The following is a 57,074-nucleotide window of genomic DNA, read 5'->3' on the forward strand; positions in this document are numbered from 1 at the left end:
TGCTGCCTTTACCGGCATCAGAAGATGACGAGTTGAAGCAGAAAGCCTGGGATTACCTGTATGAACCCGATCCGAAACCGCTGCTGGATACCCTGCTGCGTCGTTACGTTGAATCTCAGGTTTATCAGGGCGTTGTAGAAAACCTGGCCAGCGAGCAGGCCGCACGAATGGTGGCGATGAAAGCCGCGACCGATAATGGCGGCAGCCTGATTAAAGAGCTGCAGTTGGTTTACAACAAAGCTCGTCAGGCCAGCATTACTCAGGAACTCACCGAGATTGTCTCGGGGGCCGCCGCGGTTTAACCAGGTTTACGAATTACGTAGAGGATTCAAGATGGCTACTGGAAAGATTGTCCAGGTAATCGGCGCCGTGGTGGACGTCGAGTTCCCTCAGGACGCCGTACCACGCGTGTACGACGCGCTTGAGGTACAGAATGGTAACGAGAGCCTGGTGCTGGAAGTTCAGCAGCAGCTCGGCGGCGGTATCGTGCGTACCATCGCGATGGGTTCTTCCGACGGTCTGCGTCGTGGTCTGGAAGTGAAAGACCTTGAGCACCCGATCGAAGTGCCTGTAGGTAAAGCAACACTGGGTCGTATCATGAACGTATTGGGTCAGCCAATCGACATGAAAGGCGACATCGGTGAAGAAGAGCGTTGGGCTATCCACCGCGCGGCACCTTCCTACGAAGAGCTGTCAAGCTCTCAGGAACTGCTGGAAACCGGCATCAAAGTTATCGACCTGATGTGTCCGTTTGCGAAGGGCGGTAAAGTTGGTCTGTTCGGTGGTGCGGGTGTAGGTAAAACCGTAAACATGATGGAGCTGATCCGTAACATCGCGATCGAGCACTCCGGTTACTCTGTGTTTGCGGGCGTAGGTGAACGTACTCGTGAGGGTAACGACTTCTACCACGAAATGACCGACTCTAACGTTCTGGACAAAGTATCCCTGGTTTACGGCCAGATGAACGAGCCACCAGGAAACCGTCTGCGCGTTGCGCTGACTGGTCTGACGATGGCTGAGAAGTTCCGTGACGAAGGCCGTGACGTTCTGCTGTTCGTTGATAACATCTATCGTTACACCCTGGCCGGTACTGAAGTATCTGCACTGCTGGGTCGTATGCCTTCAGCGGTAGGTTATCAGCCTACGCTGGCGGAAGAGATGGGTGTTCTTCAGGAACGTATCACCTCTACCAAAACCGGTTCTATCACCTCCGTTCAGGCGGTATACGTACCTGCGGATGACTTGACTGACCCATCACCAGCCACCACCTTTGCGCACTTAGATGCAACCGTGGTACTGAGCCGTCAGATCGCGTCTCTGGGTATCTACCCGGCCGTTGACCCGCTGGACTCCACCAGCCGTCAGCTGGATCCACTGGTTGTGGGTCAGGAACACTACGACACCGCGCGTGGCGTACAGTCCCTGCTGCAGCGTTACCAGGAACTGAAAGACATCATCGCCATCCTGGGTATGGATGAGCTGTCTGAAGAAGACAAACTGGTGGTAGCACGTGCGCGTAAGATCCAGCGCTTCCTGTCCCAGCCGTTCTTCGTTGCGGAAGTATTCACCGGTTCTCCGGGTAAATACGTTTCCCTGAAAGACACCATCCGTGGCTTTAAAGGCATCATGGAAGGCGAATACGATCACCTGCCAGAGCAGGCGTTCTACATGGTTGGTTCCATCGAAGAAGCAGTGGAAAAAGCCAAAAAACTTTAACGCCTTAATCGGAGGGTGATATGGCAATGACTTACCACCTGGATGTCGTCAGCGCAGAGCAACAAATGTTCTCTGGTCTGGTCGAGAAAATCCAGGTAACGGGTAGTGAAGGTGAACTGGGTATTTTCCCGGGTCACGCACCGCTGCTCACCGCCATTAAGCCTGGTATGATCCGCATCGTTAAACAGTTCGGTCATGAAGAGTTTATCTATCTGTCCGGCGGCATTCTTGAAGTGCAGCCAGGCAGTGTGACCGTTCTGGCCGATACCGCTATTCGTGGCCAGGATCTCGACGAAGCACGAGCCCTGGAATCGAAGCGTAAGGCTGAAGAGCACATTAGCAGCTCTCATGGTGACGTGGATTACGCTCAGGCGTCTGCGGAGCTGGCCAAAGCGATCGCGAAACTGCGCGTTATCGAGTTGACCAAAAAAGCGATGTAACACCGGCTTGAAAAGCTCAAAAGCCAGTCTGTATACCAGGCTGGCTTTTTTTTTGTGCCTTAATTCATGATGAAAAAGATGTAGAATTTTAAGCATCAAACGTTTTTACTTCTCACTTAAATTACCGTCAGGATGCGTATGTCAAACAGTGCGATGAGCGTGGTGATCCTTGCCGCTGGCAAAGGTACCCGCATGTATTCCGATCTGCCTAAAGTGCTTCACCGTCTGGCAGGAAAGCCAATGGTGCAGCATGTCATTGATGCAGCGAATGAACTGGGGGCCCGCCAGGTCCATCTGGTTTATGGACACGGTGGCGATCTGCTTAAAAAGGCGCTGAGCGATGACGCGCTCAACTGGGTGCTCCAGGCTGAACAACTGGGTACTGGCCATGCAATGCAGCAGGCCGCCCCTTTCTTTGCCGATGACGAAGACATCCTGATGCTCTACGGAGACGTCCCGCTGATCTCCGTCGAGACGCTGACTCGCCTGCGTGCAGCCAAACCGCAGGGCGGCATCGGTTTATTAACCGTCGTGCTGGACGACCCAACAGGCTATGGCCGTATCACGCGTGAGAACGGCCACGTAACGGGTATCGTTGAACACAAAGACGCCAGCGATGAACAGCGTCAGATTCAGGAGATCAACACCGGTATCCTGATTGCCAATGGCGCAGATATGAAGCGCTGGCTGTCGAAGCTCAATAACAACAACGCGCAGGGTGAGTACTACATCACCGATATCATTGCGATGGCGTACCACGAAGGGCGTGAAATTGCCGCCGTTCATCCGGCGCGCATCAGTGAAACGGACGGCGTGAATAACCGTCTGCAGCTTTCTCGTCTCGAGCGCATTTATCAGTCTGAGCAGGCCGAAAAGCTGCTGCTGGCCGGCGTAATGCTGCGCGATCCAGCGCGTTTCGATCTGCGCGGGACCTTGTCGCACGGGCGAGATGTTGAGATTGATACTAACGTTATCCTTGAAGGCAACGTTCAGCTTGGCAACCGCGTCAAAATTGGCGCCGGCTGTGTGATCAAAAACAGCGTCATCGGTGACGACTGCGAAATTAGCCCGTACAGCGTGGTTGAAGATGCTCATCTGGACGCGGCGTGTACTATCGGTCCGTTTGCGCGTCTGCGTCCAGGTGCTGAGCTGCTGGAAGGCGCTCACGTAGGCAACTTCGTGGAAATGAAAAAAGCGCGTCTGGGGAAAGGCTCGAAAGCCGGTCATCTGACCTATCTGGGTGACGCAGAAATTGGCGACAACGTGAATATTGGTGCAGGAACCATTACCTGTAACTATGACGGTGCCAACAAGTTCAAAACCATTATCGGCGACGACGTGTTTGTGGGTTCTGACACGCAGCTGGTGGCGCCTGTCACCGTAGGTAACGGCGTGACCATTGCCGCCGGGACGACCGTGACGCGTGACGTGGCGGATAACGAGTTAGTGTTAAGCCGCGTGCCGCAGGTGCACAAGCAGGGCTGGAAACGCCCGGTGAAGAAGAAGTAACAACAAGGCGGGTGGCGCTACGCTTACCCGCCCTACCATTGAGTTTGCCTGATAAGGCGTAGCCGTCATCAGGCAAATCCGGGTGAGGAGATAAATATATATCTCCCCCCACAAGCAGTACCCATAACTATAACCCCACTCTCTACAAGGCTCGGGGTGCCCGGAAAGGGCAAATACAGGTCAGCGACAACGCAGGCATCATGCCTAAATTCGGAATCTAAAATATGTGTGGAATTGTTGGCGCAGTTGCGCAGCGTGATATTGCTGAAATCCTTCTCGAAGGTTTACGTCGTCTGGAATACCGTGGTTATGACTCTGCCGGTCTGGCTGTCGTAGATGCAGAAGGTCATATGACCCGTCTGCGCCGCCTGGGTAAAGTGCAGATGCTGGCCCAGGCTGCGGAAGAACATCCGCTGCACGGCGGGACGGGTATTGCGCACACCCGCTGGGCGACGCACGGTGAACCATCCGAAGGTAACGCCCACCCGCATGTGTCTGAACACATCGTGGTCGTCCATAACGGCATTATCGAAAACCACGAACCCCTGCGAGAAGAACTGAAAGCGCGCGGTTATACCTTTGTCTCAGAAACCGACACCGAAGTGATTGCTCACCTGGTGCACTGGGAGCTGGCACAGGGCGGCACGCTCCGTGAAGCGGTACTGCGCGCTATTCCTCAGCTGCGCGGTGCGTACGGTACGGTAATCATGGATTCCCGCGACTCGTCCACGCTGCTGGCCGCGCGTTCCGGTAGCCCAATGGTTATCGGTCTGGGGATGGGGGAAAACTTCATCGCCTCCGATCAGCTGGCACTTCTACCAGTGACCCGCCGCTTTATCTTCCTGGAAGAGGGAGATATCGCGGAAGTGACTCGCCGCAGCGTGACCGTCTTCGATACCAAAGGCGAGCAGGTTAAGCGTCAGGAGATCGAATCGAATCTGCAGTACGATGCGGGCGATAAAGGTGCGTACCGTCATTACATGCAGAAAGAGATTTACGAGCAGCCAAACGCGATCAAAAACACCCTAACCGGGCGCATTAGCCACGGCGAGGTGGATCTGAGCGAACTGGGTGCCAATGCCAATGAACTGCTCGGCAAGGTTGAGCATATTCAGATCGTCGCCTGTGGCACCTCCTACAACTCCGGTATGGTCTCTCGCTACTGGTTTGAATCCCTGGCGGGTGTGCCGTGCGACGTGGAAATCGCGTCTGAATTCCGCTATCGCAAATCCGCTGTGCGTCGCAACAGCCTGATGATCACCTTGTCTCAGTCCGGTGAAACGGCAGATACCCTGGCAGCGCTGCGTCTTTCTAAAGAGCTGGGTTACCTGGGCTCTCTGGCCATCTGTAACGTTCCAGGTTCTTCACTGGTGCGCGAGTCCGATCTGGCGTTGATGACCAAAGCGGGCACCGAAATTGGCGTCGCCTCTACTAAAGCGTTTACCACTCAGTTGACGGTTCTGCTGATGCTGGTGGCGAAGCTGGCGCGCCTGAAAGGTGAAGATGCTTCCGTTGAGCACGACATCGTTCACGGGCTGCAGGCGCTGCCGAGCCGTATTGAGCAGATGCTGTCTCAGGACAAACGTATTGAAGCGCTGGCGGAAGATTTCTCTGACAAACATCACGCCCTGTTCCTGGGCCGTGGCGATCAGTATCCGATCGCGCTGGAAGGCGCGCTGAAGCTGAAAGAGATCTCCTACATTCACGCTGAAGCTTATGCGGCAGGCGAGCTGAAACACGGCCCTCTGGCGCTGATTGATGCGGATATGCCGGTCATCGTTGTTGCACCAAACAACGAACTGCTGGAAAAACTGAAATCCAACATCGAAGAAGTGCGCGCTCGCGGCGGTGTCCTGTACGTCTTCGCTGATAAAGATGCCGGTTTTGCCAGCAGCGACAATATGCACATCATCGAAATGCCGCATGTCGAAGAGGTGATTGCACCGATCTTCTACACTGTTCCGCTGCAGCTGTTGGCTTATCACGTGGCGCTGATCAAAGGCACTGACGTTGACCAGCCGCGTAACCTGGCGAAATCGGTCACGGTTGAATAATTTTATATATTGAAGTGAAATAGCCCCATAAATCTATGATTGTGGGGCTATTTTTTGATCGGTAAATATAAATTTACTCTGAAAATATAATTCTGGAATAATAGAGATATATAAATCCTGGTAGAATTAATCCTGTTTTTTTAAATATAATATTATATTAAGACCTCATTTCATCCTGAACTATTCCATATTCGGCAGGCGAGAATAATAGAATAATATTTCTTCTTGTTATTTTTTATTTTAAAGAGTTTAATGCTCTTCGCTTGTATGCCCTGAAGTATTTATCAGGGAAATAGTATTTTGCAATGTATAATTCAGGATGGTGTTGTAATGAAAGGAAATACGTTAAAGAGCATTGTTGTGCTTTCCTCTTTATTTTTCGGTGCGCAGACACATGCGGCCAATGGCAATGGTACTGTCCATTTCACGGGCGAAATTATCGATAGTACCTGTGAGGTGTCTACCGGTACTAAAGACCAGACCGTTGATTTAGGCAAAGTGAATAAATCAACGTTTACCGGCGTGGGGTCAATGGCGTCGGTTCAGGCATTCCAGATCGATCTGCTGAACTGCCCGGATACCTACAAAAAAGCCAGCGCCCGTTTTGACGGCACCGAAGACGGTGACGGGTACCTGAAGCTGTCTTCTGGCGGGGCGAGTGGCGTTGCGATTGCAATTTATAACCGCGCCGATAACAGTCTGCTTAAGCTTTACAATCAGTCTACGCCTGCCACTATTTCCTCCGGCAAGGCGTCGTTACCATTTATGGCTCGCTATATCGCCACGTCTGCAACCGTAACGGCGGGCACTGCCAATGCGGATTCGGAATTTACGATTACATACAGTAATTAATTCCTTCAATCTCTTTCTGTAAAAAAATAATCAGGCCTGGTGAGGTTGGGTTTGTTGCGCCCTTTTATCGGAAATTATCCAGGCCTGTTACAGGATATAATATGCGCAGGCGTTTTATAATTTTATTTGTTGCTCTTCTTTTCTCATTCGCTACCGGGACGTCAAGTGCCGGGATTGTTATTGGTGGCACCCGCGTTATCTTCCCTGGAAATAAAGCAGATACCACCCTCTCTGTCTTAAATAAAGATACGGCACTGCCTTACCTTCTTCAGGCGTGGGTTGAGCCTTTTAACAATGCGGATAAGCACCAGCCGCCCTTTACGGTTATTCCTCCCGTCTCCCGGCTGGAGCCCGGCCAGGAGCGTGTCCTGCGTATCATTAAAACTCAGGGCGAATTACCGTCTGACAGGGAGTCCGTGTTTTGGCTGAATATTAAAAATATTCCCCCGTCGACAACCGAAGAAAGCAGCAAGCTGGAAATTGCCATCAAAACGCGCATTAAACTCTTCTGGCGTCCGGCGGGTGTTAAGGAAACGCCTGAAACAGCCGCTCTGAAAGTGAAATGGCAACGGCAGGGCAGCATGCTGGTGGTCACCAACCCGACGGCCATTCACGTCAATGTGATCGACGTGGCTATTGATGGCAAGCCGCTCGACCTGGCGATGATAATGCCGTTTGAGACACGTCGGCTGGCGCTGCCTGCTGGCGTGAGCAAAATGCTCACTTGGCACAGTATTAATGATTACGGCGCGATTAGCGACGCTATTCAGCAACCTCTTTAACCGCGGCGGGGTTGCTTGTATTGAAACGTTTTCACTCTTTGATTTTATCCCTGCTGTGGCTGGGAGGAAGCTATCCGCTTCTCGTCAGTGCCACACGACCACTCTTTAAAGTGCGTCTGCTGGAGCTTGATCGGCCCATTGAGGTCGATATCAGCCAGTTCAATCGCCCGGATAACCTGCCTGAAGGAGAATATCAGGTTGATATCTATGTGAACGATCGATTCATTGCGCGCAGGGCGGTGCGTTTTTTCCGCCACGATCCGGAGAGTGCGTTGGCGCCTTGTTTTGTGGATGTAAAAAACACGCTGGCGATGTTTGGCCTGAAAGTGAACGCGATTAAAGCGCTGGATACGGTGAATGCTGAAGGTTGTGAACCGGTGCCGGTGCTGCCTGGCGCGAAATGGACGCTGGACAGCGAAAAGCTTGCGCTGAAGGCGTCGATCCCTCAGGTCTATCTGGACGCCACGGCGCGTGACGCCATTTCGCCCTCGCGCTGGGATCAGGGTATTGACGCTTTGATGCTGAACTACGATTTCTCCACGACCCAGACGCTGAAGTCAGACTATGACAGTGACGATCTTTACTACCTGAATTTACGCAGCGGGCTGAATATTGGCGGATGGCGCCTGCGTAACTATAGCGCCTTAAATGCGGTCAACAGCCGCGGTAACGTTCGTTCGCTGAGCACGTACTTACAGCATGATATTGCCAGCCTGCGCAGCCAGGCCATGGCGGGCGATACGTGGACCGCGAGCGATCTCTTCGACAGTTCACAGGTGCGCGGCGTGCGTCTGTACACCGACAGCGACATGCTCCCCGATAGCCAGAACGGTTTTGCGCCGGTGGTGCGCGGCGTGGCGAAAACCAACGCCGTGGTCACCATCCGCCAGAACGGCTACATGATTTATCAGTCGGCCGTGCCGCAGGGGCCGTTTGCGTTGACCGATCTCAACACCACCTCAAGCGGCGGAGATCTGGACGTCTCCATCAAAGAGGAAGACGGCAGCGAGCAGCATTTTGTTCAGCCTTACGCATCTCTGGCAATTTTGCGTCGGGAGGGGCAAACGGATGTGGACATCAGCATTGGTGAGCGTCGTGATAACGATCGGTTTATGCCAGAGGTGATGCAGGCACAGGTATTGCACGGAATGGCGTGGGGAATGACGCTGTATGGTGGCACGCAGCTGGCGGACGATTACCGCGCGTTTGCCGCCGGCATTGGTAAAGATCTCGGCAATATCGGCGCTATTTCGATGGATATCACCCATGCCCAATCGCACTTTACGGACGATGACGAGCAGGGGCAATCCTGGCGTTTTCTGTACTCAAAAACGTTCGACGTCAGCAATACCAGCCTGCGTATTGTAGGTTATCGCTATTCAACGGAAGGGTTTTACACCCTGGGCGAATGGGCATCGCGCACGGGCGATAGCGAGAACTTCTGGCATACGGGCAACCGCCGCAGCCGGGTAGAAGGCACCTGGACTCAACCGTTTTCCGAGGGGTACGGTAATGTCTATCTTACACTGAGCCGGGAGCAATTCTGGCGTACAGACGATGTGCAGCGCCTGATACAGATAGGCTACAGCAACAGCTGGAAGCAGGTGGTGTGGAACCTGTCGTGGAACTATACCGATACGGTGTCTGACAGCATGGGAGAGTGGCAACAAGAAGATGAAAGCGAGCATCTCGTTATGCTGTCGCTGTCTCTGCCGCTTTCGGCCTGGTTACCCAACAGCTACGTCAACTACAACTACGCCCACAGTAACCATGGCACACCTTCCCACCAGATTGGGTTGAACGGCAATCTGCTCGACGATAACAATCTGAGCTGGAACATACAGCAGTCAGTGTATGAAAACCGCGGCACCTCGGCGGGAAATGCGGGTCTGGTCTGGGATGCGTCCTACGGCTCGCTAAAGACAAATTATGCCTGGAGCGACGAAAGCCAAAGCCTGAACTACGGCGTCAGCGGCGGCGTGTTGATCCACGACGAAGGCATCACCTTCTCGCAGGAGATGGGCGAAACGGTGGCGCTGATCAAAGCGCCTGGTGCGGCAGGGTTATCGGTAGATAACGCCAGCGGCGTTGCCACCGACTGGCGCGGCTACACCGTGAAGACGCAGCTTTCACCCTACGATGAGAACCGTATTGCGCTTCAGAATAAGGATTTTGTTTCAGGCAACGTTGAGCTGGAACGCAGCGTGCAAAACCTGGTGCCTACGCGTGGCGCGGTGGTGAAAGCCGAGTTTGTTACGCACATCGGCTATCGGGTGCTGTTTAGCGTTTCACTGGCGAACGGCAAGCCAGCACCGTTTGGTGCGGTGGGTACCGCTGCGCTTGATGTGGGAAGCGCAACGGGAATTGTCGGTGACAAAGGTGAACTCTATCTCGCCGGCATGCCCGAATCGGGGCAATTTTCGCTGACGCTTAGCAGCGGCAAGGCCTGTCTGGCTGATTATCACATCCATCAGAAACCTGATTCCGGGCTGGTGCAACTGCCTGTCATTTGTCGATAAAGGATAAGAATGAAACCCCAATTCTGGCTTTTTACTCTCTTTTTTGCCGCTTTTTTTTACATGCGGCGCCTACCGGCTACTGCGTACCAGACAATGGCAAATACCATAACTATTTCACTGTCGCGGAACAATTAACGACGCTTGATAACCTGGTTGGCATGCAGCATATGATCGATATGAATAACTCTACGACCTCATTTAAGGGAACGTGCTACTGCCAGACGGGGAAAAATGAAAGTTACGATCATGCTTACATCACCAGCGTGGTTAATCCAGCCCTGCAGCCCACCACTAGCAGAAACAATATCTCCTATTATTATCTCAATAAGTATCTTGATATCGGTTTGCAAATCTACATTCTTGGCGTTGGCTACACCACCGTTCCCTTCGATCACCTGCCAAATGACATTGGGGGAACGTACCGGTGTCATAATGGCGTCAGTTCGCAAACCACGTTTTACAGCGGCGGGTCGGGCTTTATTTATCTGTATGTCAAAAAACAATTTACCGGCACGATCACCATACCGTCGATGGTCATGGCAAATATCTATGCCACTATCGATCCCCGTACCGTCTCGAACGAAATCATCTCGGATGTGATTGTGCAGGGATCGGTCACGGTCCCGCAAACCTGCGAGATAGATGAAGGCCAGGCGATAATGATTGATTTCAAGTCTATTCTGGCATCGGAATTCTCAGCTAACCGGGGCCAGGCGGTGTCTTCACGCAAGATTACCCGGCAGGTCAATATCAAATGTTCAAATATGATGTTTACCGACACGCTGGGTGCAACCTTCCACGCCTCTGCCGCGACAGCCGACAGTACGATGGTAGCCACCGATAATCCTGACGTGGGTATTAAGATTTACGATAAACATAACAGGGAAATTAATGTAAACGGCGGTGAACTTGAGGCGGAAACGACGAAAATGCCCGTGACTCTGGAAGGCGAGACGCTGGGGACGCTCACGTTTTCAAGCGCTCCGGCTAGCGCAACCGGGTCCAGACCCGCGCCCGGTCCGTTCAACGGCACGGCTACCCTGACGATTGAAATCGGACACTAATCCATTAACGGCTGTTTATGACAGCCGTTGTCATATTTCACGGACAAAACGGCGATCTTTAAAATAAAAATGACAAAAAAATGAATGCCTGATGAATTAAGTGCTATATTTTTCATGTGGTTACACCTTCCTTTGTGTTTGTCATAAAACTGTCATATTTCGTACATTTATCTGTCACCTGTTTGTCCTATTTTGCTCATCGTAGCCACTTAAACAATGATTTACGAAATCCTTGCAGGAGACATTATGAAAGTTATGCGTACCACTGTCGCAACTGTTGTCGCCGCGACCTTATCTCTGAGCGCGTTCTCTGTATTTGCAGAAGCAAGCCTGACTGGCGCTGGTGCAACCTTCCCTGCGCCGGTGTATGCCAAATGGGCGGATACCTACCAGAAAGAAACCGGTAATAAGGTTAACTATCAGGGTATCGGCTCCTCCGGTGGCGTAAAACAAATTACCGCTAACACCGTTGATTTCGGTGCATCAGACGCGCCGTTGTCTGACGATAAACTGAATCAGGAAGGCCTGTTCCAGTTCCCGACCGTGATCGGTGGTGTGGTTCTGGCTATCAACCTGCCGGGCGTGAAGTCTGGTGAGCTGGTGCTGGATGGCAAAACCCTGGGCGACATCTACCTGGGTAAAATCAAAAAATGGGATGACGAAGCGATCGCTAAGCTCAACCCAGGCCTGAAGCTGCCTGCTCAGAACATCGCCGTGGTTCGCCGCGCGGATGGTTCTGGTACCTCCTTCGTCTTCACCAGCTACCTGGCAAAAGTGAACGAAGAGTGGAAATCGAAAGTCGGTTCCGGCTCTACCGTTAACTGGCCAACCGGTCTGGGCGGTAAAGGTAACGACGGTATCGCTGCGTTCGTACAGCGTCTGCCTGGCTCAATTGGCTACGTAGAATACGCGTACGCGAAGCAGAACAACCTGTCCTACACCAAACTGGTGTCTGCTGATGGCAAACCAGTAAGCCCGACCGAAGAGAACTTTGCTAACGCTGCAAAAGGCGCTGACTGGAGCAAATCCTTCGCGCAGGATCTGACGAACCAGAAAGGCGAAGGTGCGTGGCCAATCACCTCCACCACCTTCATCCTGGTTCACAAAGAGCAGAAGAAACCTGAGCAGGGCGCTGAAGTGCTGAAGTTCTTCGACTGGGCATACAAAAACGGCGCTAAACAGGCTAACGACCTGGACTACGCCAGCCTGCCAGACAGCGTGGTTGAGCAGATTCGTGCTGCATGGAAAACCAACGTGAAAGACAGCAGCGGTAAAGCATTGTATTAATTTAGCATTCTGACGAAAATGGCGGGCGGCGCTTGCGCTTACCCGCCGATTTCGTAAACGCGTTTAACAGAAGAGTGATTTATGGCTGCAACCAAGCCTGCATTTAACCCTCCGGGTAAAAAAGGTGACATGATTTTCAGCGCGCTGGTCAAACTGGCTGCGCTGATTGTGCTATTGCTGCTGGGCGGCATTATCGTGTCTCTGATTTTCTCCTCCTGGCCGAGCATTCAGAAATTCGGTTTCTCCTTCCTGTGGACCAAAGAGTGGGATGCGCCGAACGACGTTTACGGTGCACTGGTGCCCATTTACGGCACGCTGGTGACCTCGTTCATCGCTCTGCTGATTGCGGTTCCGGTAAGCTTCGGTATTGCCCTGTTCCTGACGGAGCTGGCGCCAGGCTGGCTGCGTCGTCCGCTGGGCATCGCCATTGAACTGCTGGCGGCCATTCCAAGTATTGTGTACGGCATGTGGGGCCTGTTTATCTTTGCGCCGCTGTTTGCCACATACTTCCAGGAGCCGGTGGGAAATGTTCTTTCTGCCATTCCGTTTGTGGGCGCCCTCTTCTCAGGCCCGGCATTCGGTATTGGTATTCTTGCGGCAGGGGTGATCCTCGCCATCATGATTATTCCGTACATTGCGGCGGTTATGCGCGATGTCTTTGAACAAACGCCGGTGATGATGAAAGAGTCGGCCTACGGCATCGGCTGCACCACCTGGGAAGTCATCTGGCGCATTGTCCTTCCGTTCACCAAAAATGGGGTGATCGGCGGCGTCATGCTGGGATTAGGCCGTGCGTTGGGTGAAACCATGGCGGTCACCTTTATCATCGGTAACACCTACCAGCTCGACAGCGTCTCTCTGTATATGCCGGGTAACAGTATTACCTCTGCACTGGCGAACGAGTTTGCCGAAGCGGAATCCGGGCTGCACGTCGCGGCGCTGATGGAACTGGGTCTGATTCTGTTCGTTATCACCTTCATTGTTCTGGCGATTTCCAAGCTGATGATCCTGCGTCTCGCGAAAAATGAGGGGGCACGCTGATGGCGACTCTCGAAATGCAAAGCACCGCTCAGCTGGCGGAATCCCGCCGCAAAATGCAGGCAAAGCGTCGTTTTAAAAACCGCATTGCGCTGACGCTTTCCATGGCGACGATGGCGTTCGGCCTGTTCTGGCTGATCTGGATCCTGATGTCCACCATCACCCGTGGTATTGATGGCATGTCGCTGGCGCTGTTCACCGAAATGACGCCGCCGCCAAACACGGCGGGTGGTGGTCTGGCGAACGCCCTGGCGGGGAGTGGATTACTGATCCTGTGGGCGACCGTGTTCGGTACGCCGCTGGGCATTATGGCGGGTATCTACCTGGCAGAGTACGGGCGTAAATCCTGGCTGGCTGAGGTGATTCGCTTCATTAACGACATCTTGCTTTCTGCTCCGTCGATTGTCGTGGGTCTGTTTGTTTACACCATCGTGGTTGCGCAAATGGAACACTTCTCCGGCTGGGCGGGTGTGATTGCGCTGGCGCTGCTGCAGGTGCCTATTGTGATTCGTACCACCGAGAACATGCTGAAACTGGTGCCGGACAGCCTGCGTGAAGCGGCTTATGCGCTGGGTACGCCGAAGTGGAAAATGATCTCTGCGATTACGCTGAAAGCGTCGGTCTCCGGGATCATGACCGGGATTCTGCTGGCTATCGCCCGTATTGCCGGTGAAACGGCTCCGCTGCTGTTTACTGCCCTCTCCAACCAGTTCTGGAGCACGGATATGATGCAGCCGATCGCCAACCTGCCGGTGACGATCTTTAAATTTGCGATGAGCCCATTCGCGGAATGGCAGCAGCTGGCCTGGGCCGGGGTGCTGATCATCACCCTTTGCGTACTGTTGCTGAACATTCTGGCGCGCGTCATTTTCGCGAAGAAGAAACACGGTTAATTTTTTACGGCGCGGCAGCTCGCGGCGCCGAATGAGGAAAAGAGTCAATGAGTATGGTTGATACTGCCCCGGGTAAGATTCAGGTTCGTGATTTGAACTTCTACTACGGCAAATTCCATGCCCTGAAGAACATCAACCTGGATATCGCGAAGAACCAGGTCACGGCATTTATCGGTCCGTCTGGCTGTGGTAAATCCACGCTGCTGCGTACCTTTAACAAAATGTATTCGCTCTATCCGGAGCAGCGTGCTGAAGGTGAAATCATCCTGGACGGTGAAAACATTCTGACCCAGGCGCAGGATATCGCCCTGCTGCGCGCCAAAGTGGGGATGGTGTTCCAGAAACCGACGCCGTTCCCGATGTCCATTTATGACAACATCGCCTTTGGCGTTCGTCTGTTTGAAAAGCTTTCCCGTGCCGATATGGACGAGCGCGTGCAGTGGGCGTTGACCAAGGCCGCATTATGGAACGAAACCAAAGATAAACTTCACCAGAGCGGGTACTCTCTGTCCGGTGGTCAGCAGCAGCGTCTGTGCATTGCGCGCGGTATTGCTATTCGCCCGGAAGTGTTGCTGCTTGATGAGCCGTGTTCAGCGCTGGACCCGATCTCAACTGGCCGTATTGAAGAGCTGATCACCGAGCTGAAGCAGGATTACACCGTGGTTATCGTGACCCACAACATGCAGCAGGCTGCGCGTTGCTCCGATCACACCGCGTTTATGTACCTGGGCGAGCTGATCGAGTTCAGCGATACGGACGCGCTGTTCACCAGACCTGCGAAGAAACAAACCGAAGATTACATTACTGGCCGCTACGGTTGATTTGGAGTGAATCATGGACAACCTCAATCTTAACAAACACATTTCCGGCCAGTTCAACGCAGAGCTGGAGAGTATTCGCACGCAGGTGATGACCATGGGTGGCATGGTTGAACAGCAGCTTTCCGATGCGATTACGGCTATGCACAACCAGGACAGCGAGCTGGCGAAGCGCGTCATTGAAGGCGACAAGAACGTCAACATGATGGAAGTCGCCATCGACGAAGCGTGCGTGCGCATTATCGCGAAACGTCAGCCGACGGCGAGCGATCTGCGTCTGGTGATGGCCATCATCAAAACCATCGCCGAGCTGGAGCGTATTGGTGACGTGGCCGACAAAATCTGCCGCACCGCACTGGAGAAATTCTCGCAGCAGCACCAGCCGCTGCTGGTGAGCCTGGAGTCACTGGGTCGGCACACCGTGCAGATGCTGCACGACGTGCTGGATGCTTTTGCGCGTATGGATCTGGACGAAGCGGTGCGTATCTACCGGGAAGACAAGAAGGTCGACCAGGAGTATGAAGGCATCGTGCGTCAGCTGATGACCTACATGATGGAAGACTCCCGTACCATCCCAAGCGTGCTGACCGCTCTGTTCTGCGCGCGCTCCATCGAGCGTATCGGCGACCGCTGCCAGAACATTTGCGAATACATTTTCTACTTCGTGAAGGGTCAGGACTTCCGTCACGTCGGCGGCGACGAGCTGGACAAGCTGCTGGCGGGTAAAGACCCGAAAGAGTGATTTTTGTGGCGGGTGGCGCTAGCGCTTACCCGCCCTGCCTTAGCTTAACGCGTAATATCCCACCCGCGCGCTTTCCACAGCTCCGGCAACTGCGCCAGATCGGTAAAGGTCGTCACGTTTGGATGAACGATCGGCTTGTTGTGCGGATCGGCACAGAAGTAAAACACCTCCATCCCTGCATCAATGCCGGACTGCGCACCCGCAGACGAGTCATCCACCAGAATGCAGTTCTCGACGTTGACGTTCATCGCTTTCGCCGCATGGAACATCAGCGCCGGGTCGGGCTTCCAGCGCTGGATATCGTAGCCGCTGAACAGTTTTTCCGGGAAATGGTGCAACATTTCAAGCTTGCCGAGCGAGTGCTGCATTTTGCTGACCGGACCGTTAGAGACCACGCAGATCGGCACCGTCATCGCATCCAGCAGCGCGTTTGCGCCTGATATGACTTCCAGCTCTGAGTCGAACAGGCGTGCAACCTCGGCGCGATACACCGGCTCCAGATCCGCTTTTGCCAGAAAGACACCGTGTTCTTCGTTAATGATGTCGATAATCTCGTAGAGCTTCACGCCCTTAAAGCGCTTAAACACCTCTTCGAGCTCCAGCGTAATGCCAAATTCCTGGAACATGGTGACATACGCGCGGGAACAAATGACCTCACTGTCGACCAGCGTACCGTCGCAGTCAAAAAATACCGCTTCAATTCCGGACATGCCTTTCCCTTTTAACAAGTTTAACGTTTTCGTACGGCAGTTCGCCGGGACGCAATCGTTGCCGTATAAGCAAAATCAATGAAAAAAGTATCACGTAACTGCCACTATTGTCGCATTTTGGTATAGGATAGCGACGAATTTTCCCTCCTTGTTCGGAAATTGATGATGAGTCAACAACACACTACCCAGACATCTGGTCAGGGTCTGCTTGAGCGCGTGTTTAAACTGCGCGAGCACGGCACAACGGCACGCACCGAAGTGATCGCCGGTTTCACCACCTTCCTGACGATGGTCTACATCGTTTTTGTGAACCCTCAAATTCTGGGCGTTGCTGGCATGGATACCAGCGCCGTCTTTGTGACTACCTGTCTGATTGCGGCGCTTGGCAGCATCCTGATGGGCGTGTTCGCTAACCTGCCGGTTGCGCTGGCTCCCGCTATGGGTCTGAACGCCTTCTTCGCGTTCGTGGTGGTTCAGGCGATGGGGCTGCCGTGGCAGGTAGGCATGGGCGCGATTTTCTGGGGCGCTATTGGTCTGCTGCTGCTGACCATTTTCCGCGTACGTTACTGGATGATCGCGAACATTCCGGTGAGCCTGCGCGTGGGTATTACCAGCGGTATTGGTCTGTTCATCGGTATGATGGGGCTGAAAAACGCCGGTGTGATCGTTGCGAACCCGGAAACGCTGGTGAGCATTGGTCATCTGACCTCGCATAACGTGCTGCTGGGCGTGCTGGGCTTCTTCATCATTGCGATCCTGGCCTCCCGCAATATTCATGCGGCGGTGCTGGTGTCCATCGTGGTCACGACCTTACTGGGCTGGATGCTGGGCGACGTTCACTATAACGGTATCGTCTCTGCGCCACCGAGCGTTTCAACCGTGATTGGTCACGTTGACCTGGCGGGTTCCCTGAACCTGGGCCTGGCGGGTGTGATTTTCTCCTTCATGCTGGTCAACCTGTTTGACTCCTCCGGTACGCTGATTGGCGTGACGGACAAAGCAGGTCTGGCGGATGAGAAAGGGAAATTCCCACGCATGAAGCAGGCGCTGTTTGTGGATAGCATCTCTTCCGTCGCGGGCTCTTTCATCGGCACCTCGTCTGTTACCGCTTACATTGAATCCTCTTCCGGCGTGTCCGTGGGCGGTCGTACCGGCCTGACGGCAGTGGTGGTGGGTATTTTGTTCCTGCTGGTGATCTTCCTCTCTCCGCTGGCGGGTATGGTTCCTCCGTATGCGGCAGCTGGCGCGCTGATCTACGTGGGGGTGCTGATGACCTCCAGCCTGTCACGCGTGAAGTGGGATGATTTAACCGAAGCGGTGCCGGCGTTTATTACCGCCGTGATGATGCCATTCAGCTTCTCGATCACCGAAGGTATCGCGCTGGGCTTTATCTCGTACTGCGTGATGAAGATCGGTACCGGCCGCTTCCGCGATCTCAGCCCGTGCGTGATTGTTGTTGCGCTGCTGTTTGTGCTGAAGATTGTGTTTATCGATGCGCACTAAGGTGCGGTTTGTGGTGTCAGGTGGCGCTTCGCTTACCTGACCTACTGAAGAGTGTAGGCCCGGTAAGCGCTAGCGCCACCGGGCTTTTTTATCAGGCTTTAACCCGCTTAATATAATCCCCAAACGCCGTCAGCTGACCAGACAGATGGTCACGCGTGCTCTGGTCCACCACGTCACCCGTCTGTGGGTCGACCTTTTCTGAATCACGCCACCCATAAACTCCGGCTTGTTCATCACCATCGCATCCAGGAATACCAGGATCTGGCGCAGGTGGTACTGGCAGCGTGCGCCACCAATGGCACCCATAGAACTGGTCTGGATGAGTACCGGTTTACCCGCCAGCGGCTGCTCAGGTAAACGGGACAGCCAGTCGATGGCATTCTTCAGGCCACCCGGAACCGAGTAGTTATACTCCGGGGTGACAATGACCACGCCGTCGGCCTGGCGGATCTGATCTGCCAGCGCCTCAACGCTCTGCGGGAACCCTTCTTCCTGCTGGACATCTGCATCATACAGCGGGATGTCACCAATAGACGGCAGGGCGCTAATCTCCATACCTGCCGGTGCCAGCTGTGGCAGCGTGCGGGCAACTATCCCGTTAAATGAACCTTTGCGCAGGCTTCCCAGTAACGTAACAACTTTCAACGTATCAGACATGATTACTCCTGTTTCATCATGATGACCCTGAATGGATCAGCTAAGGATGTATGCTTTTTCTGCCGGTAAGCTGGTTAATCGCATCAGACGTGCGGCGGGTTCGTTGGCTCGCTCGGGCACATCCGGAAGAGTACGCCATCCCTCTTTACTGTCAAATGCCCAAACCTTTAGCCGTTCGATGGCGGGGCTGACGGCAACGGACCATATCAACACATCTTCTGCATCGCTGAGCGCTTCTACAAGCGTTGCCTGAGCGGCACGCAGGCGTCCGGAGCCTGGTAACAGCTGCAACTGACGGGCATCATCTGAGGCACAACCGCAGAGCTTGCGGATGCTCTGGCGCAGGGTGATGAGCTGAGCTCTGGCCTCGACGGGATCGGTTTGGTTGCGCACCCAGAGTTTTTCATTACTTGAGAGCGGGTAGTCATCGTGCGGGCTTGCACCGTGGAATCCTCGCGTTGCACGCTGAAGCTCCATATCCAGCCCGCAATCCCCCTCGGTGGTTAGCGCTACACCAATGATATTCCCCGTGTAGGCAATAGAAAAACGGGGGAGATCCGGGTCGGCAAAGACCGGGCGGCCTTCGGGTTGGGTGATGATCTCCGGCAGTTCGCTGGTGCCATACAGCATGAACATCAGTTCTGCGAGCAGCGCTCTGGACGCTAAAAAACGCGTTCTGCGGTGTTCGGGGAGTTTGAGCGCCTCACTGTGACAGGCGGAAGAGATTCTGGCCGATACGAGACGTCCTTCTGTGAGTATCCCTCTTGCAAAGTGCGTTGCCATTTTTCGCTCCTTGATAATGGTCGTATTCGGTTAAACGGTTACATGATTATCGCTCAACTTGCCTCCTGTTTTAATCAGTAAATGGGCGTAAGAGAAGCCTTAGGACCGAACTTTACATTTTCTTAGGCAAAAATCGGACTGTTGGCACCGTATAAGGCCTTGATGGTCTCCCGTAGCCAGAGGATTTTCGGATTATGGCTGTTACGTTTATGCCAGATCAGCGTGAAGGGAACGGTCAGCTTTTCAGCCTGCGCTTCGTCAATGGGAATGGGAAGCGCGATCAGCTTCCGCTGGTGGAGGTGATTATAGTGATGGCAGTAGTGCGGAGCGGTGGCGATATAGTTATGACCGGGCTGAGCCGCCATAAACATCGCCTGTTCGAAGCCCGGCAGGCTCATGGCGATGGTGCGCTCACGTCCCATCTCCTTGAGAACTTCATCAAGCGCCCATGTGTCGCTGCGTTCCCAGAAGATGCTGATATGGGGGTAGCGCAGGAAGGTCTCCAGATCCCACTCTTCCTGAAGTGCCGGATGGTCCTCGCGCAGATAGACGCACGGACGGTCGCTAAACAGGATTTCGTAGTCGATAAACCACGGCATCAGTTTCAGCAGTTCCCGCGAGCGCGGGTGCGTTTCGCGGCCGGTGAAGCCCACATCCACTTCCCCGCGCGTAATGGCGTCCAGCGAATCGTAATCCCAGTGACGCATCTTCACCGTTGCCTGCGGATAGCGCTGGTTCACCTGTTCCAGCAGGTCATTAAAGCGGATCAGCATCAACGGCGTTTCAGCAGCCAGCATGAACGTTAGCCCGCCCGGCGAATCATGATGGAATTTGTCGAGGATCTGGTTGCCGATTTGCATCCAGTCCGCCAGGTCCTGCTCAAGGCTGACCGTTAGCGGCGTGGGCAGTAGCCCTAACGGCGTTTTGACAAACAGCGGGTCGTCGAACCAGTCGCGCAGCTTGCCCAGTGATTTACTTACCGCTGACGGCGTGACGTTCATCCGCTTTGCGGCTTTGGTGACGCTGCGCTCCTGCAGCAAAAGCTGCAGACAAAGCAAAAGGTTAAGATCGAGATTGCTGATGGGCTTCTTCATAGTTTGCCGCAGGCTGGATAACCAAAAGTAAAGTAATGCAGACCATGCTACAGCCAATCAGAATCCCGATCAGCATATTGAGCGCGTTAAGTCCGATGACCGCCGCCAGCCAAATCCACAGCGATGAACCGCAGACCTGCGCGATCCCCAGCACCGAACTTGCCACGCCTGCCCGCAGCGAGAACGGGCCGAGCGCCTGACTCATCGCGACGCCAAAACCAACCGAGAATCCGGCGCAAATGAGGGTAATGCCCACCAGCATCACCGCGTGTGAGCTTGCCGTCGCCAGGATCAGACCTGCAGCGAGGAACAGCACCTGCGAGGTCAGCATCAGCATGCGTTGGCTGAAAATATTGAGTGCAAAAGGAGTGGAGAAGGAGACGGCCATACTGACCATGGCGGTTAAGGCCATCACCGTTGAATATTCTCCGCGATCGAAGCCCATGGTCTCCATCAGCAATACCGGTGAAACGTTTACATAGGTCAGGATCACCGCCACGCTGAGCGTAGTGACGGCCAGGCGACTGAGGAAAAAGCGGTTGATGAGCTTCTCGGCCGGGTGAATGCTTGCGGTATGACCGCTATTCTGCGAACCCGGGTGGGTCTCTTTCAGCACGGCAATCGACAGGACAAACACCAGCGCACCCATGGCTGCCATGGTCCAGAACAGGCTTTGCCACGGGAGTTTCAGCATGATCAGATAGCCTACGACGGGAGCCAGCACCGGGATGATGCAGGTTATGCCGTTCAGCATGGAGAGCACCTTCGCGCGACGCTGGGCGCTTAAGGTATCGCGCAGGATCGCAAAGGCCACCACATAGCAGCCACCCGCTCCAATCCCCTGAATAAAACGTCCTGTCAGGAACAGGGTGCTTTCCTGGGCGACGGAACACAGTATCGATGCCAGGGCGAACACAATCGCACCGGTAATCGCGACAGGCTGACGACCGGCCTTATCCGCAATTTTTCCGGCAAACACCATCGACGACGCCATCCCCGCGAGGTAGGCCGAAAACGCAATATGCAGCTGCGCTTCGCTGGCACCCAGATCGCGGGCGATGTGCGGTAATCCCACCAGATACATATCAATGCCAGACGGATAAAGCAGAACGAGCGCAAAACTACAAAACAGAAAACGAGCCATAAACCCCCCATGGATGCAGGCAAGCAGAATAGGGGGAGAAGAGGGATTAGGCGAGTTGCCATTTGGACAATGGTGATTTCCTGGGAGGAAATCACCATTGATTAGCGGGTGTCATTTGCCAATACAGAAGCTCGAGAAAATCCTTCCCAGCAGATCGTCCGAGGTAAACTCCCCGGTGATCTCACTCAGATTCTGCTGCGCCAGACGCAGCTCTTCCGCCAGGAGTTCACCCGCCCAGGCGCCGATCAGCTGTGCTTTGCCCTGGTCGAGATGACGGGCCGCCTCTTCCAGCGCCTGCAGGTGACGACGGCGCGCCAGGAAGCCGCCTTCCATGCTGGTGTCAAAGCCCATGCTCTGCTTGAGATGGTTACGCAGGTCGTCCACGCCCTCACCGGTGCGCGCCGACAGGCGAATGAGCGAGTGACCATTCACATCGCTGATACCCAGCGTTTCACCGGTCACGTCTGCTTTGTTGCGCACTACGGTGATCGGCAGCTTAGCCGGCAGGCGGGCGATAAAATCTGGCCAGATCTCAGCCGGGTCAACGGCGTCGGTGGTAGTGCCGTCCACCATAAACAGCACGCGATCAGCCTGCTCGATCTCCTGCCAGGCGCGTTCAATACCGATACGCTCAACTTCATCGCTGGCATCGCGCAGACCGGCGGTATCGATAATGTGCAGCGGCATCCCGTCGATGTGGATATGCTCGCGCAGCACGTCGCGGGTGGTACCGGCAATGTCGGTAACAATGGCCGCTTCACGGCCCGCCAGGGCATTCAGCAGGCTCGATTTCCCGGCGTTCGGGCGCCCGGCAATGACCACCTTCATCCCTTCGCGCAGCAGGCTGCCCTGACGCGCCTCGGCGCGCACCGCGTCGAGGTCGCTCATCACCTGGTTGAGCTGGGCTTCGATTTTTCCGTCAGAGAGGAAGTCGATCTCCTCGTCAGGGAAGTCGATAGCTGCTTCCACGTAGATCCGAAGGTGAGTAAGTGCTTCCACCAGGTGATTCACGCGGGCAGAGAATGCCCCCTGCAGCGAGTTCAGGGCGGAGCGGGCCGCCTGTTCAGAACTGGCGTCGATCAGGTCGGCAATCGCCTCGGCCTGGGCCAGGTCAAGCTTATCGTTCAGAAAAGCACGCTCGGAGAACTCGCCCGGCTTCGCAATTCGCAGGCCCGGCAGGGTCAGAATACGTTTTAACAGCAGGTCGAGGATCACCGGGCCGCCGTGGCCCTGCAGCTCCAGCACGTCTTCGCCGGTAAAGGAGTTCGGGCCGGGGAACCACAGCGCAATGCCCTGGTCCAGCGGCGTACCGTCGCTATCTTTAAATGGCAGGTAATCCGCGTAGCGCGGTTTTGGCAGTTTACCCAGCACCGCTTCGGCCACCTCGCGCGCCTTCAGGCCGGAGATGCGCAGAATACCTACACCACCGCGTCCCGGTGGGGTTGCCTGGGCGACGATAGTGTCGTTATGGCTCATGGTTGCTCTCGTTCAATACAAATAAAAAAGGCGGTCAATCGACCGCCCTTATTTTAGCGTTAACTTATCGGATCAGGACTTTTTCTTTTCGCGGCTATGCAGGCCACGTTTTTCCAGACCACGGTAAATCAGCTGCTGCTGGATGATGGTCACCAGGTTGCTGACGATATAGTACAGCACCAGACCTGACGGGAACCACAGGAAGAACACGGTGAAGATGACCGGCATAAAGGTCATGATCTTCTGCTGCATCGGGTCGGTCACGGTGGTCGGCGACATCTTCTGGATGAAGAACATCGTCACGCCCATCAGGATCGGCAGGATGTAGTACGGGTCCTGTGCGGACAGGTCATGGATCCACAGGGCGAACGGCGCATGGCGCAGCTCAACGGAACCCATCAGCATGTAGTACAGCGCAAGGAAGATTGGCATCTGAATCAGCAGCGGGAAGCAACCACCCAGCGGGTTCACTTTCTCTGCTTTATACAGGGCCATCATTTCCTGGCTCTGACGCTGTTTGTCATCGCCCAGACGCTCACGCATTGCCTGAATCTTCGGCTGCAGCATACGCATCTTCGCCATGGAGGTGTACTGCGCTTTGGTCAGCGGGTACATGATGCCACGAACGATAAAGGTGATAACGATGATGGAGAAGCCCCAGTTACCCAGGAAGCTGTGGATGAACTTCAGCAGCTTAAACAGCGGCTGAGAGATGAACCACAACCAACCATAATCGACGGTCAGATCCAGGTGCGGCGCAACAGCAGCCATTTTGTCCTGGATTTCCGGGCCGACCCACAGGGTGCTTGCCAGCTTACCGGTTTGACCCGGCTGAACCAGAACTGGCTGAGATTTGTAGCCGATGGCTGCAATACCGTTGCCCAGGTTCGCGGTGTAGAAGTTATTGGTACCGTCGTTGTTTGGCACCCATGCAGTCGCGAAATACTGCTGCAGCATTGCCACCCAACCGCCTTTAGCACTGACGTTCAGGTTTTCGTTATCGGCAATGGTGTCGAACTTGTATTTCTCATACTTCGCGTCAGGCGTGGAGTATGCCGCGCCACGGAAGGTGTGCAGCGCGAAGTTGCTGCTTCCGGTGTCACGGTGAGACGGCAGATTGATGGACTGCTTCAGCTGACCGAAGGTAGACAGTTCCAGCGGTTTCGCACCGGTGTTCTGTACGCTGTAGCCCACGTTTACCGCATATTCACCGCGTTTCAAGGTGAAGGTTTTGGTGAACGTGTTGCCTGCCGCGTCGGTATAGGTCATCGGGATAACGAGTTCGTTCTGGCCATCAGCCAGCGCAAAGGTGTCGCTCTCGACGTTATACAGTGGACGCGCACCGTTAGCCGGGTTATCCGGGCCATCACGACCGGTCAGGCCGCTCTGCGCCTGGTAGATAAACTCTGGCGTGGTTTCCAGTAACTGGAACGGTTCGGTAGACTTCAGCTCTTTCGGGTAGGTCAACAGCAGCGCCTGCTCAACATCACCACCACGGGTGTTGATAGTCAGCTCAAGCACATCGGTCTTAACCGTAATCTGTTTCCCCTGGCCACTGGCCGGTACGCCCTGGTCGGCGGCGCTACCCGCTGCGGTGGTCGTAGTCTGCGTGGTCTGCTGCTGGGGTTGAGGATTTTTATCCTGCTCCCATGCCTGCCAGATCATGAAAGACACGAACAACAAAGCGATGATAAGAAGATTGCGTTGCGAATCCATCGTTAGTGTTCTCTGGTATCAAAAGGTCCTGGGGGGACGGGGTCGTCTCCACCGGGGTGTAAAGGGTGGCATTTTAATACGCGTTTCACCGTCAACCAACTGCCTTTTATCACTCCAAACCTGCGCAATGCCTCAATTCCGTAGCTTGAGCATGTTGGTGTGAAACGGCAGTGCGGCCCGAGTAGCGGACTAATCAGGCGTTGATAGACCCGAATGAGGGCTATCAGGACCCGTGAGCCAGGCGACAGTGGCGGCGCCATAATTTTTCCAACGCTTCCGAGAGAGCACGGTTATCGAGGTCGGCAACCCCCTTTTTAGCCACCACCACGAAATCCATAGAAGGCAGTTCGTGCTGACGTAAACGGAAGCTTTCACGCGTCAGACGTTTAATCCGATTGCGTTCATGCGCGCGCTTAACGTTTTTCTTGGCGACTGTGAGACCGATGCGGGGATGCCCCAGCGAATTTTGGCGGCCGAGGATGGTGATTTGCGGCGTGCCAGCCCGTTGTGGCTGCTGGAAGACGAAAGTGAAATGAGTGGGAGTTAACAAACGTAACTCCCTGGGAAATGCGAGCTTAACCACTCAGGGGTTAGCTTTATTACTTGGAAACGGTCAGACGAGCGCGGCCTTTAGCACGACGACGTGCCAGAACCTGACGACCATTTTTAGTAGCCATACGAGCACGGAAGCCGTGAGAACGGTTGCGCTTCAGTACAGACGGTTGAAAAGTGCGTTTCATGGCGATTTCTACCTAAACTTGAATAAATTCACTGACTTTTGCGTATACCCGAACGAGTTTCGAACGACTAACGCCTCAGCGTGGGTGATTAAAGAGGCCGGATTGTAATAATTGTACACTCCGGAGTCAATTCTCTTTCCTTATTTCCCGCGTATTTCCGCACGATTTCGCGTGGAAAATGAGCAACGGACGACGCAGGAAGATGAGCATCACGCGCCGGGTCGAGGATTATACGGGCTCGGCAACAAAGCGCAAGGATCGTCCCGGATCTTCGTTAGATCATTTAAGCAATAAATTGTCGTTGCTCATTAAATTTTCCAATATGCGGGCTAAATCGCGAGGCACTCGCGCCAGGATCGTTTACACTTACCCGGTTTCGGATCTTCCTGTGGATAAATCGGGAAGAATCTGTGAGAAACAGAAGATCTCTGGCTCAGTTTAGGCTATGATCCGCGGTCCCGATCGGGATCCCAGGATCCTGGTCAGGATTAAATTGCAGATAGCAATTCGCACGTCACCCTTTGCACAGGGTCATGTCGATGTGCGCCAACAATCATGAATATTCAATAGTTTTCTTTTATTGTTCGAGTGGAGTCCGCCGTGTCACTTTCGCTTTGGCAGCAGTGTCTTGCCCGATTGCAGGATGAGTTACCAGCCACAGAATTCAGTATGTGGATCCGCCCGTTGCAGGCGGAGCTGAGCGATAACACGCTGGCTTTGTATGCGCCAAACCGTTTTGTGCTCGATTGGGTAAGAGACAAGTACCTTAATAACATCAATGGCCTGCTGAACGATTTCTGCGGGTCAGATGTCCCGCAGCTGCGTTTTGAAGTGGGCACCAGGCCCGTCACCCAAACCGTTCGTGAAACCGTGAATGTCGCAGCGCCAGCTCAGGCCGCTCCTGCGCCAGCCCCTCGCGTTGCACCTGCTCGTCAGGGCTGGGATAACGTGCCTGCACCGGCAGAGCCAACCTACCGCTCCAACGTTAACGTGAAGCACACGTTCGATAACTTCGTTGAAGGTAAGTCGAACCAGCTGGCGCGCGCGGCGGCTCGTCAGGTTGCTGATAACCCCGGAGGCGCCTACAACCCGCTGTTCCTGTATGGCGGCACGGGTCTGGGTAAAACGCACCTGCTGCACGCGGTGGGTAACGGCATTATGGCCCGCAAGCCGAATGCGAAAGTGGTGTATATGCACTCCGAGCGCTTCGTTCAGGACATGGTAAAAGCCCTGCAAAACAATGCGATCGAAGAGTTTAAACGCTACTACCGCTCCGTTGATGCGCTGCTGATCGATGACATCCAGTTCTTTGCCAATAAAGAACGATCGCAGGAAGAATTTTTCCACACCTTCAACGCCCTGCTGGAAGGTAATCAGCAGATCATTCTGACCTCGGATCGTTATCCTAAAGAGATCAACGGCGTTGAAGATCGTCTGAAATCCCGCTTCGGCTGGGGCCTGACCGTGGCGATCGAGCCGCCGGAGCTGGAAACCCGCGTCGCGATCCTGATGAAAAAAGCCGATGAGAACGACATTCGCCTGCCGGGTGAAGTGGCGTTCTTTATTGCCAAGCGTCTTCGTTCCAATGTGCGTGAGCTGGAAGGAGCACTGAACCGCGTGATCGCCAATGCCAACTTTACCGGTCGTGCGATCACCATCGATTTTGTGCGAGAAGCGTTGCGTGATCTGCTGGCATTGCAGGAAAAACTGGTCACTATCGACAATATTCAAAAGACGGTGGCCGAGTACTACAAGATCAAAGTGGCAGATTTATTGTCTAAACGTCGTTCCCGCTCGGTGGCGCGTCCGCGTCAGATGGCGATGGCGCTGGCAAAGGAGTTAACCAACCACAGTCTGCCGGAAATCGGCGATGCGTTTGGTGGCCGTGACCATACGACCGTGCTGCATGCGTGCCGCAAGATTGAGCAGTTACGCGAAGAAAGCCACGACATAAAAGAAGATTTCTCCAATTTAATCAGAACACTATCATCGTGACGCTATGAAATTTACCGTTGAACGTGAACATTTATTAAAACCGCTGCAACAGGTGAGTGGCCCATTAGGTGGCCGCCCAACGCTGCCTATTCTCGGAAACCTGCTGCTTCAGGTCGCGGACGGTACGCTGTCGCTGACCGGTACAGATCTGGAAATGGAAATGATCGCGCGCGTTACGCTGACGCAGCCGCACGACGCGGGCGCGACCACGGTTCCGGCACGTAAATTCTTTGATATCTGCCGTGGGCTGCCGGAAGGCGCTGAAATTGCCGTGCAGCTGGAAGGCGACCGTATGCTGGTGCGCTCTGGCCGCAGCCGTTTTTCGCTCTCCACGCTGCCTGCTGCAGACTTCCCGAACCTGGACGACTGGCAGAGTGAAGTTGAATTCACCCTGCCGCAGGCGACGATGAAGCGTTTGATTGAAGCCACGCAGTTCTCCATGGCGCATCAGGACGTTCGTTACTACTTAAACGGCATGCTGTTCGAAACCGAAGGCGAAGAGCTGCGTACCGTAGCGACCGACGGCCACCGTCTGGCGGTCTGTTCTATGCCGATTGGCGACTCGCTGCCAAACCATTCGGTGATCGTGCCGCGTAAAGGGGTGATTGAGCTGATGCGTATGCTCGACGGTGGCGATACGCCGCTGCGCGTGCAGATTGGCAGCAATAACATCCGCGCGCATGTGGGCGATTTTGTCTTCACTTCGAAGCTGGTTGACGGCCGTTTCCCGGATTATCGCCGCGTATTGCCGAAGAACCCGGACAAGACACTGGAAGCGGGCTGCGATAGCCTCAAGCAGGCGTTTGCCCGTGCCGCCATTCTCTCTAACGAGAAATTTCGCGGCGTGCGTCTGTACGTGAGTGAAAACCAGATCAAAATCACCGCCAATAACCCGGAGCAGGAAGAGGCAGAAGAGATTCTGGACGTCACCTACGCCGGAACCGAGATGGAAATCGGCTTCAACGTCAGCTATGTGCTGGACGTGTTGAACGCGCTGAAATGCGAGAACGTGCGCATTCTGCTGACCGACTCCGTATCGAGCGTACAGATTGAAGATGCTGCCAGCCAAAGCGCGGCTTATGTTGTTATGCCAATGAGACTGTAATGTCGCTCACCCGTCTGTTGATCCGCGACTTTCGCAACATCGAAAGCGCGGATCTCGCTCTCTCCCCTGGCTTTAACTTCCTGGTTGGCGCAAACGGCAGTGGCAAAACCAGCGTGCTGGAAGCCATCTATACGCTCGGCCATGGTCGGGCGTTTCGCAGTTTGCAGATTGGCCGCGTCATTCGCCACGAGCAGGAATCTTTTGTTCTGCATGGGCGTTTGCAGGGGGCGGAGCGAGAAACCGCCATTGGCCTGACCAAAGACAAGCAGGGCGACAGCAAGGTACGCATCGACGGCACCGACGGCCACAAGGTGGCGGAGCTGGCGCTGCTCATGCCGATGCAGCTGATTACGCCCGAGGGGTTTACTTTACTCAACGGCGGCCCCAAATACAGAAGAGCATTCCTCGACTGGGGATGCTTTCACAACGAAGCCGGTTTCTTTAACGCCTGGAGCAACCTGAAGCGCCTGCTCAAGCAGCGTAACGCCGCGTTGCGCCAGGTCACCCGTTACGCCCAGCTGCGCCCGTGGGATTTGGAGCTTATCCCTCTCGCGGAACAGATCAGCCGCTGGCGTGCCGAATACAGCGCAGGTATCGCCGAAGACATGGCCGACACCTGCAAACAGTTTTTACCCGAGTTCTCTCTCACCTTCTCCTTCCAGCGCGGCTGGGAGAAAGAGACGGATTATGCCGAGGTGTTAGAGAGAAACTTCGAGCGCGACCGCATGCTGACCTACACCGCGCACGGCCCGCACAAGGCGGATTTCCGCATTCGTGCCGACGGTGCGCCGGTGGAAGACACATTGTCGCGCGGGCAACTCAAGCTCCTGATGTGCGCACTGCGCCTGGCGCAGGGAGAGTTCCTCACTCGCGAGAGCGGGCGACGCTGCCTGTACCTGATAGATGATTTTGCCTCGGAACTTGACGACGCGCGGCGCGGGCTGCTTGCCAGCCGCTTAAAAGCCACGCAGTCGCAGGTTTTCGTCAGCGCGATTAGCGCTGAACACGTTATGGACATGTCGGACGAAAATTCGAAGATGTTTACCGTGGAAAAGGGTAAAATAACGGATTAACCCAAGTTGAAATGAGCGAGAAACGTTGATGTCGAATTCTTATGACTCCTCCAGTATCAAAGTCCTGAAAGGGCTGGATGCGGTGCGTAAGCGCCCGGGTATGTATATCGGCGACACGGATGACGGCACCGGTCTGCACCACATGGTATTCGAGGTGGTAGATAACGCTATCGACGAAGCGCTCGCGGGTCACTGTAAAGACATCGTGGTCACCATCCATGCGGACAACTCCGTCTCCGTCACTGATGATGGCCGTGGCATCCCAACCGGTATTCACCCGGAAGAGGGCGTCTCTGCTGCGGAAGTGATCATGACCGTTCTGCACGCAGGCGGTAAGTTTGACGATAACTCCTATAAAGTTTCCGGCGGCCTGCACGGCGTAGGCGTCTCCGTGGTTAACGCCCTGTCGCAGAAGCTGGAGCTGGTTATCCAGCGTGAAGGCAAAATTCACCGTCAGCTTTATACGCACGGCGTGCCGCAGGCACCGCTGGCCGTCACTGGCGACACCGACAAAACCGGTACCATGGTGCGTTTCTGGCCGAGCCTCGAAACCTTCACCAACGTCACCGAATTCGAGTATGACATCCTGGCGAAACGCCTGCGTGAACTGTCGTTCCTGAACTCCGGTGTGTCGATTCGTCTGCGCGACAAGCGTGACAACAAAGAAGACCACTTCCACTACGAAGGCGGGATCAAGGCGTTCGTTGAGTATCTGAATAAGAATAAAACGCCAATTCACCCGAATATCTTCTACTTCTCCACAGAAAAAGACGGTATCGGCGTTGAAGTGGCGTTGCAGTGGAACGATGGTTTCCAGGAAAACATCTACTGCTTCACCAACAACATTCCACAGCGTGACGGCGGTACCCACCTGGCGGGCTTCCGCGCGGCGATGACCCGTACCCTGAACGCCTACATGGACAAAGAAGGCTACAGCAAAAAAGCGAAAGTCAGCGCCACCGGCGACGATGCCCGTGAAGGTTTGATTGCCGTTGTCTCCGTGAAAGTGCCGGATCCGAAGTTCTCATCACAGACCAAAGATAAGCTGGTCTCTTCTGAGGTGAAATCGGCGGTTGAACAGCAGATGAACGAACTGCTTAGCGAATACCTGCTGGAAAACCCGTCTGACGCGAAAATCGTTGTCGGCAAAATTATTGACGCGGCACGTGCTCGTGAAGCTGCGCGTAAAGCCCGTGAAATGACCCGTCGTAAAGGCGCTCTGGACTTAGCGGGTCTGCCAGGCAAGCTGGCTGACTGCCAGGAACGCGACCCGGCGCTCTCTGAACTGTACCTTGTGGAAGGGGACTCCGCGGGCGGTTCTGCGAAGCAGGGCCGTAACCGTAAGAACCAGGCAATCCTGCCGTTGAAGGGTAAAATCCTCAACGTTGAGAAGGCGCGCTTCGACAAAATGCTCTCTTCTCAGGAAGTAGCGACGCTTATCACCGCGCTGGGCTGCGGCATTGGGCGTGACGAGTACAACCCGGACAAACTGCGTTATCACAGCATCATCATCATGACCGATGCGGACGTCGACGGCTCGCACATCCGTACGCTGCTGTTGACCTTCTTCTATCGTCAGATGCCGGAAATCGTTGAACGTGGCCACGTCTACATTGCACAGCCACCGCTGTACAAAGTGAAGAAAGGCAAGCAGGAACAGTACATTAAAGATGACGATGCGATGGATCAGTACCAAATCGCGATCGCGCTTGACGGTGCAACCCTGCACGCGAACTCTCATGCCCCTGCACTGGCCGGCGAGCCGCTGGAGCGTCTGGTTTCTGAGTTCAACGCCACTCAGAAAATGATTGGTCGTATGGAGCGTCGTTATCCGAAAGCGCTGCTGAAGGAGCTGATCTATCAGCCAACCCTGACTGAAGCCGAACTGAGCGACGAACAGGCAGTTACCCGCTGGGTGAACACCCTGGTGAGCGAGCTGAACGAGAAAGAGCAGCACGGTAGCCAGTGGAAATTTGACGTTCAGCAGAACGCGGCCCAGCAGTTCGAGCCGATTGTTCGCGTGCGCACCCACGGCGTCGACACCGACTACCCGCTGGAGCATGAATTCGTGACCGGTCCGGAATATCGTCGTATCTGCACCCTCGGCGAGAAGCTGCGCGGTCTGATCGAAGACGATGCGTTTATCGAACGTGGCGAACGTCGTCAGCCGGTAGCCAGCTTCGAGCAGGCGCTGGACTGGCTGGTGAAAGAGTCCCGTCGCGGTCTTTCTATTCAGCGTTATAAAGGTCTGGGTGAAATGAACCCGGATCAGCTGTGGGAAACCACCATGGATCCAGAAAGCCGTCGTATGCTGCGCGTCACCGTGAAAGATGCGATTGCAGCCGACCAGCTGTTCACGACGTTGATGGGCGATGCGGTTGAACCACGCCGTGCCTTCATCGAAGAGAACGCGCTGAAAGCGGCGAATATCGATATTTAATCGTAGTGAGATTGCTTTACTGAGGCCGCGCATTTAGCGCGGCTTTTTTATGGCCGCAGACAAATCCAGCGACAGCACTGACGGTAAACGGCTGGCGAGCATATCGACGGCAATTCTGACTCTCAGTGGCAGATGTGGCGTCTTTTGCCAGACTGCATGAACGTCGAAGCGCACTTCCGGTGCCTGCTTTAACAGCGGGATGAGTTTTCCCTGATGAATTTCTCTGCTGGCCATCCAGCAGGGCAGCCACGCAATGCCGTATCCGGCCAGCGCCGCATCGCAGATAGCCTGCAAGTCGTCCATGTTGAGTGAGGAGCGGGGAGTAAAGGTGTGCGACGTCCCTTCGTTATCCATCAGCTCCCAGGGCAAAACTCTGCCTGCGCGCAGATAGTTAATGGCTGCATGGTGTGCTAAATCCGCAACGCTTTGTGGCTGGCCCCTCTCCAGCAGGTAATCCGGCGCGGCGCACAGCACCATCCGGTGCTCCCCCAGCCTTCTGGCGACCAGCATGCTACTGTCCTGTAGCGTGCCGTTACGTACCGCCATATCGAATCCTTCCTCCACGAGATCCACCACGCGGTCGCTGAAAGACATTTCCAGTTCAAGACCGGGGTGCTCCTGCGCCAGTTCTATCAGCAAAGGGGCAACGCACTGGCGGCCAAACAGAACCGGCATGGCGACGCGCAGGCGGCCACGGATCTGCTGTTTCCCGGACTCAAGCAACGATTCTGCGCCCCGAATCTCCTCCAGCGCGCGCAGGCAGCGTTCATAAAAAAGTGCGCCGTTATCGGTCAGCTTCAGGCTACGGGTGGTGCGCTGAAACAGACGAACGCCAAGACGCTGTTCAAGGCGAGCGATGCTTTTTCCTACCGCCGAGCGTGACAAATGCAGACGCATGGCGGCCTGAGCAAAACTTCCCGCCTCCACGGCGGCGACAAAAACAGGGATATCCTTCAGCGTATCGCTCATGAATTGTATCTTTTGTGGCGTCAATAAAGAGAAAACTTATCGCCACTGGAGAGATTAAGTCAACGGTAGACTGTCAGAACTGAAGATTAATTGATGGCAGGAGTAAATTATGACAGAGACAATGCAACGCTGGTCCATGAATGACCTCGGGCGCGAGAACCTCAGACTCATTCAGGAACCTGTTCAAACGCCTGGCCCGGGTGAAGTGCGCGTACGAGTTAATGCCGTTGCACTTAACTATCGCGATAAAATGGTTATTGAAGGCACGATGCCGATTCCGCTTGCCTTCCCGTTTACCCCTGCGTCTGACATGGCGGGCGTGGTGGACAGCACGGGCGAAGGCGTAACACGTTTCAAACCCGGCGCTCGCGTCATTTCCACTTTCTTCCCGGAGTGGATCGACGGCAGGCCGCAGGCGGACGCGCGCAATTTGCCCTATAAAACCTCCGGCGGCTATTTCCAGGGAATGCTGGCCGAGTATGTGATTGTGAAGGAAGACGCGCTGGTGGCCGCCCCGGACACTCTGGACGATGCAGAAGCCAGCACGCTGCCCTGCGCAGGGCTTACCGCCTGGTTCGCGCTGGTGGAGCGCGGTCAGTTACGTGCCGGGCAATCGGTACTGGTGCAGGGGACGGGCGGCGTGGCGATATTCGCCCTGCAGATCGCAAAAGCGCACGGCGCAGAGGTATTTGTCACCTCGGGGAGCGATGAAAAACTGGCGCTGGCCAAAAAACTGGGCGCCAGCCAGGGCATCAACCGGCTGAAAGGCGACTGGGCTGAAAATACCCTGGCGCTCACGCAGGATCGCGGCATCGACCATATTATCGAAACCGTGGGGGGAGAGAACCTGAAGCATTCCCTGCGTGCCGTTGCCGTTCACGGGCGTATTTCTGTTATTGGCGTGCTGGCCGGAAGTGAGATTTCGCTGTCCGCTGGCGAACTGTTGCTGAAATCTCCGGTCATTCAGGGGATTGGCGTCGGACATCGCCGGGCGCTGGAAGATTTCGTCCGCGCTGTGGATGTGACGGGACTGAAACCTGTGATCGAGCATCGCTACCGCTTTGATGAACTCGAACAGGCGCTTAAACACCTGGATCGCGGTGCGTTTGGCAAAATTGTCCTGACCCGCGAGTAAGGCATTATTCCCCGGGATGCGGGTAAAAGGGGCACTTCTGTTGCGCAATGTAGCTCTATTTTTGTGTGCTTAATCGCGTTAGCATGAGACAGCACTCATTTATCCCGGGGAACTCATGGCTATCAAACTCATTGCAATCGACATGGATGGCACGCTGCTGCTGCCAGACCACACTATCTCTCCTGCCGTTAAAAACGCGATCGCTGCCGCACGCGCGAAGGGCGTGAATGTGGTACTGACCACCGGGCGTCCGTATGCGGGCGTGCACAGTTACCTGAAAGAGCTGCACATGAACCAGCCGGGCGATTACTGCATCACCTATAACGGCGCGCTGGTGCAGAAAGCCGCAGATGGCAGCACGGTTGCGCAAACGGCACTGAGCTACGACGACTATCTGTTCCTGGAAAAACTTTCCCGTGAAGTGGGCTCTCACTTCCACGCGCTCGATCGCAATACGCTCTACACCGCCAACCGCGATATCAGCTACTACACGGTACATGAATCTTACGTTGCGACCATTCCGCTGGTCTTCTGTGAAGCCGAGAAAATGGACCCGGCGACGCAGTTCCTGAAAGTGATGATGATCGACGAGCCGGAGATCCTGGATAAAGCCATCGCGCGTATTCCGGCAGAGGTCAAAGAGAAGTACACCGTGTTGAAAAGCGCGCCGTACTTCCTCGAAATTCTCGATAAACGCGTCAATAAAGGCACGGGCGTAAAATCACTGGCTGACGCGCTGGGTATTAAACCTGAGGAAATCATGGCGCTGGGCGACCAGGAAAACGACATCGCGATGATTGAATTTGCGGGGATGGGCGTCGCGATGGATAACGCGATCCCGTCGGTGAAAGACGTGGCTAACTTCGTCACCAAATCCAATCTGGAAGACGGTGTGGCTTACGCCATCGAGAAGTTTGTGCTGCAGTAACGCCTGTTTGCATTCATCGGCCTCGGTTATCAACCGGGGCTTTTTTTTGCGCTGAATTTATTGAATTGTTCTTTTTGTGATCTCGATTGTAGTACAACATTGAATGATTGTACTACATTACAGCCATGGCAAAGACGAACTCCCTCACGTTTGTACTGCAAAAGTGAGGTGAAATTCGGCGGTCGCGGTAAAGTAGTCATGTACACAAAGAGCACAAGGACTCTCCATGACTCTCAATAAAACCGATCGCATCGTCATTACGCTGGGCACCCAGATTGTCGGGGGCAAATATGTTCCCGGTTCGCCACTGCCAGCAGAGGCTGAACTGTGTGAGGAATTTGAAACTTCGCGCAACATCATCCGGGAAGTGTTCCGCTCGCTGATGGCGAAGCGTCTGATTGAAATGAAACGGTATCGCGGCGCGTTTGTTGCCCCGCGCAACCAGTGGAACTACCTCGATACCGACGTATTGCAGTGGGTACTGGAAAACGATTACGACCCGCGGCTTATCGGCGCGATGAGTGAAGTCCGAAATCTGGTGGAACCGGCAATCGCACGTTGGGCAGCGGAACGGGCAACGTCCGGCGACCTGGCACAAATCGAGTCGGCTTTAAACGACATGATTGCCAATAACCAGAACCGGGAAGCGTTCAATGAGGCTGATATTCGCTATCACGAAGCGGTGTTGCAGTCGGTACATAACCCGGTATTACAGCAGCTTAGCGTGGCGATCAGCTCGCTACAGCGAGCAGTATTTGAACGTACCTGGATGGGCGATGAGGCCAACATGCCAAAAACGCTCCAGGAACATAAAGCGCTGTTTGATGCGATACGGCATCAGGATGGCGATGCGGCAGAGCAGGCGGCACTTACCATGATTGCCAGCTCGACACGAAGGTTGAAGGAAATCACATGACATCTCGCTACATCGCAATTGACTGGGGTTCGACCAATCTGCGCGCCTGGCTGTACCAGGACGAGCAGTGCCTGGAGAGCAGGCAATCAGAAGCAGGCGTAACGCGCCTGAACGGTAAATCCCCTGAGGCGGTGTTAGCAGAAGTGACGCAAAACTGGCGCGATAGCGCCACGCCGGTAGTCATGGCGGGTATGGTAGGCAGTCACGTAGGCTGGAAAACCGCGCCTTATTTGCCTGTTCCCGCCCATTTCTCTGCTATTGGCGATCGTTTAACGTCCGTAGGCGACAATATCTGGATTATTCCCGGTTTGTGCGTTTCTCGCGACGATAACCACAACGTGATGCGCGGCGAAGAGACGCAGCTCCTTGGCGCGCGCACGCTATCTCCTTCTTCTGTCTACGTTATGCCCGGAACGCACTGCAAGTGGGTCCAGGCGGATGCTGAGCAAATTCACGACTTTCGCACCGTGATGACCGGCGAGCTGCATCATTTGCTGCTCAACCATTCGCTGGTGGGGGCTGGTTTGCCGGAGCAAAAATCCTCGCCAGAGGCGTTTGCTGCTGGTTTGGCGCGTGGGAACGCCTGTCCTGTCGTTTTGCCGCAACTTTTTGAGGTTCGCGCCTCGCACGTGCTGGGCGATCTCCCGCGCGAGCAGGTCAGTGAATTTCTCTCGGGCCTGCTGATTGGCGCTGAGGTCGCCAGCATGCGTGACTTCATCGCGCACGAGCAGGCCATCACGATTGTCGCAGGCGCATCGCTAACGTCACGCTACGAACAGGCGTTCCGCGCTGTTGGGCTTACCGTTTCAACGGTACCCGGCGACACGGCATTTCAGGCAGGAATAAGGAGCATCGCTCATGCAGTGGCAAACTGACCTTCCCCTTATCGCGATTTTGCGCGGTATCACGCCCGATGAGGCGTTAGCGCACGTCGGCGCAGTTATAGACGCCGGGTTCGACGCGGTGGAGATTCCGCTCAACTCCCCACAATGGGAAAAGAGCATTCCGGCCGTGGTGGATGCGTTTGGTGATAAAGCGCTGATTGGCGCGGGGACCGTCTTACAACCGGAGCAGGTGGACCAGCTGGCAAAGATGGGCTGCAAGCTCATCGTCACCCCGAACATCCATCCTGAGGTGATCCGCCGTGCAGTGGGTTACGGCATGACCGTTTGTCCGGGATGCGCGACGGCCACAGAAGCGTTTACTGCCCTCGACGCGGGCGCGCAATCGCTGAAAATTTTCCCGTCCTCGGCTTTTGGTCCGGATTACATCAAAGCGCTGAAGGCGGTATTGCCCGCCAGCGTGCCGGTCTTTGCCGTGGGTGGCGTTACGCCAGAAAACCTGGGCCAGTGGATAAGCGCTGGCTGTGTGGGCGCGGGGCTGGGCAGCGATCTTTATCGCGCCGGACAGCCCGTTGAACGTACCGCACAGCAGGCGGCAGCATTTGTGAAAGCGTATCGAGAGGCAGTGAAATGAAAATAACCAAACTCACCACGTACCGTTTACCCCCGCGCTGGATGTTCCTGAAAATCGAAACCGACGAAGGTGTTGTGGGCTGGGGCGAGCCGGTGATTGAAGGGCGAGCCCGCACCGTTGAAGCTGCAGTGCATGAGCTGGGAGAATATCTGATTGGGCAGGATCCGGCACGCATTAACGACCTCTGGCAGGTGATGTATCGCGCGGGTTTCTACCGCGGTGGTCCGATTCTCATGAGCGCTATCGCCGGTATCGACCAGGCGCTATGGGATATCAAAGGTAAAGTGCTGAACGCCCCGGTCTGGCAACTGATGGGTGGCCTGGTGCGCGACAAAATCAAAGCCTATAGCTGGGTCGGAGGCGACCGCCCTGCGGAAGTGATCGACGGCATTACACAGCTGCGCAACATCGGTTTTGACACCTTCAAGCTCAACGGCTGCGAAGAGATGGGCGTCATCGACAACTCGCGCGCGGTAGACCGGGCGGTAAATACCGTGGCGCAAATCCGTGAAGCCTTCGGCAACGAGATTGAGTTCGGTCTGGATTTTCATGGGCGTGTCAGCGCGCCGATGGCGAAGGTGCTCATTAAAGAACTGGAACCATATCGCCCGCTGTTTATCGAAGAGCCGGTGCTGGCCGAGCAGGCCGAATACTATCCGAAGCTGGCTGAACAGACGCACATTCCTATCGCGGCGGGCGAACGGATGTTCTCACGCTTTGAATTTAAACGGGTGCTCGAAGCGGGCGGCATTGCGATCCTGCAGCCGGATCTCTCCCACGCGGGCGGTATCACCGAATGCTACAAAATTGCCGGCATGGCAGAAGCCTACGACGTGGCGCTGGCTCCGCACTGTCCGCTCGGACCAATCGCGCTGGCGGCCTGCCTGCATGTCGATTTTGTCTCCCGCAATGCCGTGTTCCAGGAACAAAGCATGGGGATTCACTATAACAAAGGCGCGGAGCTGCTCGATTTTGTGAAAAACAAAGAAGACTTCAGCATGGAAGGCGGATTCTTTAAACCGTTAACGAAACCGGGTCTGGGCGTTGAAATTGACGAAGCCAAAGTTATTGAGCTGAGTAAACATGCGCCGGACTGGCGTAACCCGTTATGGCGGCATGAAGACGGTTCCGTCGCCGAGTGGTAAATGCGCGTCATACTTCGCGCTGGTGAGGCGTTGGCTGCGCTTTCTTACCCCGGTCACATACTTTTGTATGCTCCCGGGGATGCGAAAACTTGCCGCCTTCCCCCAGCACGAATTATTTAGCGCATTCTGGCTACGTTTTTAAATAAAAAAATAATTACACCCTCTGAAACTACAGGGCATGGTGAGCGGCTTCGCTATGCCCAAAATCTGGAGACAGATTGCGATGGATATTCCAGTTACTGCTGCAAAAACCGGGCGTCGCCGTTACCTGACGCTGTTGATGATCTTTATTACCGTGGTCATTTGTTATGTTGACCGCGCCAACCTTGCCGTGGCATCGGCCCATATTCAGGAAGAGTTTGGTATCACTAAAGCGGAAATGGGTTATGTCTTCTCGGCGTTTGCCTGGCTCTATACGCTTTGCCAGATCCCGGGCGGCTGGTTCCTTGACCGCGTGGGTTCACGTCTGACTTATTTTATCGCTATTTTTGGCTGGTCCGTGGCGACCTTGTTCCAGGGCTTCGCGACCGGACTAATGTCGCTGATCGGTCTGCGTGCCATCACCGGGATATTTGAAGCACCCGCGTTCCCGACCAATAACCGCATGGTGACCAGCTGGTTCCCGGAACACGAACGTGCCTCCGCGGTGGGCTTTTACACCTCCGGGCAGTTTGTTGGTCTGGCATTCCTGACGCCATTGTTAATCTGGATCCAGGAACTGCTGAGTTGGCACTGGGTGTTTATTGTTACCGGTGGGATCGGCATCATCTGGTCGTTTATCTGGATTAAGGTCTATCAGCCGCCGCGCCTGACCAAAAGCATCAGCAAAGCAGAGCTGGACTATATCCGCGACGGCGGCGGCCTGGTGGATGGTGATGCGCCCGTGAAAAAAGAGGCGCGCCAGCCGCTGACCAAAGCCGACTGGAAGCTGGTCTTCCACCGTAAGCTGGTGGGGGTTTACCTGGGGCAATTTGCGGTGACGTCCACGCTGTGGTTCTTCCTGACGTGGTTCCCAAACTACCTGACGCAGGAGAAGGGGATCACCGCGCTGAAGGCGGGCTTTATGACCACCGTACCGTTCCTTGCCGCGTTCTTCGGTGTCCTGCTCTCGGGCTGGCTGGCGGATAAGCTGGTAAAAAAAGGGTTCTCATTGGGGGTAGCGCGTAAAACACCGATTATCTGCGGATTGCTGATCTCCACCTGCATCATGGGTGCCAACTATACCAACGATCCGGTGTGGATAATGACCCTGATGGCAGTGGCGTTCTTTGGTAATGGTTTCGCATCGATTACCTGGTCGCTGGTGTCGTCCCTGGCACCGATGCGGCTGATCGGTCTGACCGGCGGTGTGTTCAACTTCGTTGGCGGGCTGGGTGGAATTACCGTGCCGCTGGTCATTGGTTATCTGGCCCAGGATTACGGTTTTGGCCCGGCGCTGGTTTACATCTCCGCCGTGGCGTTGATTGGCGCGCTTTCTTACATACTGCTGGTAGGTGATGTGAAACGAGTAGGCTAATCCACACGGATGTTTTACCCTGATGCGATAACTGCGCATCAGGGTATCCTCATGAAACAAATCACCTTCGCTTCCCGCAACCACCAGCTTACTAATATCAATACCTGGACGCCGGACAGCCAGTGGCTGGTCTATGACGTGCGTCCGTCAGGGGCGTCGTTCACCGGTGAAACCATCGAACGAGTTAACGTAGGCACGGGCGAGGTCGAGGTGATTTATCGCGCTACGGACGGCGCGCACGTTGGCGTGGTGACCGTTCATCCGGCACAGGATGAATACGTCTTTATCCACGGCCCGAAACACCCGGACGCGGACTGGCGCTACGATTTTCATCATCGCCAGGGGGTGATTGCGCATCACGGTCAGGTAAGCAATCTGGATGCGATGGATATCACCGCACCCTATACTCCAGGCGCGCTGCGCGGTGGCAGCCACGTACATGTCTTCAGCCCGAACGGGCAGTTGGTCAGCTTTACCTATAACGACCATGTCATGCATATGCGCGATCCGAAGCTCGATTTACGCAACGTTGGCGTGGCGGCGCCTTTCGGCCCGGTGAATCCACAGGGGAACCATCCGCGTGAATATCCGGGAACCTTCTGGAGCGTGCTGGTCAGCCGCACGACGCCTAACCCACAACCGGGCAGCGACGAAATCAATCGCGCCTACGAAGAGGGCTGGGTGGGCAACGACAGGCTGGCGTTTATCGGCGATACCCTCTCAGCACAGGGCGAAAAAGTGCCTGAACTGTTCATTGTTAACCTGCCAGTAGATGAACAGGGCTGGAAACGTGCGGGTGATGCGCCGCTGCAGGGAACGCCAGAAATGCTGCCTGCGCCGCCAGCGGGCGTGATGCAGCGTCGGTTAACCTTCACGCACCACAACCGCTATCCGGGTCTGGTGAACGTGCCGCGCCACTGGGTGCGCAGTAACCCGCAGGCGACACAAATCGCGTTTCTGATGCGTGATGATAACGGCGTTGTGCAGCTGTGGCTGATCTCGCCTGAGGGCGGCGAGCCGCGCCAGCTCACCCACGCTGAGCGCGATATCCAGTCTGCGTTCAACTGGCACCCGTCCGGGAAGATGCTGGGATTTGTGCTCGAAAATCGGATTGCGTGCTGCGACGCACAGACCGGAGAGGTGACGTTTTTGACGTCCGATCACGGCAATCCACCTTCTGCGGATGCCGTCGTGTTTTCCCCGAACGGGCGCGTTATTGCATGGATGGAAGAGACGGGCGGTTTCCGTCAGCTTTGGATAACGGAAACCGCACAGAACTAGCGCGGAGGCATCTCGGCGGGCGGAATGACGGCGTTGGTCGCCAGGTTTTCCTGCTCGCTTTTCTCTACCCGTGAACGTACGGAGTCATCCTTACGGAATACATCCCACGGCAGCAGAAGCGTATCCGCTACTGCCGTAAACGGCATATCCAGGATAACCAGGGATTTGGTGCCCCAGTTGGTATCGTCATCGGAGATCATCGCCGCGCTGGCGCGCGTCCCCGGATATGTTCCTTCTTTACCGCCGGTGTGAGACATCACGCTCGAACACCCGCAAAGTAAAACTACCCCGCTGAACGTCGTCAGCTTTATCAGAACATTTTTCATCATCACTCAGTCATCGTTAATGTTACTGCATAGACCTGCAACTCAGGGTTATAGCGAGCCTTATCCGAAATGGATAGCTCGATAATCCCGCACTGTGGCAGTCATCGCAATTTAACCCTTTGTGCTGTTGTCCCAGAGTCTATGCGACAACCAGCAAAGTGCAAAAAAATCTCACATAAATAGTCTTGAAAAGCCCGGTTCCAGACCCATTTTAAGAATGTGACCCGATAACGAACGCGCCTGATGGGCGTTCGGGGGCACAAAGGCCTGTCCATGGTGGAAGGCTATAATTTCTCGCTGATTTCAGGAGTTTTATTTATGCGTAACTTCGATCTTTCTCCGCTATACCGTTCTGCAATTGGTTTTGACCGCCTGTTTAACCATTTAGAAAATAACCAAAGCCAGAGCAATGGCTACCCTCCATACAATGTCGAGCTGGTTGACGAAAACCACTACCGCATCGCGATTGCCGTTGCCGGTTTTGCAGAAAACGAACTGGAGATCACCGCGCAGGACAACCTGCTGGTGGTGAAAGGTTCCCATACGGCCGAGCAGAAAGAACGTACCTACCTCTACCAGGGCATCGCCGAGCGTAACTTTGAACGCAAGTTCCAGTTAGCCGAGAACATTCACGTCAAGGGCGCGAACCTGGTTAACGGCCTGCTGTTTATCGAACTGGAACGCGTGATTCCGGAAGAGAAAAAACCGCGCCGTATCGAAATTAACTAATCACGGGGGTCGCAAGCGCGGCCCACACAGACTTGCTTGCCGTAACGGGAGCATATGCGAATCCATCAGGATTTGCAGGAACAACTGCGCACAAAATTAAACTGTGCCGAACTCGCTTCTTAGAAGGAGATTTAGTATGCGTAACTATGATTTATCCCCTCTGCTGCGTCAGTGGATTGGTTTTGACAAACTGGCTAATGCCCTGCAAAGCACGACTGAGCACCAGACGTTTCCGCCGTATAACATTGAAAAAAGTGACGATAACCACTATCGCATCACCCTTGCGCTGGCCGGTTTCCGCCAGGAGGATCTGGACATCCAGCTTGAAGGTACCCGTCTGACCGTGAAAGGGACGCCGGAAAAACAGGAGACCGAGACTCAATGGCTGCATCAGGGGCTGGTTAATCAGCCGTTTAGCCTGAGCTTTACCCTGGCAGACCATATGGACGTGTCAGGTGCGACCTTTACCAACGGGCTACTGCATATCGATCTGACCCGTAACGTGCCGGAAGCCATCGCGCCGCAGCGTATCGCCATTAGCGAGCGGCCGGCGTTGAACAGTTAACAGGCCCGCCGAACCTGTAGGTCGGGTAAGGCGTAGCCGCCACCCGACACCGCTCAAAGACCGCATAAGGCCCTGCCCCGGCAGGGCTTTTTTGTGCGCCATCGCCCATACAACGCCCCACGGCTCTGAGAGAATCCCTGATATAACTAAGGTTATGGGCAGGGAGTGGATCATGAGTGATATCGCGTTAACCGTTAGCGTGTTGGCCCTGGTCGCTGTTGTGGGACTATGGATAGGCAATATCAAAATCCGCGGCGTCGGGTTTGGCATTGGTGGCGTGCTGTTTGGCGGCATTTTTGTCGGGCATTTTGCCGATCGGCTCGGGCTGGCTCTGAGCGCTGAAATGCTCCACTTTGTTCAGGAGTTCGGCCTGATCCTGTTCGTTTATACCATCGGGATTCAGGTAGGCCCTGGCTTTTTTGCCTCCCTGCGTGTCTCCGGACTACGGCTCAATCTTTTTGCGTTCGGCATTGTGGTCATGGGCGGGCTGGTCACCGCGATTCTGCACAAAATCTTTGATATTCCCCTTCCTGTGGTTCTGGGCATTTTCTCCGGCGCGGTCACCAACACCCCGGCGCTCGGTGCGGGCCAGCAAATCCTGCGCGATCTGGGGATTCAACCCGGCATTGTCGACCAGATGGGGATGAGCTACGCCATGGCCTATCCGTTTGGCATCTGTGGCATTCTGCTCTCCATGTGGCTGGTACGCGTACTGTTTCGCGTTAACGTCGAATCAGAGGCCAAAGATCACGAAACCACGCTGACCAACGGCCATATGCCCATCAAAACCATCAACATTCGCGTCGATAATCCCAACCTGAATAATATGGCGATTCAGGACGTGCCGATCCTGAACAGCGCCAATATCATCTGCTCCCGCCTTAAGCGTGACGATATGCTGATGGTGCCCGCGCCCGGCACCGTTATTCAGCAAGGCGATCTGCTACATCTGGTCGGCCAGCCCGGGGATTTAAACAATGCGCGACTGGTCATTGGTCAGGAAGTGGACACCTCGCTCTCCACGCGCGGCACCGATATGCGGGTGGAACGCGTTGTGGTGACCAATGAGCATGTTCTCGGCAAAAAAATACGCGATCTGCAGGTAAAAGAACGCTATGACGTGGTTATCTCCCGTCTGAATCGCGCGGGTGTTGAACTGGTCGCCAGCCCGGAAGCCAGCCTGCAGTTCGGGGATATCCTCAACCTGGTCGGCCGCCCGTCGTCAATTGACGCGGTGGCGGATATGGTGGGTAACGCCCAGCAAAAACTGCAGCAGGTACAGATGCTGCCGGTGTTTATCGGCATCGGCCTGGGCGTGCTGCTGGGCTCCATTCCACTGTACGTGCCGGGCTTCCCGGTGGCGCTTAAGCTGGGCCTGGCAGGCGGGCCGCTGATTATGGCGCTGATCCTCGGGCGCATCGGCTGTATTGGTAAGCTCTACTGGTTTATGCCGCCGAGTGCCAACCTGGCGCTGCGCGAGCTGGGCATCGTGCTGTTTCTGGCAGTGGTCGGCCTGAAATCCGGCGGGGATTTTGTCGATACCCTGATCAAGGGCGAAGGGATGAGCTGGGTCGGTTACGGCATATTTATCACGGCAATCCCGTTGCTGACGGTAGGCATTCTGGCGCGGATGTTCGCCAAAATGAACTACCTGACGCTGTGCGGCATGCTGGCGGGCTCCATGACCGATCCCCCTGCGCTCGCGTTTGCCAATAACCTGCATACCACCAGCGGTGCAGCGGCACTCTCCTATGCCACCGTCTACCCGCTGGTAATGTTCCTGCGCATCATCACGCCGCAGCTACTGGCGGTGCTGTTCTGGGGGATGAGCTAACAGCACTTCCGGGTGGATGCGCCGCAGATGGTAGTCCACCTGGTAATCACTGGTATTACGGAACATCACGGAATAATTGAGGAACTCGCCGCTGTCGCTGTAGGAAAGTGACGTGATTCGCAGCAGGGGCGTCTGTTCCGGCAGGTTCAGGTAACCGGCCAGCTGTTTATCTGCCAGCACCGGCGTCAGGCTCTCATAGTTGCCGCTGATGGTGATCCCGCACTCTTTCTCGATGTAATCAAACTTTGACCCTTCCAGATGCGCCAGCGAGAGGTTGCGAAACAGCTTCACCGGCATAAAGCTGTCCTCCAGCATCAGCGGCTTCCCGTCCACGTAGCGTACCCGCCGGGAAAAGTAGATCCGCTCATCGACCTGAATCCGCAGCTGGCTGGCGATGGCGGGCGGCGCGGGCATCACTTCAAACTGCAACACTTTACTCTGCACCTCTTTTCCCTGCTGACGCAGCACCTCCACCAGCCCGGTCAGATTCGTGGTTTCGTGGTGAACGTCCTTACGCGAGACAAACGTGCCGCTGCCGTGCCGTCGCTCAACCAGCCCCCAGCTCACCAGCAGATCCAGCGCCTTGCGGATGGTCATGCGCGCCACGCCGAACTCCTGCGCCAGCGCTTTCTCACCCGGTAGCGGGCTGCCGATGTTGTAGTCCGACGAATTCAGCCGCAGCCGCAATCTGTCGGCAATAGATTTGTAGATCACCAGTAGACCTCTCTGCCCGCATCATGGCGTCGGTTACGTCTTCACATGTCCATATTTACAACGAAAAGTAGACCTCACTGGTCAAAATAAAACCATGAATGCGATCACGAATCGCAACGGCACGCCATGTTCGCGTATCAGTAAGTTCTTATGCTCACCTCAGGCCAGCAAAAAACCATAACGGCCTCTACCCCCTACAGGTTGTTACGTGAGGATTTAAAAATGCTCAGTCAAATACAACGTTTTGGCGGTGCCATGTTTACCCCGGTGTTGCTGTTTCCGTTTGCCGGGATCGTGGTGGGAATCGCCATTATGCTTCGCAACCCGCTGTTTGTCGGCGAAGCCTTAACGGCCCCTGATAATCTTTTCGCGCAGATCGTTCACATTATTGAAGAGGGCGGCTGGGCGGTATTTCGCAATATGCCGCTGATTTTCGCCGTCGGTTTACCGATTGGCCTGGCAAAGCAGGCGCAGGGCCGCGCCTGTCTGGCGGTGCTGATTAGCTTCCTGACCTGGAACTACTTCATCAACGCGATGGGGATGACCTGGGGTCACTTCTTCGGCGTCGATTTCTCCGCCGAACCCACGGCGGGAAGCGGGCTGGCGATGATTGCCGGGATCAAAACGCTCGATACCAGCATCATCGGTGCCATTGTGATTTCTGGCATCGTGACCGCTATCCACAACCGCTATTTCGACAAGCCGCTGCCGGTTTTCCTGGGGATTTTCCAGGGCAGTTCGTTTGTCGTTATCCTCGCGTTTTTCGTCATGATCCCCTGCGCCTGGCTGACATTGCTGGGCTGGCCGAAAGTTCAGATGGGCATTGAGTCCCTACAGGCGTTCCTGCGCTCTGCCGGTGCGCTGGGCGTGTGGGTGTACACCTTCCTGGAACGCATTCTGATCCCAACCGGACTGCACCACTTCGTCTATGGCCCGTTCATCTTCGGCCCGGCGGCGGTGGAAGGCGGTATTCAGGTCTACTGGGCGCAGCATTTGCAGGAATTCAGCCAGAGTACCCTGCCGCTGAAAACCCTCTTCCCCGAAGGCGGGTTCGCGCTCCACGGCAATTCAAAAGTGTTTGGCTCGGTCGGGATTGCGCTGGCGATCTGGTACACCGCCTCAGCGGAAAACCGCGTCAAGGTGGCGGGGCTGCTGGTCCCGGCCACGCTCACTGCCGTGCTGGTGGGCATTACTGAACCACTCGAATTCACCTTCCTGTTTATCTCGCCGCTGCTGTTTGCCGTTCACGCCGTGCTGGCGGCCACCATGGCAACGGTGATGTACACCTTTGGGGTGGTCGGCAACATGGGCGGCGGCCTGCTGGACCAGTTCCTGCCGCAAAACTGGATCCCGATGTTCCATAACCACGCCTCAACGGTCTTCACGCAAATCGGCATCGGCGTCTGCTTTACCGGCCTCTACTTCATGGTTTTCAAAACGCTGATTGTGCGTCTGAACCTCAAAACGCCGGGCCGGGAAGAGAGCGAAATCAAACTGTACAGCAAGGCCGACTATAAGGCGGCACGCGGGCAAACCACTGCCCCGGCGGCGGCCAGCCAGCAGGTCGGACAGGCCGCCGGATTCCTGCAGGCGCTCGGCGGTGCGGCCAATATCGAAAGCATCAACAACTGTGCCACCCGTTTGCGTATCGCGCTGGTGGATATGGCGAAAACCCAAAGCGACGACGTCTTCAAAGCCCTGGGCGCACACGGTGTGGTGCGACGCGGCAACGGCATTCAGGTGATTGTCGGTCTGCACGTTCCTCAGGTGCGTGACCAGCTGGAATCGCTGATGAAAACCCCTTTAACGAATGAACAAACCACCCTGACAGAGGCTATATCATGAAAAAATTCTCAGTTGTCATTGCAGGCGGCGGCAGCACCTTTACGCCTGGTATCGTCCTGATGCTGTTAGCCAACCGTGACCGTTTCCCGCTGCGCGCCCTGAAGTTTTATGATAACGACGGCGCACGTCAGGAGACCATCGCCGAAGCGTGCAAAATCATCCTTAGAGAGCAGGCGCCGGAGATTGAGTTTAGCTACACCACCGATCCTAAAGCGGCGTTTACCGATGTGGATTTCGTGATGGCGCATATCCGCGTCGGCAAATACCCGATGCGTGAAAAAGATGAGAAAATCCCGCTGCGCCATGGCGTGCTGGGCCAGGAAACCTGCGGGCCAGGTGGGATTTCCTACGGCATGCGCTCGATCGGCGGCGTGCTGGAGCTGGTAGATTACATGGAGCAGTACTCCCCGAATGCGTGGATGCTGAACTACTCCAACCCGGCGGCGATTGTCGCGGAAGCCACGCGCCGCCTGCGTCCGAATGCCAAAATCCTCAACATCTGCGATATGCCGATTGGCATCGAAGGACGCATGGCGCAGATCGTTGGCCTGAAAGACCGCAAAGAGATGCGCGTGCGCTACTACGGTCTGAACCACTTCGGCTGGTGGACCTCGATTGAAGATCTCAACGGTAACGATTTAATGCCGAAACTGCGCGAATACGTGGCGAAAAACGGCTATGTTCCGCCTTCTGAAGATGCGCATACCGAAGCAAGCTGGAACGATACCTTTGCCAAAGCAAAAGATGTGCAGGCGCTGGATCCGGACACCATGCCGAACACCTATCTGAAATACTATCTGTTCCCGGACTACGTTGTTGCGCACTCTAACCCGGAACGGACCCGCGCCAATGAAGTCATGGATCACCGCGAGAAACATGTGTTCAGCTCCTGTCGGGCGATCATCGAAGCGGGTAATTCCGCCGCCGGGGAGCTGGAAATCGACGAACATGCGTCGTACATCGTTGATCTGGCGACCGCGATTGCCTTTAACACCCAGGAACGCATGTTGCTGATTGTGCCAAACAACGGTGCCATTCATAACTTTGATGCCGATGCGATGGTGGAAATTCCGTGTCTGGTGGGCCATAACGGACCGGAGCCGCTCACGGTTGGCGATATTCCACACTTCCAGAAAGGGCTGATGAGCCAGCAGGTGGCGGTGGAAAAACTGGTGGTAGATGCCTGGGAGCAGCGTTCGTATCAGAAACTCTGGCAGGCGATTACCCTGTCGAAAACCGTGCCGAGCGCGTCAGTCGCGAAAGCGATTCTGGATGACCTGATCGAAGCCAACAAAGAGTACTGGCCGGAACTGCACTAACCTTCCTGACCGGCATCCCCGATGCCGGTCTCCTTGTCCTGGTCGATTTACGCTATGCTGAAGCCTGCCCGTAGCTCGACAAGGAACCTCCATGAAAATTTCCCGCCTCGGTGAAGCGCCGGATTATCGCTTCTCTCTGGCTAATGAACGCACGTTCTTAGCGTGGATCCGCACGGCGCTGGGCTTTCTGGCTGCAGGTGTCGGCCTCGATCAGCTCGCACCTGATTTCGCCACGCCGCTGATCCGCGAAGTACTGGCGCTGCTTCTGTGCCTGTTCGCAGGCGTGCTGGCGATTTACGGCTATCTGCGCTGGTTGCGCAATGAGAAGGCGATGCGTCTGAAGCAGGATTTACCCTATACGCGCGGGCTACTCATCATCAGCGCGATCCTGCTGACGGTGGCAGGCGTGGTGATGGTGCTGGTGTTCTATGGCGGATAGCCGCAAAGCGCGACGCGAAGCGGACCCTGGCCTGCAGCCGGAGCGGACGTCGCTCGCATGGCTGCGCACGTTGCTGGGGTATGGCGCGCTGATTGCTCTGGCGATCAAGCACAACTGGCACCGGACCGGGGTGCCATTCTGGATCTCGATTGTTGTGCTGGCGCTGGTAGCCTTCATTTTGTGGCGCTATACCCGCAGCCGTAACCTGATGGACGTGGCGCAAGATGATTTTGTGCAGCCGAAAGCGGTGCGGGATAAGTTCCTGATCGCGCTCGCTGTGCTGTCTCTGTCTTTACTCTTTGCCGTTACTCATATTCAGCAAATGGTGAGCTTATAAGCCCGGTGGCGGCTACGCCTTACCGGGCCTACGATTAACGGCTTTTTGCTAAATACTTCGCCATCTCGTCTTCCGGCACCATGCCGCCCCCGGTTGCCCATACCAGGTGGGTGACGTTGGCATCTGAATGCACACGCAGCGGCCCGGCCATGCCCGCCAGCGCGGACGGTTCCAGACGAATGTCTTCCTCCTGCGCCAGCCAGCCGAGCATGTCATACATGCTTTGATCGGAAAGCGTGTAGAACCCGTCCAGCAGGCGCTCCATCGCGCGGCCCACGAAGCCGGACGCGCGCCCGACCGCCAGGCCGTCTGCCGCCGTCACGTTGTCGATACCCAGGTCCTGCACCGCAATCTCGTCGTGCAGGCCGGTGTAAACGCCGAGCAGCATGCACGGCGAGTGCGTGGGTTCCGCAAAGAAGCAGTGGACGTTATCACCGAAGACCAGCTTCAGGCCAAACGCCACGCCGCCAGGGCCGCCACCGACACCGCAGGGCAGGTAGACGTACAGGGGATGCGCCGCATCCACCACGCGGCCCTGTTCGGCAAACTGCGCCTTCAGCCGCTCGCCTGCCACCGCATAGCCCAGGAACAAGGTGCGTGAGTTTTCATCATCAATGAAGAAGCAGTTCGGATCGCTTTCTGCCGCTTTGCGCCCCTGTTCCACCGCCACGCCGTAATCCTGCTCATACTCCACGACGATGACGCCATGGCTGCGGAGCTTCGCTTTCTTCCACTCGCGGGCATCGGCGGACATGTGCACCGTCACCTTAAAGCCGATGCGTGCGCTCATAATGCCGATGGACATCCCCAGGTTGCCGGTTGAGCCCACCGCAATGCTGTACTGGCTGAAGAAATCCTTAAAGCGCGGCTCCAGCAGAACGCTGTAGTCGTCTTCGATGCTCAGCAAGCCGGCGTCCAGCGCCAGTTTCTCCGCGTGGGTCAACACCTCGTAGATGCCGCCGCGTGCTTTAATCGAGCCGGAAATCGGCAGATGACTGTCTTTTTTCAGCAGCAGGGTGCCGGGAATGGTCTTGTCATATTCTTTCCCCAGTTGCGCCTGCATGGCCGGAATGGCGACCAGTTCGGATTCAATAATCCCCTTCGTGACGGCCGTTTCCGGAAAGGCTTTCGCCAGATACGGCGCGAAGCGGTTAAGGCGCGCGTGCGCGTCGTCCACGTCGGCTTTGGACAGCCCGACGTAAGGCAATCCTTCCGCCAGCGTCGTGGTACGTGGGTTAAGCCAGGTGGTTTCTTTCAGGGCAATCAGATCCTCAACCAGAGGAAACTGTGCGGTTAAAGTAGTGATAGTTGCGTTTTCCATAGTACGTCTCTTCGCGCTCAGATAATGAAAGAAAGCAGGAATGTGCCGCCAAGTGCAAGCACCGAGGCGATAAACGTCGCCGTCGTATAGTATTTGAAGGTCTCATTCAGGGTTGCGCCGCAGTATTGCTTCACCAGCCAGAAGAGAGAATCGGTGACGATCGTGCAGCCAATGGCGCCGGAACCGATAGCAATGGTGATGATCTCCGGACTCACGTTCGGATAGAGCGGCAGCATCGGGGCGACTATCGCCGTGGCGCCCATCATCGCGACCGTGGCGGAGCCTACGGCGGCATGCAGCACCAGCGCCACCATCCAGGCGAGCAGGATAGGATGCAGGTGCAGGTTCGAGAGAATATGCGCCAGTGAGTCCGCCAGTCCGCTGGTTTTGAGGATGGCGTTGAACGCGCCGCCCGCGCCGATAATCAGCAAAATATTGGCGATAGAGCCAAAACCGTGCTCGGTGTGCGTCAGCATCGCCCCCATGCTCATATGCTGGCGGATCCCCAGCAGGTAGTAGGCGACAAACACGGCGATAAACATCGCGGTGATCGGGTTGCCGATAAATTCGAGGAGCGTATACAGCGAACCTTCTTTTGCCATATTTAGCTCGGCAATGGTCTTCACCAGCATGAGGCCAATTGGCAGCAGAACCGTAAACAGCGTGGCGCCCAGCGACGGGAGGGTGTGTTCTTCCCGCACCTTGAGGTCTGAAAATTCTGCCGGAACCGGTTTAAACGGCAGACGATTGCCGAGCAGTTTCAGGAACAGCGGGCCACCGACCAGAGACGCCACCAGTCCTACCATCAAACCATAAACAATTACCGTTCCGACATCCGCGCCTAACTTATTGGTCACAAACAGCGCGGCTGGATGCGGAGGCACCACGCAGTGCACCGCCATCAGCGCGGTACAGAGCGGAATGGCCAGCTTGAGCAGCGACGTGTTGGTCTTTTTGGCGATGGAAAACGCCAGCGGGATCAGCAGTACCACGCCCACTTCCACGAACAACGTAATGCCGCAGATCAGGCCCACCAGCACCATAATCACGTCTGCTGACAGCCAGCGGCAGCGCTGCAGCGTGATCCCGATGCGCTCTGCCGCGCCGGAGACTTCCATCATTTTGCCGAGAATGGTGCCCAGACCAATCACCGCCGCCAGGAAGCCCAGCGTACCGCCAATCCCGCTCTCAATGGCGTTCACCATATCCAGTGGGCTCATCCCCATCATCGCACCGACGAAAAAGCTCGCCAGCAGCAGCGCGAGGAACGGGTGAAACTTCAGCTTAACGATGGTTAAAACAATTAACACAATGCTGACCAGCAGCGTTGCCACAACCCAGACCTGAGATCCCATATCTCACCTCACCCTTATGTCATCTGTGGGTATTGGACGAAAAAACGGCGGGGGCTGACAAACGATATAAATTGGCATTCAGGTGAGCCAGATTGGATCAACTGAGTGACTACGCTCTAAAAAACGCACTTAACTTGCATTAGGTTCACATAAATTCACCCTTAAACGGTATGCTGAGCGCAGAAACCACGCGTGAGAATTGTGATGACCGATGCGAATGAAGCCAGAAACCGGCTGTTAAACGGCTGGCAGCTCTCGAAAATGTACACCTTTGAAGTGGCCGCCCGGCATGAGTCCTTCGCGCTGGCCGCGGAGGAGCTCTCGCTCAGCCCCAGCGCGGTGAGCCACCGCATTAATCTGCTGGAAGAGGAGCTGGGTATTCAGCTGTTCGTCCGCTCGCACCGTAAGGTTGAGCTGACGCAGGAGGGGAAGCGCGTTTACTGGACCCTTAAATCCTCCCTCGATACCCTGAATCAGGAGATCCTGGACATCAAAAACCAGGCGCTCTCCGGTACGCTAACGGTGTACTCCCGGCCATCGATAGCGCAGTGCTGGCTGGTTCCCATGCTGGGAGATTTTACCCGCCGCTATCCGTCGATTTCACTCACCGTCCTGACCGGAAATGATTACGTCAATATGCAGCGAACGGGCATCGATCTGGCGCTCTATTTCGACGATACGCCGGCAAACCACCTTTCCCATCACTTCCTGATGGATGAGGAGATTTTGCCCGTTTGTTCACCCGCGTACGCCCGCGAACATCAACTGGTTAAAAACCCCCATAACCTCAGCCACTGTACGTTGCTTCATGACCGTCAGGCCTGGAGCAATGATTCCGGTACGGATGAATGGCTAAGCTGGGCGCAGGATTTTGCGATAAATATGCCGCCATCGTCGGGGATTGGTTTTGATCGTTCTGATTTAGCGATTATTGCGGCCATCAATGATGTGGGGGTAGCGATGGGCAGAAAGCGGCTGGTGCAGAAACGGCTCGAGAAGGGAGAGTTGATTGCACCGTTTGGTGAAAAGACCCTCAAATGCCATCAGCATTACTATATCTCAACGCTTCCGGGCCGCCAGTGGTCGAAAATTGACGCCTTTATTAGCTGGCTGAGAGAACGGGCAAGGTGAAGAATTATTACGCTTTGACGCTACACCAAATGTGAAAAAGCGTGCTAAATACAGGTAATGCTTTCGATTTATCCAGGGTAAACCGTGTTAAAGCCTTTTATTGCCTCTGCGTTACTGATCTCTTCCGGCTGGGCGATTGCCGCTGAGCCGGCGATGACGGCTGCCCGCTATGCTCAGCAGCTGGGTGTGGGGATGGATGTAGACTGGGCGCGTACCGAGCGCGGTATACGTGAATTTGACCCGCTGGTGGTACGCGATTTTCGTGCAAAAGGCATTAGCCATGTGCGCATCCGCGTCGCCGATGAGCCGACGGAAGCGCGGCTCATCCATCTGCGCAAGCTGGTGGAAGCCTGCGAGCAGTATGGTGTCATCCCGATTATTGCTTATCAGGCAGATGAATATAAAAACGACCCGAAAGCCGATAATGAGAAAGAGACAATCAACTGGTGGATTGCCGTCGCCCACTATTTCGGCCAGAGCTACCCGCAGTTGGGTTTTGACCTGATTTACGAGCCCGCCGACAAGCTCAACCACAACCTCGCGTCGTTAAATCGCGTGTATGAAAAAACCATAAAAGCGATCCATGACATTGACCCGCAGCGCATGATTTTCATCGCACCGCGCCTGCGCGCCGCGCCGGAGGATTTAACCAGCCTGAAGCTGCCTGCGCACAGCCAGAACTTCCTGCTGGCGGAGTGGCATATTTTCCCGTGGGGGCCGCTGAAAAATAACGGTAAATACCCGTGGACGTCCGGCACGGCGGCAGAGAAAGCGGCTATCCATAATCGCATCAATACCGCGCTGCGCTGGCAGCAAAAAACCGGGCACGTCAGCTGGGTCGGAGGCTGGGGCGTGGGGGAGTCAAACCACCTCACGCCAACCGCTTCGCAAATGGCCTTCGCCACCTTTATGGCCTGCGAGCTGCAAAAGGCGAAAATTCCGTATGCGCTTAACGCGGATTTCCAGTTTTACGACGGGGAAGAGGGCGCCTGGCGACCTGCGCCAGAGCCGTTATTACAGGCGATGATTGCTCCCGTCTGTGAAAAACCCGGCGACAAGCCGGGCCATCATGCGGTTAAACCGGCTGCTCGTGATGCGGGACACGCGACGCCAGCGGCAGCCAGCACAGTAAAATCAGCAGCCCCATCAGCGTCATCAGCAAACCCAAACTAGCCTGCCCGGTCTGCGGCATCATGGCCGAGAGCCAGGCCAGCGCGCCGGAGCCGATGTTTTGCAAACCGCCCACCAGCGCGCCCGCCGTGCCCGCGAGGAACGGGAACGGCTCCATCGCGCCGCTGGTGGCGAGCGGGAACAGCATCCCTGCGCCGAAGAAGAACAGCGCCGCCGGGATCAGCAGCGTCCAGACGGTCATCACGCCAAACAGTCCCGGGATCCACATCATCAGTCCCGCCAGCAGACAGCTAATCACTGCTTGCCACATCAGGGTGGAGAAACGCTTGTTCTGACGTCCGGCAAACCAGGCGCCGAAGAACGCCGCCGGGATAGGCAGAATAAACAGAATACTCACCACCATGCTGCTCAGGCCAAGCCCAGCGCCCAGCAGCACGCCGGAGCAGGCTTCGAACACCGCTATGCCTGCCAGGCCGCCGATCAGCATCAGCAGGTAACAGGTAAACGCACCGTTGCCGAACAGCGTTTTGTAGCTGGCGATAAGCTTCGTGCGCGGCGCGTCCTGCGGGCGCGTTTCCGGCATCCACCGTGCCATACTGAAGGTCACTATCACGCAGAGCACCAGCAGGAAGGCGTAACAGGCGCGCCAGGACCACATTGTGTCCAGCAGGCCGCCAATCAGCGGTGCAAGTAGCGGGCTGACCAGAATCCCCATATTCAACAGGCTGTTGGCATGGCGGAGCTGGGTGCCCTGGTACATATCGCGCGGTAAGGTTCGCGCCATCACCCCGCCGACGCCGGTTCCGACACCTTGCAGGGCGCTGGCGGCAATCAATATGGTCAGGCTATGGGTGGTGATGGCAATCACCGTCGCCACCATGAATATGCTCATGCCGACCAGGATCACCGGGCGACGCCCGACGCGGTCGGACAGCGGGCCATAGACGAGTTGTGAAACGCCGTAGGTTAGCAGGTAGGCGGCCATTACGCTTTGTACCGCGCCCTCGCGGACGTTTAATTCCTTTGCCATGTCGGCGATCGCCGGAATGTAGATGGTTTGCGCCATCTGACCGACGGCCACCAGTAACACCAGCATCAACAATAAGTTAACGTTCCTTTGTTTTTTCATGTCGCTGAATACTTTTGCCAAAAGAGAAAAATGAAGAATAAGTGACTGCGCATTCCCGTAAATGCGCGAGGAATCTACCACAGTGAGATGACAATTTAATCATTGTGATGGTGAATGGATGAACGTCAGAAGGCAGGATTTGTAAACAAAAACGGCAACTAATGTTGCCAGTGATTTATGCGAGGCGCAGGAGAATAGCGCCGCCAGCAATACCCAGCGCCGCAGCGATGCGCAGGCCCGCAACCTTCTCTTTTAAAAGCACAAAGGCAATCAGCGCCCCGAAAAGAATCGAGGTTTCACGCAGCGCCGCGACTACGGCCAGCGGTGCCTGCGTCATCGCCCACAGTGCCAGGCCATACGAGCCCATGGTGCCGACGCCGCCGAGCAGCCCCTTTTTCCAGTGCAGACGCAGGTAGCCAAAGGCTTCACGCCGACGCGCCACCATCGCCCAGCTCAGCAGGCAAAAACCGTTCATAAAGAAGGTCCACAGCGTGTAGCCCAGCGCAGTGCCCGAGAGCCGCACCCCGGTGCCGTCCACCAGCGTATATCCGGCGATAAAACAGGCGTTCAGTAGCGCCAGCCAGATCCCTTTTCGGGACTGCATGCGCCCGTTCATCGCCATCGCCAGAATCGACAGGCAGATCACCCCGATGCTGGACCAGGCTAGCCAGGAGAGACGATCGCCAAGTGCCAGGACGCTGATCAGCGCCACCAGCAGCGGGGCGGTGCCGCGCATCAGCGGGTAGGTTTGACTCATATCGGAGACCTGATAGGTCTTCGCCACCAGCACGGTGTACACCACCTGTAAGGCGCAGGAGACGATTAAAAACGGCCAGCTTGCAGCAGAAGGCTGTGGAGAGAAGGGGAGCAACACCAGCGCAATAAGCGTAGCGGAGCCGCTGACGCTTATCGCAGAATAGAGCTTGTCCGTTCCGGCCTTAACGATAGCGTTCCAGCTGGCATGCAGCAGCGCGGCAAACAGCAAAATGCAGAATACGGTGATGGTCATGGCGTATCGGGTGGTGAATTGTCACTCAACTGTAACATTCACGTCCTGATGCTGCCAGCCGGTTACACCGCACAAAACAGGCGGTGCGTCACCCGCGGCTCATCCGAGACCAGCGTGAAACCTGCCCGGCGGTAGAACCCATACGCGGTATCCGGCGCGTGGGTATTCAGGAAATCAAACCAGATGCTGGCATCGGCCATCACCACGGTTAAAAGCTGTTTGCCGATGCCCAACCCGCGACACTTCTCGCTAACATAGAGATGGCGAATGCGCCCGGCGCGCGGTTGCTGGCTGAAGGGATCGCGGTTGAGACCGCATACGCCTACCAGCTTGCCGTAAAGAAACGCCCCCAGCAGCTTTTCGCCCGGCGCGTT

At 55.6% G+C, this 57,074-nt stretch carries 53 protein-coding genes, 1 pseudogene and 1 other annotated feature (2 of these 55 cut by a window edge); of the genes and pseudogenes, 36 read left to right on the forward strand and 18 right to left on the reverse strand.

What is annotated here, in order from left to right:
• The 14 genes from atpG to phoU form a co-directional block, all read left to right on the forward strand.
• Positions 1-302, forward strand: partial view of a F0F1 ATP synthase subunit gamma gene (atpG, locus tag A4308_RS07130; RefSeq protein WP_014881884.1) — the final stretch only. The gene continues 562 nt to the left of window position 1, outside the view; the window shows 302 of its 864 coding nt (coding positions 563-864); the start codon falls outside the window, past its left edge; the stop codon is at positions 300-302.
• 31 nt (positions 303-333) lie between these two features.
• Positions 334-1,716: a F0F1 ATP synthase subunit beta gene (atpD, locus tag A4308_RS07135; protein WP_003862362.1), complete on the forward strand. Its 1,383-nt coding sequence runs from the start codon at positions 334-336 to the stop codon at positions 1,714-1,716.
• A gap of 20 nt (positions 1,717-1,736) precedes the next feature.
• Positions 1,737-2,156: a F0F1 ATP synthase subunit epsilon gene (locus A4308_RS07140; RefSeq protein WP_006177560.1), complete on the forward strand. Its 420-nt coding sequence runs from the start codon at positions 1,737-1,739 to the stop codon at positions 2,154-2,156.
• A 138-nt stretch (positions 2,157-2,294) separates the two neighbouring features.
• The gene (gene glmU, locus A4308_RS07145) at positions 2,295-3,665 is read left to right on the forward strand and encodes a bifunctional UDP-N-acetylglucosamine diphosphorylase/glucosamine-1-phosphate N-acetyltransferase GlmU (protein WP_045134506.1); all 1,371 of its coding nucleotides are present in this window, start codon (positions 2,295-2,297) and stop codon (positions 3,663-3,665) included.
• 224 nt (positions 3,666-3,889) lie between these two features.
• Entirely contained in the window at positions 3,890-5,719 is a 1,830-nt protein-coding gene (gene glmS / locus A4308_RS07150; RefSeq protein WP_045134505.1) for a glutamine--fructose-6-phosphate transaminase (isomerizing), read from the forward strand.
• 330 nt (positions 5,720-6,049) lie between these two features.
• Positions 6,050-6,571 (forward strand): fimbrial protein, encoded by a 522-nt coding sequence (locus tag A4308_RS07155; RefSeq protein ID WP_014881887.1) that lies wholly within the window; start codon positions 6,050-6,052, stop codon positions 6,569-6,571.
• A gap of 101 nt (positions 6,572-6,672) precedes the next feature.
• The gene (locus A4308_RS07160; RefSeq protein WP_045134504.1) at positions 6,673-7,353 is read left to right on the forward strand and encodes a fimbria/pilus periplasmic chaperone; all 681 of its coding nucleotides are present in this window, start codon (positions 6,673-6,675) and stop codon (positions 7,351-7,353) included.
• A 41-nt stretch (positions 7,354-7,394) separates the two neighbouring features.
• Positions 7,395-9,872, forward strand: coding sequence for a fimbria/pilus outer membrane usher protein (locus A4308_RS07165; RefSeq protein ID WP_369900411.1), 2,478 nt, complete (start codon positions 7,395-7,397; stop codon positions 9,870-9,872).
• 176 nt (positions 9,873-10,048) lie between these two features.
• Positions 10,049-10,936, forward strand: coding sequence for a fimbrial protein (locus A4308_RS07170; RefSeq protein ID WP_231609420.1), 888 nt, complete (start codon positions 10,049-10,051; stop codon positions 10,934-10,936).
• A gap of 246 nt (positions 10,937-11,182) precedes the next feature.
• A complete protein-coding gene (gene pstS / locus A4308_RS07175) occupies positions 11,183-12,223 on the forward strand; it encodes a phosphate ABC transporter substrate-binding protein PstS (protein ID WP_014881891.1) in 1,041 nt (346 codons plus the stop codon).
• A gap of 81 nt (positions 12,224-12,304) precedes the next feature.
• Positions 12,305-13,264 (forward strand): phosphate ABC transporter permease PstC, encoded by a 960-nt coding sequence (pstC, locus tag A4308_RS07180; RefSeq protein ID WP_014881892.1) that lies wholly within the window; start codon positions 12,305-12,307, stop codon positions 13,262-13,264.
• Positions 13,264-14,154 carry a phosphate ABC transporter permease PstA gene (gene pstA / locus A4308_RS07185; RefSeq protein ID WP_014881893.1) on the forward strand — a complete coding sequence of 297 codons (891 nt, stop codon included), beginning with the start codon at positions 13,264-13,266 and terminating at the stop codon, positions 14,152-14,154. The genes pstC and pstA overlap by 1 nt, the downstream gene beginning before the upstream one ends.
• A gap of 47 nt (positions 14,155-14,201) precedes the next feature.
• Positions 14,202-14,975, forward strand: a complete 774-nt coding sequence (gene pstB, locus A4308_RS07190; protein ID WP_010426574.1) for a phosphate ABC transporter ATP-binding protein PstB — start codon at positions 14,202-14,204, stop codon at positions 14,973-14,975.
• Positions 14,976-14,988: 13 nt separating this feature from the next.
• Positions 14,989-15,714, forward strand: coding sequence for a phosphate signaling complex protein PhoU (phoU, locus tag A4308_RS07195; protein ID WP_008500182.1), 726 nt, complete (start codon positions 14,989-14,991; stop codon positions 15,712-15,714).
• A 44-nt stretch (positions 15,715-15,758) separates the two neighbouring features.
• Here the strand turns inward: phoU and yieH are convergent, their stop codons facing one another.
• Entirely contained in the window at positions 15,759-16,424 is a 666-nt protein-coding gene (yieH, locus tag A4308_RS07200) for a 6-phosphogluconate phosphatase (RefSeq protein WP_023331663.1), read from the reverse strand.
• A 165-nt stretch (positions 16,425-16,589) separates the two neighbouring features.
• On the opposite strand from yieH, the gene adeP reads away from it, so the two are divergent.
• Entirely contained in the window at positions 16,590-17,927 is a 1,338-nt protein-coding gene (adeP, locus tag A4308_RS07205; RefSeq protein WP_137675653.1) for an adenine permease AdeP, read from the forward strand.
• 91 nt (positions 17,928-18,018) lie between these two features.
• On the opposite strand, the pseudogene A4308_RS07210 reads toward adeP, so the two are convergent.
• The 9 genes and pseudogenes from A4308_RS07210 to rpmH form a co-directional block, all read right to left on the reverse strand.
• A pseudogene (locus A4308_RS07210) lies at positions 18,019-18,584 on the reverse strand (NADPH-dependent FMN reductase).
• Positions 18,585-18,620: 36 nt separating this feature from the next.
• Positions 18,621-19,367 (reverse strand): 4'-phosphopantetheinyl transferase family protein, encoded by a 747-nt coding sequence (locus A4308_RS07215; protein WP_014881897.1) that lies wholly within the window; start codon positions 19,365-19,367, stop codon positions 18,621-18,623.
• Positions 19,368-19,489: 122 nt separating this feature from the next.
• Entirely contained in the window at positions 19,490-20,461 is a 972-nt protein-coding gene (yidZ, locus tag A4308_RS07220; protein WP_032635227.1) for an HTH-type transcriptional regulator YidZ, read from the reverse strand.
• On the reverse strand, positions 20,430-21,605 hold the full coding sequence (locus A4308_RS07225; protein WP_032635228.1) for an MFS transporter: 1,176 nt from the start codon (positions 21,603-21,605) through the stop codon (positions 20,430-20,432). Before A4308_RS07225 ends, yidZ begins: the two co-directional genes overlap by 32 nt.
• Before the next feature lie 111 nt (positions 21,606-21,716).
• Entirely contained in the window at positions 21,717-23,081 is a 1,365-nt protein-coding gene (gene mnmE, locus A4308_RS07230) for a tRNA uridine-5-carboxymethylaminomethyl(34) synthesis GTPase MnmE (protein WP_014881900.1), read from the reverse strand.
• 72 nt (positions 23,082-23,153) lie between these two features.
• Positions 23,154-24,797: a membrane protein insertase YidC gene (yidC, locus tag A4308_RS07235; RefSeq protein ID WP_014881901.1), complete on the reverse strand. Its 1,644-nt coding sequence runs from the start codon at positions 24,795-24,797 to the stop codon at positions 23,154-23,156.
• Between the two features lie 2 nt (positions 24,798-24,799).
• Positions 24,800-25,057 (reverse strand): membrane protein insertion efficiency factor YidD, encoded by a 258-nt coding sequence (yidD, locus tag A4308_RS21690; RefSeq protein WP_001307474.1) that lies wholly within the window; start codon positions 25,055-25,057, stop codon positions 24,800-24,802.
• On the reverse strand, positions 25,021-25,380 hold the full coding sequence (gene rnpA / locus A4308_RS07240; RefSeq protein WP_014072458.1) for a ribonuclease P protein component: 360 nt from the start codon (positions 25,378-25,380) through the stop codon (positions 25,021-25,023). Before rnpA ends, yidD begins: the two co-directional genes overlap by 37 nt.
• Positions 25,381-25,396: 16 nt before the next feature.
• Positions 25,397-25,537 carry a 50S ribosomal protein L34 gene (gene rpmH, locus A4308_RS07245; RefSeq protein ID WP_000831330.1) on the reverse strand — a complete coding sequence of 47 codons (141 nt, stop codon included), beginning with the start codon at positions 25,535-25,537 and terminating at the stop codon, positions 25,397-25,399.
• A 600-nt stretch (positions 25,538-26,137) separates the two neighbouring features.
• Here rpmH and dnaA point away from each other — a divergent pair.
• Genes dnaA through gyrB form a run of 4 tightly spaced genes read left to right on the forward strand, consistent with a single transcriptional unit; the run spans position 26,138 to position 32,150 of the window.
• Positions 26,138-27,532 carry a chromosomal replication initiator protein DnaA gene (gene dnaA / locus A4308_RS07250; RefSeq protein ID WP_014881902.1) on the forward strand — a complete coding sequence of 465 codons (1,395 nt, stop codon included), beginning with the start codon at positions 26,138-26,140 and terminating at the stop codon, positions 27,530-27,532.
• Positions 27,533-27,536: 4 nt separating this feature from the next.
• A complete protein-coding gene (dnaN, locus tag A4308_RS07255; RefSeq protein WP_010426557.1) occupies positions 27,537-28,637 on the forward strand; it encodes a DNA polymerase III subunit beta in 1,101 nt (366 codons plus the stop codon).
• Positions 28,637-29,710 carry a DNA replication/repair protein RecF gene (recF, locus tag A4308_RS07260; RefSeq protein WP_014881903.1) on the forward strand — a complete coding sequence of 358 codons (1,074 nt, stop codon included), beginning with the start codon at positions 28,637-28,639 and terminating at the stop codon, positions 29,708-29,710. The genes dnaN and recF overlap by 1 nt, the downstream gene beginning before the upstream one ends.
• A gap of 28 nt (positions 29,711-29,738) precedes the next feature.
• Positions 29,739-32,150 (forward strand): DNA topoisomerase (ATP-hydrolyzing) subunit B, encoded by a 2,412-nt coding sequence (gene gyrB, locus A4308_RS07265; protein WP_014881904.1) that lies wholly within the window; start codon positions 29,739-29,741, stop codon positions 32,148-32,150.
• Between the two features lie 33 nt (positions 32,151-32,183).
• Here gyrB and A4308_RS07270 read toward each other — a convergent pair whose 3' ends face one another.
• Positions 32,184-33,119: a LysR family transcriptional regulator gene (locus tag A4308_RS07270; protein WP_045281359.1), complete on the reverse strand. Its 936-nt coding sequence runs from the start codon at positions 33,117-33,119 to the stop codon at positions 32,184-32,186.
• 109 nt (positions 33,120-33,228) lie between these two features.
• On the opposite strand from A4308_RS07270, the gene A4308_RS07275 reads away from it, so the two are divergent.
• From A4308_RS07275 to A4308_RS07310, 8 genes are all read left to right on the forward strand, one after another.
• Complete coding sequence (locus A4308_RS07275; RefSeq protein WP_045281358.1) at positions 33,229-34,254, forward strand: zinc-dependent alcohol dehydrogenase family protein; 1,026 nt, start codon at positions 33,229-33,231, stop codon at positions 34,252-34,254.
• A 115-nt stretch (positions 34,255-34,369) separates the two neighbouring features.
• The gene (yidA, locus tag A4308_RS07280) at positions 34,370-35,182 is read left to right on the forward strand and encodes a sugar-phosphatase (RefSeq protein ID WP_014881907.1); all 813 of its coding nucleotides are present in this window, start codon (positions 34,370-34,372) and stop codon (positions 35,180-35,182) included.
• A gap of 226 nt (positions 35,183-35,408) precedes the next feature.
• On the forward strand, positions 35,409-36,098 hold the full coding sequence (dgoR, locus tag A4308_RS07285; RefSeq protein WP_003861109.1) for a D-galactonate utilization transcriptional regulator DgoR: 690 nt from the start codon (positions 35,409-35,411) through the stop codon (positions 36,096-36,098).
• Positions 36,095-36,973: a 2-dehydro-3-deoxygalactonokinase gene (locus A4308_RS07290; RefSeq protein WP_045134496.1), complete on the forward strand. Its 879-nt coding sequence runs from the start codon at positions 36,095-36,097 to the stop codon at positions 36,971-36,973. Before dgoR ends, A4308_RS07290 begins: the two co-directional genes overlap by 4 nt.
• Positions 36,957-37,574, forward strand: a complete 618-nt coding sequence (locus tag A4308_RS07295; RefSeq protein WP_032635239.1) for a 2-dehydro-3-deoxy-6-phosphogalactonate aldolase — start codon at positions 36,957-36,959, stop codon at positions 37,572-37,574. The genes A4308_RS07290 and A4308_RS07295 overlap by 17 nt, the downstream gene beginning before the upstream one ends.
• Entirely contained in the window at positions 37,571-38,719 is a 1,149-nt protein-coding gene (gene dgoD, locus A4308_RS07300) for a galactonate dehydratase (protein WP_024907394.1), read from the forward strand. The genes A4308_RS07295 and dgoD overlap by 4 nt, the downstream gene beginning before the upstream one ends.
• A gap of 178 nt (positions 38,720-38,897) precedes the next feature.
• Positions 38,898-40,235 (forward strand): MFS transporter, encoded by a 1,338-nt coding sequence (locus tag A4308_RS07305; RefSeq protein WP_045269315.1) that lies wholly within the window; start codon positions 38,898-38,900, stop codon positions 40,233-40,235.
• Positions 40,236-40,286: 51 nt separating this feature from the next.
• The gene (locus tag A4308_RS07310) at positions 40,287-41,516 is read left to right on the forward strand and encodes a DUF3748 domain-containing protein (RefSeq protein ID WP_023331672.1); all 1,230 of its coding nucleotides are present in this window, start codon (positions 40,287-40,289) and stop codon (positions 41,514-41,516) included.
• Here A4308_RS07310 and A4308_RS07315 read toward each other — a convergent pair.
• Positions 41,513-41,845 (reverse strand): YceK/YidQ family lipoprotein, encoded by a 333-nt coding sequence (locus A4308_RS07315; RefSeq protein ID WP_014881914.1) that lies wholly within the window; start codon positions 41,843-41,845, stop codon positions 41,513-41,515. The two genes, A4308_RS07310 and A4308_RS07315, sit on opposite strands and share 4 nt — an antisense overlap.
• Positions 41,846-42,095: 250 nt before the next feature.
• Positions 42,096-42,167, forward strand: a sequence feature (ROSE (Repression Of Heat Shock gene Expression) occurs in the 5'-region of heat shock genes and acts as an RNA thermometer to modulate expression.).
• Between A4308_RS07315 and ibpA the strand changes: the two genes are divergently transcribed.
• The 3 genes from ibpA to A4308_RS07330 all read left to right on the forward strand — a co-directional run bounded on the left by ibpA (position 42,161) and on the right by A4308_RS07330 (position 44,970).
• Positions 42,161-42,571: a small heat shock chaperone IbpA gene (ibpA, locus tag A4308_RS07320; protein WP_008500162.1), complete on the forward strand. Its 411-nt coding sequence runs from the start codon at positions 42,161-42,163 to the stop codon at positions 42,569-42,571. It overlaps the preceding feature by 7 nt.
• Before the next feature lie 136 nt (positions 42,572-42,707).
• The gene (gene ibpB / locus A4308_RS07325; protein WP_014881915.1) at positions 42,708-43,136 is read left to right on the forward strand and encodes a small heat shock chaperone IbpB; all 429 of its coding nucleotides are present in this window, start codon (positions 42,708-42,710) and stop codon (positions 43,134-43,136) included.
• Positions 43,137-43,308: 172 nt separating this feature from the next.
• Positions 43,309-44,970, forward strand: a complete 1,662-nt coding sequence (locus tag A4308_RS07330; RefSeq protein ID WP_063308487.1) for a putative transporter — start codon at positions 43,309-43,311, stop codon at positions 44,968-44,970.
• Here the strand turns inward: A4308_RS07330 and A4308_RS07335 are convergent.
• A complete protein-coding gene (locus A4308_RS07335) occupies positions 44,938-45,684 on the reverse strand; it encodes a GntR family transcriptional regulator (protein ID WP_045281354.1) in 747 nt (248 codons plus the stop codon). The genes A4308_RS07330 and A4308_RS07335 overlap by 33 nt on opposite strands.
• A gap of 222 nt (positions 45,685-45,906) precedes the next feature.
• On the opposite strand from A4308_RS07335, the gene A4308_RS07340 reads away from it, so the two are divergent.
• From A4308_RS07340 to A4308_RS07355, 4 genes are all read left to right on the forward strand, one after another.
• Positions 45,907-47,529, forward strand: coding sequence for an alpha-glucoside-specific PTS transporter subunit IIBC (locus A4308_RS07340; RefSeq protein WP_014881918.1), 1,623 nt, complete (start codon positions 45,907-45,909; stop codon positions 47,527-47,529).
• Complete coding sequence (locus A4308_RS07345) at positions 47,526-48,848, forward strand: 6-phospho-alpha-glucosidase (RefSeq protein ID WP_032635243.1); 1,323 nt, start codon at positions 47,526-47,528, stop codon at positions 48,846-48,848. Before A4308_RS07340 ends, A4308_RS07345 begins: the two co-directional genes overlap by 4 nt.
• Positions 48,849-48,939: 91 nt before the next feature.
• Positions 48,940-49,287, forward strand: a complete 348-nt coding sequence (locus A4308_RS07350; protein WP_014068263.1) for a YidH family protein — start codon at positions 48,940-48,942, stop codon at positions 49,285-49,287.
• A complete protein-coding gene (locus tag A4308_RS07355; protein ID WP_023331677.1) occupies positions 49,277-49,624 on the forward strand; it encodes a DUF202 domain-containing protein in 348 nt (115 codons plus the stop codon). Before A4308_RS07350 ends, A4308_RS07355 begins: the two co-directional genes overlap by 11 nt.
• Positions 49,625-49,658: 34 nt before the next feature.
• Here A4308_RS07355 and dsdA read toward each other — a convergent pair whose 3' ends face one another.
• Positions 49,659-50,945 (reverse strand): D-serine ammonia-lyase, encoded by a 1,287-nt coding sequence (gene dsdA, locus A4308_RS07360; RefSeq protein ID WP_045134491.1) that lies wholly within the window; start codon positions 50,943-50,945, stop codon positions 49,659-49,661.
• Positions 50,946-50,962: 17 nt separating this feature from the next.
• Positions 50,963-52,300 (reverse strand): D-serine transporter DsdX, encoded by a 1,338-nt coding sequence (gene dsdX / locus A4308_RS07365; protein WP_045134490.1) that lies wholly within the window; start codon positions 52,298-52,300, stop codon positions 50,963-50,965.
• Positions 52,301-52,504: 204 nt separating this feature from the next.
• On the opposite strand from dsdX, the gene dsdC reads away from it, so the two are divergent.
• Positions 52,505-53,431, forward strand: a complete 927-nt coding sequence (gene dsdC / locus A4308_RS07370; RefSeq protein ID WP_045281352.1) for a DNA-binding transcriptional regulator DsdC — start codon at positions 52,505-52,507, stop codon at positions 53,429-53,431.
• An 84-nt stretch (positions 53,432-53,515) separates the two neighbouring features.
• The gene (locus A4308_RS07375; RefSeq protein WP_032635252.1) at positions 53,516-54,604 is read left to right on the forward strand and encodes a cellulase family glycosylhydrolase; all 1,089 of its coding nucleotides are present in this window, start codon (positions 53,516-53,518) and stop codon (positions 54,602-54,604) included.
• Here A4308_RS07375 and emrD read toward each other — a convergent pair.
• The 3 genes from emrD to A4308_RS07390 form a co-directional block, all read right to left on the reverse strand.
• Positions 54,507-55,691, reverse strand: a complete 1,185-nt coding sequence (gene emrD, locus A4308_RS07380) for a multidrug efflux MFS transporter EmrD (protein ID WP_032637792.1) — start codon at positions 55,689-55,691, stop codon at positions 54,507-54,509. The genes A4308_RS07375 and emrD overlap by 98 nt on opposite strands.
• 175 nt (positions 55,692-55,866) lie before the next feature.
• Positions 55,867-56,700 (reverse strand): EamA family transporter, encoded by an 834-nt coding sequence (locus tag A4308_RS07385; RefSeq protein ID WP_045281350.1) that lies wholly within the window; start codon positions 56,698-56,700, stop codon positions 55,867-55,869.
• Positions 56,701-56,762: 62 nt separating this feature from the next.
• Positions 56,763-57,074: the 3' portion of a GNAT family N-acetyltransferase gene (locus A4308_RS07390; RefSeq protein ID WP_063308488.1), read on the reverse strand. The gene runs 135 nt beyond the window's last position; 312 of the gene's 447 nt are visible here — the last part of the coding sequence; its start codon lies off the right edge, out of view; the stop codon is at positions 56,763-56,765.

Origin of the sequence: Enterobacter sp. ODB01, assembly GCF_001623605.1 — a bacterium.
In the GTDB taxonomy this organism is placed as follows: Bacteria; Pseudomonadota; Gammaproteobacteria; order Enterobacterales; family Enterobacteriaceae; genus Enterobacter; species Enterobacter kobei.

Excerpts from the sequence above, each read along its gene's own strand:
- yidA (WP_014881907.1), top strand. The coding sequence starts at position 34,370 with ATGGCTATCAAACTCATTGCAATCGACATGGATGGCACGCTGCTGCTG.
- yidZ (WP_032635227.1), bottom strand. The coding sequence starts at position 20,461 with ATGAAGAAGCCCATCAGCAATCTCGATCTTAACCTTTTGCTTTGTCTG.
- adeP (WP_137675653.1), top strand. The coding sequence starts at position 16,590 with ATGAGTCAACAACACACTACCCAGACATCTGGTCAGGGTCTGCTTGAG.
- A4308_RS07215 (WP_014881897.1), bottom strand. The coding sequence starts at position 19,367 with ATGGCAACGCACTTTGCAAGAGGGATACTCACAGAAGGACGTCTCGTA.
- rpmH (WP_000831330.1), bottom strand. The coding sequence starts at position 25,537 with ATGAAACGCACTTTTCAACCGTCTGTACTGAAGCGCAACCGTTCTCAC.
- atpD (WP_003862362.1), top strand. The coding sequence starts at position 334 with ATGGCTACTGGAAAGATTGTCCAGGTAATCGGCGCCGTGGTGGACGTC.
- mnmE (WP_014881900.1), bottom strand. The coding sequence starts at position 23,081 with ATGAGCCATAACGACACTATCGTCGCCCAGGCAACCCCACCGGGACGC.
- A4308_RS07140 (WP_006177560.1), top strand. The coding sequence starts at position 1,737 with ATGGCAATGACTTACCACCTGGATGTCGTCAGCGCAGAGCAACAAATG.
- ibpB (WP_014881915.1), top strand. The coding sequence starts at position 42,708 with ATGCGTAACTATGATTTATCCCCTCTGCTGCGTCAGTGGATTGGTTTT.
- dsdC (WP_045281352.1), top strand. The coding sequence starts at position 52,505 with ATGACCGATGCGAATGAAGCCAGAAACCGGCTGTTAAACGGCTGGCAG.
- ibpA (WP_008500162.1), top strand. The coding sequence starts at position 42,161 with ATGCGTAACTTCGATCTTTCTCCGCTATACCGTTCTGCAATTGGTTTT.
- pstS (WP_014881891.1), top strand. The coding sequence starts at position 11,183 with ATGAAAGTTATGCGTACCACTGTCGCAACTGTTGTCGCCGCGACCTTA.
- dgoR (WP_003861109.1), top strand. The coding sequence starts at position 35,409 with ATGACTCTCAATAAAACCGATCGCATCGTCATTACGCTGGGCACCCAG.
- A4308_RS07310 (WP_023331672.1), top strand. The coding sequence starts at position 40,287 with ATGAAACAAATCACCTTCGCTTCCCGCAACCACCAGCTTACTAATATC.
- dnaN (WP_010426557.1), top strand. The coding sequence starts at position 27,537 with ATGAAATTTACCGTTGAACGTGAACATTTATTAAAACCGCTGCAACAG.
- yieH (WP_023331663.1), bottom strand. The coding sequence starts at position 16,424 with ATGTCCGGAATTGAAGCGGTATTTTTTGACTGCGACGGTACGCTGGTC.
- A4308_RS07295 (WP_032635239.1), top strand. The coding sequence starts at position 36,957 with ATGCAGTGGCAAACTGACCTTCCCCTTATCGCGATTTTGCGCGGTATC.
- A4308_RS07270 (WP_045281359.1), bottom strand. The coding sequence starts at position 33,119 with ATGAGCGATACGCTGAAGGATATCCCTGTTTTTGTCGCCGCCGTGGAG.
- A4308_RS07275 (WP_045281358.1), top strand. The coding sequence starts at position 33,229 with ATGACAGAGACAATGCAACGCTGGTCCATGAATGACCTCGGGCGCGAG.
- emrD (WP_032637792.1), bottom strand. The coding sequence starts at position 55,691 with ATGAAAAAACAAAGGAACGTTAACTTATTGTTGATGCTGGTGTTACTG.
- phoU (WP_008500182.1), top strand. The coding sequence starts at position 14,989 with ATGGACAACCTCAATCTTAACAAACACATTTCCGGCCAGTTCAACGCA.
- A4308_RS07160 (WP_045134504.1), top strand. The coding sequence starts at position 6,673 with ATGCGCAGGCGTTTTATAATTTTATTTGTTGCTCTTCTTTTCTCATTC.
- pstC (WP_014881892.1), top strand. The coding sequence starts at position 12,305 with ATGGCTGCAACCAAGCCTGCATTTAACCCTCCGGGTAAAAAAGGTGAC.
- glmU (WP_045134506.1), top strand. The coding sequence starts at position 2,295 with ATGTCAAACAGTGCGATGAGCGTGGTGATCCTTGCCGCTGGCAAAGGT.
- A4308_RS07340 (WP_014881918.1), top strand. The coding sequence starts at position 45,907 with ATGCTCAGTCAAATACAACGTTTTGGCGGTGCCATGTTTACCCCGGTG.
- dsdX (WP_045134490.1), bottom strand. The coding sequence starts at position 52,300 with ATGGGATCTCAGGTCTGGGTTGTGGCAACGCTGCTGGTCAGCATTGTG.
- yidD (WP_001307474.1), bottom strand. The coding sequence starts at position 25,057 with ATGGCGCCGCCACTGTCGCCTGGCTCACGGGTCCTGATAGCCCTCATT.
- dgoD (WP_024907394.1), top strand. The coding sequence starts at position 37,571 with ATGAAAATAACCAAACTCACCACGTACCGTTTACCCCCGCGCTGGATG.
- yidC (WP_014881901.1), bottom strand. The coding sequence starts at position 24,797 with ATGGATTCGCAACGCAATCTTCTTATCATCGCTTTGTTGTTCGTGTCT.
- A4308_RS07155 (WP_014881887.1), top strand. The coding sequence starts at position 6,050 with ATGAAAGGAAATACGTTAAAGAGCATTGTTGTGCTTTCCTCTTTATTT.
- A4308_RS07345 (WP_032635243.1), top strand. The coding sequence starts at position 47,526 with ATGAAAAAATTCTCAGTTGTCATTGCAGGCGGCGGCAGCACCTTTACG.
- gyrB (WP_014881904.1), top strand. The coding sequence starts at position 29,739 with ATGTCGAATTCTTATGACTCCTCCAGTATCAAAGTCCTGAAAGGGCTG.
- dsdA (WP_045134491.1), bottom strand. The coding sequence starts at position 50,945 with ATGGAAAACGCAACTATCACTACTTTAACCGCACAGTTTCCTCTGGTT.
- A4308_RS07330 (WP_063308487.1), top strand. The coding sequence starts at position 43,309 with ATGAGTGATATCGCGTTAACCGTTAGCGTGTTGGCCCTGGTCGCTGTT.
- pstB (WP_010426574.1), top strand. The coding sequence starts at position 14,202 with ATGAGTATGGTTGATACTGCCCCGGGTAAGATTCAGGTTCGTGATTTG.
- A4308_RS07385 (WP_045281350.1), bottom strand. The coding sequence starts at position 56,700 with ATGACCATCACCGTATTCTGCATTTTGCTGTTTGCCGCGCTGCTGCAT.
- A4308_RS07305 (WP_045269315.1), top strand. The coding sequence starts at position 38,898 with ATGGTGAGCGGCTTCGCTATGCCCAAAATCTGGAGACAGATTGCGATG.
- pstA (WP_014881893.1), top strand. The coding sequence starts at position 13,264 with ATGGCGACTCTCGAAATGCAAAGCACCGCTCAGCTGGCGGAATCCCGC.
- A4308_RS07355 (WP_023331677.1), top strand. The coding sequence starts at position 49,277 with ATGGCGGATAGCCGCAAAGCGCGACGCGAAGCGGACCCTGGCCTGCAG.
- A4308_RS07225 (WP_032635228.1), bottom strand. The coding sequence starts at position 21,605 with ATGGCTCGTTTTCTGTTTTGTAGTTTTGCGCTCGTTCTGCTTTATCCG.
- A4308_RS07315 (WP_014881914.1), bottom strand. The coding sequence starts at position 41,845 with ATGATGAAAAATGTTCTGATAAAGCTGACGACGTTCAGCGGGGTAGTT.
- A4308_RS07170 (WP_231609420.1), top strand. The coding sequence starts at position 10,049 with ATGAATAACTCTACGACCTCATTTAAGGGAACGTGCTACTGCCAGACG.
- recF (WP_014881903.1), top strand. The coding sequence starts at position 28,637 with ATGTCGCTCACCCGTCTGTTGATCCGCGACTTTCGCAACATCGAAAGC.
- glmS (WP_045134505.1), top strand. The coding sequence starts at position 3,890 with ATGTGTGGAATTGTTGGCGCAGTTGCGCAGCGTGATATTGCTGAAATC.
- A4308_RS07350 (WP_014068263.1), top strand. The coding sequence starts at position 48,940 with ATGAAAATTTCCCGCCTCGGTGAAGCGCCGGATTATCGCTTCTCTCTG.
- A4308_RS07290 (WP_045134496.1), top strand. The coding sequence starts at position 36,095 with ATGACATCTCGCTACATCGCAATTGACTGGGGTTCGACCAATCTGCGC.